Source organism: Motilibacter deserti (assembly GCF_011250635.1).
Lineage (GTDB): Bacteria > Actinomycetota > Actinomycetes > Motilibacterales > Motilibacteraceae > Motilibacter_A > Motilibacter_A deserti.
Window position 1 is genome coordinate 384,154 of sequence record NZ_JAANNP010000001.1, and the last position, 54,642, is coordinate 438,795.

Annotated in this window: 62 protein-coding genes, 1 tRNA gene and 1 other RNA gene (2 of these 64 cut by a window edge); 32 read left to right on the forward strand and 32 right to left on the reverse strand. The window is 73.9% G+C overall.

Annotation, left to right across the window (positions count from 1 at the left end; genetic code table 11):
* The 3 genes from G9H71_RS01750 to G9H71_RS01760 form a co-directional block, all read left to right on the forward strand.
* A protein-coding gene (locus tag G9H71_RS01750; protein ID WP_166276880.1) for an NAD+ synthase crosses the window boundary here: on the forward strand, window positions 1-1,331 show its 3' portion. It extends 514 nt beyond the left edge of the window; 1,331 of the gene's 1,845 nt are visible here — the last part of the coding sequence; its start codon lies off the left edge, out of view; the stop codon is at window positions 1,329-1,331.
* Window positions 1,332-1,426: 95 nt separating this feature from the next.
* Window positions 1,427-2,260, forward strand: coding sequence for a 3-methyl-2-oxobutanoate hydroxymethyltransferase (gene panB, locus G9H71_RS01755; protein WP_231133981.1), 834 nt, complete (start codon window positions 1,427-1,429; stop codon window positions 2,258-2,260).
* 230 nt (window positions 2,261-2,490) lie between these two features.
* A complete protein-coding gene (locus tag G9H71_RS01760) occupies window positions 2,491-3,837 on the forward strand; it encodes an APC family permease (RefSeq protein ID WP_166276886.1) in 1,347 nt (448 codons plus the stop codon).
* Here the strand turns inward: G9H71_RS01760 and npdG are convergent.
* Entirely contained in the window at window positions 3,824-4,507 is a 684-nt protein-coding gene (gene npdG, locus G9H71_RS01765; RefSeq protein ID WP_166276889.1) for an NADPH-dependent F420 reductase, read from the reverse strand. The two genes, G9H71_RS01760 and npdG, sit on opposite strands and share 14 nt — an antisense overlap.
* A 324-nt stretch (window positions 4,508-4,831) precedes the next feature.
* On the opposite strand from npdG, the gene G9H71_RS01770 reads away from it, so the two are divergent.
* Entirely contained in the window at window positions 4,832-5,824 is a 993-nt protein-coding gene (locus G9H71_RS01770) for a YegP family protein (protein ID WP_166276892.1), read from the forward strand.
* A 58-nt stretch (window positions 5,825-5,882) separates the two neighbouring features.
* On the opposite strand, the gene G9H71_RS01775 is transcribed toward G9H71_RS01770, so the two are convergent.
* The gene (locus G9H71_RS01775) at window positions 5,883-6,059 is read right to left on the reverse strand and encodes a hypothetical protein (protein WP_166276895.1); all 177 of its coding nucleotides are present in this window, start codon (window positions 6,057-6,059) and stop codon (window positions 5,883-5,885) included.
* A gap of 55 nt (window positions 6,060-6,114) precedes the next feature.
* Here G9H71_RS01775 and map point away from each other — a divergent pair, with 55 nt between their 5' ends.
* On the forward strand, window positions 6,115-6,978 hold the full coding sequence (map, locus tag G9H71_RS01780) for a type I methionyl aminopeptidase (RefSeq protein WP_331272678.1): 864 nt from the start codon (window positions 6,115-6,117) through the stop codon (window positions 6,976-6,978).
* 82 nt (window positions 6,979-7,060) lie between these two features.
* Here the strand turns inward: map and G9H71_RS01785 are convergent, their stop codons facing one another.
* Together G9H71_RS01785 and G9H71_RS01790 are read right to left on the reverse strand one after the other, a co-directional pair.
* Window positions 7,061-7,417, reverse strand: a complete 357-nt coding sequence (locus tag G9H71_RS01785; RefSeq protein WP_166276898.1) for a PRC-barrel domain-containing protein — start codon at window positions 7,415-7,417, stop codon at window positions 7,061-7,063.
* A 59-nt stretch (window positions 7,418-7,476) separates the two neighbouring features.
* Window positions 7,477-7,728 (reverse strand): hypothetical protein, encoded by a 252-nt coding sequence (locus tag G9H71_RS01790; protein ID WP_166276901.1) that lies wholly within the window; start codon window positions 7,726-7,728, stop codon window positions 7,477-7,479.
* Between the two features lie 183 nt (window positions 7,729-7,911).
* Here G9H71_RS01790 and G9H71_RS01795 point away from each other — a divergent pair, with 183 nt between their 5' ends.
* Window positions 7,912-8,118, forward strand: coding sequence for a hypothetical protein (locus tag G9H71_RS01795; protein ID WP_166276904.1), 207 nt, complete (start codon window positions 7,912-7,914; stop codon window positions 8,116-8,118).
* A 10-nt stretch (window positions 8,119-8,128) separates the two neighbouring features.
* Window positions 8,129-8,974, forward strand: coding sequence for a DNA/RNA non-specific endonuclease (locus tag G9H71_RS01800; protein ID WP_166276908.1), 846 nt, complete (start codon window positions 8,129-8,131; stop codon window positions 8,972-8,974).
* Here G9H71_RS01800 and G9H71_RS01805 read toward each other — a convergent pair.
* Entirely contained in the window at window positions 8,967-9,233 is a 267-nt protein-coding gene (locus G9H71_RS01805; protein WP_166276911.1) for a hypothetical protein, read from the reverse strand. The genes G9H71_RS01800 and G9H71_RS01805 overlap by 8 nt on opposite strands.
* A gap of 364 nt (window positions 9,234-9,597) precedes the next feature.
* Here G9H71_RS01805 and G9H71_RS01810 point away from each other — a divergent pair, with 364 nt between their 5' ends.
* A complete protein-coding gene (locus G9H71_RS01810; RefSeq protein ID WP_166276914.1) occupies window positions 9,598-9,762 on the forward strand; it encodes a hypothetical protein in 165 nt (54 codons plus the stop codon).
* Window positions 9,763-10,037: 275 nt separating this feature from the next.
* Here G9H71_RS01810 and G9H71_RS01815 read toward each other — a convergent pair whose 3' ends face one another.
* From G9H71_RS01815 to rnpB, 4 genes are all read right to left on the reverse strand, one after another.
* Complete coding sequence (locus G9H71_RS01815) at window positions 10,038-10,211, reverse strand: hypothetical protein (protein WP_166276917.1); 174 nt, start codon at window positions 10,209-10,211, stop codon at window positions 10,038-10,040.
* Window positions 10,212-10,228: 17 nt separating this feature from the next.
* A complete protein-coding gene (locus G9H71_RS01820; RefSeq protein WP_166276920.1) occupies window positions 10,229-10,567 on the reverse strand; it encodes a type II toxin-antitoxin system PemK/MazF family toxin in 339 nt (112 codons plus the stop codon).
* Window positions 10,564-10,800, reverse strand: coding sequence for a hypothetical protein (locus tag G9H71_RS01825; RefSeq protein WP_166276923.1), 237 nt, complete (start codon window positions 10,798-10,800; stop codon window positions 10,564-10,566). The genes G9H71_RS01820 and G9H71_RS01825 overlap by 4 nt, the downstream gene beginning before the upstream one ends.
* A gap of 524 nt (window positions 10,801-11,324) precedes the next feature.
* Window positions 11,325-11,709: RNase P RNA component class A (rnpB, locus tag G9H71_RS01830), an RNA gene on the reverse strand.
* A 37-nt stretch (window positions 11,710-11,746) separates the two neighbouring features.
* Between rnpB and G9H71_RS01835 the strand changes: the two genes are divergently transcribed.
* A complete protein-coding gene (locus G9H71_RS01835) occupies window positions 11,747-12,877 on the forward strand; it encodes an SLC13 family permease (RefSeq protein ID WP_166276926.1) in 1,131 nt (376 codons plus the stop codon).
* Between the two features lie 158 nt (window positions 12,878-13,035).
* Window positions 13,036-13,473 carry a hypothetical protein gene (locus tag G9H71_RS01840; protein ID WP_166276929.1) on the forward strand — a complete coding sequence of 146 codons (438 nt, stop codon included), beginning with the start codon at window positions 13,036-13,038 and terminating at the stop codon, window positions 13,471-13,473.
* Between the two features lie 68 nt (window positions 13,474-13,541).
* Here G9H71_RS01840 and G9H71_RS01845 read toward each other — a convergent pair whose 3' ends face one another.
* The 6 genes from G9H71_RS01845 to G9H71_RS01870 form a co-directional block, all read right to left on the reverse strand.
* Entirely contained in the window at window positions 13,542-14,726 is a 1,185-nt protein-coding gene (locus G9H71_RS01845; protein ID WP_166276932.1) for a bifunctional RNase H/acid phosphatase, read from the reverse strand.
* Entirely contained in the window at window positions 14,723-15,508 is a 786-nt protein-coding gene (locus tag G9H71_RS24890; protein WP_331272679.1) for a zinc ribbon domain-containing protein, read from the reverse strand. Before G9H71_RS24890 ends, G9H71_RS01845 begins: the two co-directional genes overlap by 4 nt.
* Window positions 15,478-16,626, reverse strand: coding sequence for a Nif3-like dinuclear metal center hexameric protein (locus G9H71_RS01855; RefSeq protein WP_166276935.1), 1,149 nt, complete (start codon window positions 16,624-16,626; stop codon window positions 15,478-15,480). Before G9H71_RS01855 ends, G9H71_RS24890 begins: the two co-directional genes overlap by 31 nt.
* A gap of 203 nt (window positions 16,627-16,829) precedes the next feature.
* Window positions 16,830-16,901: transfer RNA gene (locus G9H71_RS01860), tRNA-Val, on the reverse strand.
* Window positions 16,902-16,909: 8 nt separating this feature from the next.
* On the reverse strand, window positions 16,910-17,422 hold the full coding sequence (locus G9H71_RS01865) for a peroxiredoxin (protein WP_166276939.1): 513 nt from the start codon (window positions 17,420-17,422) through the stop codon (window positions 16,910-16,912).
* A 10-nt stretch (window positions 17,423-17,432) separates the two neighbouring features.
* Window positions 17,433-17,864, reverse strand: coding sequence for a DUF3052 domain-containing protein (locus G9H71_RS01870; RefSeq protein ID WP_166276943.1), 432 nt, complete (start codon window positions 17,862-17,864; stop codon window positions 17,433-17,435).
* A 172-nt stretch (window positions 17,865-18,036) separates the two neighbouring features.
* On the opposite strand from G9H71_RS01870, the gene G9H71_RS01875 reads away from it, so the two are divergent.
* Entirely contained in the window at window positions 18,037-18,264 is a 228-nt protein-coding gene (locus tag G9H71_RS01875) for a hypothetical protein (protein WP_166276946.1), read from the forward strand.
* A gap of 34 nt (window positions 18,265-18,298) precedes the next feature.
* Here G9H71_RS01875 and G9H71_RS01880 read toward each other — a convergent pair whose 3' ends face one another.
* The gene (locus G9H71_RS01880) at window positions 18,299-18,712 is read right to left on the reverse strand and encodes a YjbQ family protein (RefSeq protein WP_166276949.1); all 414 of its coding nucleotides are present in this window, start codon (window positions 18,710-18,712) and stop codon (window positions 18,299-18,301) included.
* A gap of 111 nt (window positions 18,713-18,823) precedes the next feature.
* Between G9H71_RS01880 and aceE the strand changes: the two genes are divergently transcribed.
* The 3 genes from aceE to G9H71_RS01895 all read left to right on the forward strand — a co-directional run bounded on the left by aceE (window position 18,824) and on the right by G9H71_RS01895 (window position 23,231).
* Window positions 18,824-21,547, forward strand: a complete 2,724-nt coding sequence (gene aceE / locus G9H71_RS01885) for a pyruvate dehydrogenase (acetyl-transferring), homodimeric type (protein WP_407939650.1) — start codon at window positions 18,824-18,826, stop codon at window positions 21,545-21,547.
* A gap of 252 nt (window positions 21,548-21,799) precedes the next feature.
* Window positions 21,800-22,759: a TIGR03557 family F420-dependent LLM class oxidoreductase gene (locus G9H71_RS01890; RefSeq protein WP_166276951.1), complete on the forward strand. Its 960-nt coding sequence runs from the start codon at window positions 21,800-21,802 to the stop codon at window positions 22,757-22,759.
* A gap of 46 nt (window positions 22,760-22,805) precedes the next feature.
* The gene (locus G9H71_RS01895; protein ID WP_166276953.1) at window positions 22,806-23,231 is read left to right on the forward strand and encodes a response regulator transcription factor; all 426 of its coding nucleotides are present in this window, start codon (window positions 22,806-22,808) and stop codon (window positions 23,229-23,231) included.
* Between the two features lie 13 nt (window positions 23,232-23,244).
* On the opposite strand, the gene G9H71_RS01900 is transcribed toward G9H71_RS01895, so the two are convergent.
* Window positions 23,245-25,152 (reverse strand): sensor domain-containing phosphodiesterase, encoded by a 1,908-nt coding sequence (locus tag G9H71_RS01900; RefSeq protein ID WP_166276956.1) that lies wholly within the window; start codon window positions 25,150-25,152, stop codon window positions 23,245-23,247.
* Between the two features lie 239 nt (window positions 25,153-25,391).
* Here G9H71_RS01900 and G9H71_RS01905 point away from each other — a divergent pair, with 239 nt between their 5' ends.
* On the forward strand, window positions 25,392-25,934 hold the full coding sequence (locus tag G9H71_RS01905; RefSeq protein ID WP_166276959.1) for a chloramphenicol phosphotransferase CPT family protein: 543 nt from the start codon (window positions 25,392-25,394) through the stop codon (window positions 25,932-25,934).
* A gap of 56 nt (window positions 25,935-25,990) precedes the next feature.
* Window positions 25,991-26,734 (forward strand): DUF72 domain-containing protein, encoded by a 744-nt coding sequence (locus G9H71_RS01910; RefSeq protein ID WP_166276962.1) that lies wholly within the window; start codon window positions 25,991-25,993, stop codon window positions 26,732-26,734.
* Window positions 26,735-26,737: 3 nt separating this feature from the next.
* Here G9H71_RS01910 and G9H71_RS01915 read toward each other — a convergent pair whose 3' ends face one another.
* The 5 genes from G9H71_RS01915 to G9H71_RS01935 form a co-directional block, all read right to left on the reverse strand.
* The gene (locus G9H71_RS01915; protein WP_166276965.1) at window positions 26,738-27,424 is read right to left on the reverse strand and encodes a hypothetical protein; all 687 of its coding nucleotides are present in this window, start codon (window positions 27,422-27,424) and stop codon (window positions 26,738-26,740) included.
* A 181-nt stretch (window positions 27,425-27,605) separates the two neighbouring features.
* Entirely contained in the window at window positions 27,606-28,841 is a 1,236-nt protein-coding gene (locus tag G9H71_RS01920; protein ID WP_166276968.1) for an NAD(P)/FAD-dependent oxidoreductase, read from the reverse strand.
* Between the two features lie 21 nt (window positions 28,842-28,862).
* The gene (locus G9H71_RS01925; protein WP_166276971.1) at window positions 28,863-29,573 is read right to left on the reverse strand and encodes a pirin family protein; all 711 of its coding nucleotides are present in this window, start codon (window positions 29,571-29,573) and stop codon (window positions 28,863-28,865) included.
* Window positions 29,570-29,959, reverse strand: coding sequence for a pilus assembly protein CpaE (locus tag G9H71_RS01930; RefSeq protein WP_166276973.1), 390 nt, complete (start codon window positions 29,957-29,959; stop codon window positions 29,570-29,572). The genes G9H71_RS01925 and G9H71_RS01930 overlap by 4 nt, the downstream gene beginning before the upstream one ends.
* 24 nt (window positions 29,960-29,983) lie before the next feature.
* Window positions 29,984-31,012: a PHP domain-containing protein gene (locus G9H71_RS01935; protein ID WP_166278925.1), complete on the reverse strand. Its 1,029-nt coding sequence runs from the start codon at window positions 31,010-31,012 to the stop codon at window positions 29,984-29,986.
* A 119-nt stretch (window positions 31,013-31,131) separates the two neighbouring features.
* Between G9H71_RS01935 and G9H71_RS01940 the strand changes: the two genes are divergently transcribed.
* The 5 genes from G9H71_RS01940 to fabF all read left to right on the forward strand — a co-directional run bounded on the left by G9H71_RS01940 (window position 31,132) and on the right by fabF (window position 36,137).
* Entirely contained in the window at window positions 31,132-32,355 is a 1,224-nt protein-coding gene (locus tag G9H71_RS01940) for a PucR family transcriptional regulator (protein WP_331272681.1), read from the forward strand.
* A 144-nt stretch (window positions 32,356-32,499) separates the two neighbouring features.
* Entirely contained in the window at window positions 32,500-33,483 is a 984-nt protein-coding gene (locus G9H71_RS01945; protein WP_166276976.1) for an ACP S-malonyltransferase, read from the forward strand.
* Window positions 33,480-34,562, forward strand: a complete 1,083-nt coding sequence (locus G9H71_RS01950; RefSeq protein WP_331272682.1) for a beta-ketoacyl-ACP synthase III — start codon at window positions 33,480-33,482, stop codon at window positions 34,560-34,562. Before G9H71_RS01945 ends, G9H71_RS01950 begins: the two co-directional genes overlap by 4 nt.
* A 54-nt stretch (window positions 34,563-34,616) precedes the next feature.
* Window positions 34,617-34,862 (forward strand): acyl carrier protein, encoded by a 246-nt coding sequence (locus G9H71_RS01955; protein WP_166276979.1) that lies wholly within the window; start codon window positions 34,617-34,619, stop codon window positions 34,860-34,862.
* An 18-nt stretch (window positions 34,863-34,880) separates the two neighbouring features.
* Complete coding sequence (fabF, locus tag G9H71_RS01960; RefSeq protein ID WP_166276984.1) at window positions 34,881-36,137, forward strand: beta-ketoacyl-ACP synthase II; 1,257 nt, start codon at window positions 34,881-34,883, stop codon at window positions 36,135-36,137.
* Window positions 36,138-36,478: 341 nt separating this feature from the next.
* On the opposite strand, the gene G9H71_RS01965 is transcribed toward fabF, so the two are convergent.
* Window positions 36,479-37,006 carry a DUF3145 domain-containing protein gene (locus tag G9H71_RS01965; protein WP_166276987.1) on the reverse strand — a complete coding sequence of 176 codons (528 nt, stop codon included), beginning with the start codon at window positions 37,004-37,006 and terminating at the stop codon, window positions 36,479-36,481.
* A gap of 238 nt (window positions 37,007-37,244) precedes the next feature.
* Here G9H71_RS01965 and G9H71_RS01970 point away from each other — a divergent pair, with 238 nt between their 5' ends.
* Window positions 37,245-37,691 (forward strand): hypothetical protein, encoded by a 447-nt coding sequence (locus tag G9H71_RS01970; protein WP_166276990.1) that lies wholly within the window; start codon window positions 37,245-37,247, stop codon window positions 37,689-37,691.
* Window positions 37,692-37,716: 25 nt separating this feature from the next.
* Here the strand turns inward: G9H71_RS01970 and G9H71_RS01975 are convergent, their stop codons facing one another.
* The 4 genes from G9H71_RS01975 to G9H71_RS01990 form a co-directional block, all read right to left on the reverse strand.
* The gene (locus tag G9H71_RS01975; protein WP_231133983.1) at window positions 37,717-38,124 is read right to left on the reverse strand and encodes a hypothetical protein; all 408 of its coding nucleotides are present in this window, start codon (window positions 38,122-38,124) and stop codon (window positions 37,717-37,719) included.
* Between the two features lie 239 nt (window positions 38,125-38,363).
* Window positions 38,364-39,317 carry a VWA domain-containing protein gene (locus tag G9H71_RS01980; protein WP_166276996.1) on the reverse strand — a complete coding sequence of 318 codons (954 nt, stop codon included), beginning with the start codon at window positions 39,315-39,317 and terminating at the stop codon, window positions 38,364-38,366.
* Window positions 39,314-40,336, reverse strand: a complete 1,023-nt coding sequence (locus G9H71_RS01985) for a DUF58 domain-containing protein (protein WP_166276998.1) — start codon at window positions 40,334-40,336, stop codon at window positions 39,314-39,316. Before G9H71_RS01985 ends, G9H71_RS01980 begins: the two co-directional genes overlap by 4 nt.
* Window positions 40,333-41,421, reverse strand: coding sequence for an AAA family ATPase (locus G9H71_RS01990; RefSeq protein ID WP_166277001.1), 1,089 nt, complete (start codon window positions 41,419-41,421; stop codon window positions 40,333-40,335). The genes G9H71_RS01985 and G9H71_RS01990 overlap by 4 nt, the downstream gene beginning before the upstream one ends.
* 302 nt (window positions 41,422-41,723) lie before the next feature.
* On the opposite strand from G9H71_RS01990, the gene G9H71_RS01995 reads away from it, so the two are divergent.
* The 4 genes from G9H71_RS01995 to G9H71_RS02010 all read left to right on the forward strand — a co-directional run bounded on the left by G9H71_RS01995 (window position 41,724) and on the right by G9H71_RS02010 (window position 46,451).
* On the forward strand, window positions 41,724-42,434 hold the full coding sequence (locus G9H71_RS01995; protein ID WP_166277004.1) for a response regulator transcription factor: 711 nt from the start codon (window positions 41,724-41,726) through the stop codon (window positions 42,432-42,434).
* Between the two features lie 3 nt (window positions 42,435-42,437).
* Window positions 42,438-43,691, forward strand: a complete 1,254-nt coding sequence (locus tag G9H71_RS02000; protein ID WP_166277008.1) for a sensor histidine kinase — start codon at window positions 42,438-42,440, stop codon at window positions 43,689-43,691.
* Between the two features lie 85 nt (window positions 43,692-43,776).
* The gene (locus tag G9H71_RS02005; protein ID WP_166277011.1) at window positions 43,777-44,856 is read left to right on the forward strand and encodes a Gfo/Idh/MocA family protein; all 1,080 of its coding nucleotides are present in this window, start codon (window positions 43,777-43,779) and stop codon (window positions 44,854-44,856) included.
* 194 nt (window positions 44,857-45,050) lie between these two features.
* Window positions 45,051-46,451 carry a right-handed parallel beta-helix repeat-containing protein gene (locus G9H71_RS02010; RefSeq protein ID WP_166277016.1) on the forward strand — a complete coding sequence of 467 codons (1,401 nt, stop codon included), beginning with the start codon at window positions 45,051-45,053 and terminating at the stop codon, window positions 46,449-46,451.
* 64 nt (window positions 46,452-46,515) lie between these two features.
* Here the strand turns inward: G9H71_RS02010 and G9H71_RS02015 are convergent, their stop codons facing one another.
* Window positions 46,516-47,838, reverse strand: a complete 1,323-nt coding sequence (locus G9H71_RS02015) for a sensor domain-containing phosphodiesterase (protein ID WP_331272683.1) — start codon at window positions 47,836-47,838, stop codon at window positions 46,516-46,518.
* 128 nt (window positions 47,839-47,966) lie between these two features.
* Here G9H71_RS02015 and G9H71_RS02020 point away from each other — a divergent pair, with 128 nt between their 5' ends.
* Complete coding sequence (locus tag G9H71_RS02020; protein WP_166277019.1) at window positions 47,967-48,632, forward strand: PilZ domain-containing protein; 666 nt, start codon at window positions 47,967-47,969, stop codon at window positions 48,630-48,632.
* Window positions 48,633-48,759: 127 nt separating this feature from the next.
* On the opposite strand, the gene G9H71_RS02025 is transcribed toward G9H71_RS02020, so the two are convergent.
* A complete protein-coding gene (locus tag G9H71_RS02025) occupies window positions 48,760-49,143 on the reverse strand; it encodes a VOC family protein (RefSeq protein ID WP_166277022.1) in 384 nt (127 codons plus the stop codon).
* A gap of 71 nt (window positions 49,144-49,214) precedes the next feature.
* Window positions 49,215-49,460, reverse strand: a complete 246-nt coding sequence (locus G9H71_RS02030) for a hypothetical protein (RefSeq protein ID WP_166277025.1) — start codon at window positions 49,458-49,460, stop codon at window positions 49,215-49,217.
* Window positions 49,461-49,655: 195 nt separating this feature from the next.
* Between G9H71_RS02030 and G9H71_RS02035 the strand changes: the two genes are divergently transcribed.
* The 4 genes from G9H71_RS02035 to G9H71_RS02050 are packed head-to-tail and all read left to right on the forward strand — an operon-like array spanning window position 49,656 to window position 53,234.
* Window positions 49,656-50,627: an ABC transporter ATP-binding protein gene (locus tag G9H71_RS02035; RefSeq protein ID WP_166277028.1), complete on the forward strand. Its 972-nt coding sequence runs from the start codon at window positions 49,656-49,658 to the stop codon at window positions 50,625-50,627.
* 14 nt (window positions 50,628-50,641) lie between these two features.
* On the forward strand, window positions 50,642-51,406 hold the full coding sequence (locus tag G9H71_RS02040) for an ABC transporter permease (RefSeq protein WP_231133984.1): 765 nt from the start codon (window positions 50,642-50,644) through the stop codon (window positions 51,404-51,406).
* A 23-nt stretch (window positions 51,407-51,429) separates the two neighbouring features.
* Window positions 51,430-52,611: a sensor histidine kinase gene (locus G9H71_RS02045; protein WP_331272684.1), complete on the forward strand. Its 1,182-nt coding sequence runs from the start codon at window positions 51,430-51,432 to the stop codon at window positions 52,609-52,611.
* Entirely contained in the window at window positions 52,608-53,234 is a 627-nt protein-coding gene (locus G9H71_RS02050) for a response regulator transcription factor (RefSeq protein WP_166277034.1), read from the forward strand. The genes G9H71_RS02045 and G9H71_RS02050 overlap by 4 nt, the downstream gene beginning before the upstream one ends.
* Before the next feature lie 5 nt (window positions 53,235-53,239).
* On the opposite strand, the gene G9H71_RS02055 is transcribed toward G9H71_RS02050, so the two are convergent.
* Window positions 53,240-53,599 carry a hypothetical protein gene (locus G9H71_RS02055; RefSeq protein ID WP_166277037.1) on the reverse strand — a complete coding sequence of 120 codons (360 nt, stop codon included), beginning with the start codon at window positions 53,597-53,599 and terminating at the stop codon, window positions 53,240-53,242.
* 152 nt (window positions 53,600-53,751) lie between these two features.
* Here G9H71_RS02055 and G9H71_RS02060 point away from each other — a divergent pair, with 152 nt between their 5' ends.
* On the forward strand, window positions 53,752-54,531 hold the full coding sequence (locus G9H71_RS02060; RefSeq protein WP_166277040.1) for a sporulation protein: 780 nt from the start codon (window positions 53,752-53,754) through the stop codon (window positions 54,529-54,531).
* A gap of 65 nt (window positions 54,532-54,596) precedes the next feature.
* Here the strand turns inward: G9H71_RS02060 and G9H71_RS02065 are convergent, their stop codons facing one another.
* Window positions 54,597-54,642, reverse strand: the 3' end of a protein-coding gene (locus G9H71_RS02065; protein ID WP_166277043.1) for a methyl-accepting chemotaxis protein. It continues 1,541 nt past the right edge of the window; only the last 46 of its 1,587 coding nucleotides appear in the window; the start codon falls outside the window, past its right edge; it ends in the stop codon at window positions 54,597-54,599.

Sequence of the window (54,642 nt, forward strand, 5' to 3'; positions counted from 1 at the left end):
CGGCGGTCGCCCGCGAGGCCCAGGCCGGCCTGCTCCTCGTCGTGAACGCGTCCCCCTACGAGCGCAACAAGGACGACGCCCGCTGCGGCCTGCTGCGCCGGCGCGCCGCCGAAGCCGGCTGCACCGCCGCGTACGTCAACATGGTCGGCGGCCAGGACGAGCTGGTCTTCGACGGGGACTCGATGGCCGTTGCGGCCGACGGCGCCATCCTCGCCCGCGCACCGCAGTTCGACGAGACGATCCTCTACGTCGACCTCGACCTGCCGGCGGCGACCGCGCCGGTCGACGACGCCGAGAGCCACCTCGAGGCGCCCGACGGCAGCCACGTCCGCATCGAGCGGGTCGTCATCTCCGCCGACCCGGTGCCGGCGTACGAGGCGGTGCAGGCGCCGATCGCCGAGCGGACCTCCGACGAGGCCGAGGTCTACGGCGCCCTCGTGCTGGGGCTGCGCGACTACGTGCGCAAGAACGGCTTCCGCTCGGTCGCGCTCGGCCTGTCCGGCGGCATCGACTCCGCCCTCACCGCGGCCATCGCGTGCGACGCCATCGGCGCGGAGAACGTCTACGGCGTCTCGCTGCCCAGCAGCTACTCCTCGGGCCACTCGAAGGACGACGCGGCCGACCTCGCCGAGCGCACCGGAGCGCACTACTCCACGGTGGCCATCGCCCCGATGGTCGAGGCGTTCCTGTCCCAGCTGGAGCTGACCGGCCTGGCCGAGGAGAACCTGCAGGCACGCGTGCGCGGCACGACGCTGATGGGGCTGTCCAACCAGCACGGCCACCTCGTGCTGGCGACCGGCAACAAGAGCGAGCTCGCAGTCGGCTACTCGACGCTCTACGGCGACGCGGTCGGCGGCTACGCCCCGCTCAAGGACGTGCCGAAGACGATGGTCTGGGACCTCTCGTGGTGGCGCAACCGCGACGCGGAGGAGCGCGGCGAGCGTCCGCCGATTCCGGAGAACTCGATCACGAAAGAGCCTTCTGCCGAGCTGCGGCCGGACCAGCGCGACACCGACTCGCTGCCGGACTACAAGCTGCTCGACGCCGTGCTCGACCACTACGTCGAGCAGGACCTCGGGGTGGCCGACATCGTCGCCGCCGGCTTCGACCCCGACCTGGTCGAGCGCATCCTGCGGATGGTCGACGCGGCGGAGTACAAGCGCCGGCAGTACCCGCCGGGCCCGAAGATCTCTGCACGCAACTTCGGCCGTGACCGGCGGCTGCCGATCACCAGCCGGTGGCGCGAGACGGCGCCGGGAGCGCATGCCGAGACGGCGCCTCCGGCTGTGACCTCGCCGCCCGGGGAGGGCTCGGCCGTCACCGGCGCCTGACCGGCTCCGCGCCGCGCGCGGGGACCGCCGCGAGTGGCACGATGGCGGCAGTCCGGGGACGCGTCAGAGCGCCTCGAGATGCGCAGGGAGACCTCATGTCCGAGCAGAGCTACTTCTCCACCTTGCCGCCGGGCCGCCGCGTGACGGTGCGCGACGTCGCCGAGGCGAAGGCCCGCGGCGAGCGCTGGCCGATGCTGACGGCGTACGACGCGCTGACGGCCGGGGTCTTCGAGGAGGCCGGCGTGCCCGTCCTGCTCGTCGGGGACAGCGCGGGCACGACGGTCTTCGGGCACGCCACGACGGTCCCGGTCACCGTCGACGACCTGCTCCCCCTCGTCGCCGCCGTCGTACGCGGCACCTCCCGTGCGCTCGTCGTCGCCGACCTGCCGTTCGGGAGCTATCAGGCGTCGCCGGCGCAGGCGCTGGGCTCGGCCGCCCGCTTCCTCAAGGAGGCGGGCGCGCACGCGGTCAAGCTCGAGGGGGGCCGCCGCGTCGTCGCGCAGGTCGAGGCGCTGGTCGAGTCCGGCGTCCCGGTGATGGGCCATCTGGGCCTCACGCCGCAGTCGGTGAACGCGTTCGGCGGCTACCGGGTGCAGGGCCGGGGCGAGGCCGGCGACCGGTTGCTGGAGGACGCGCTCGCGCTCGAGGCCGCCGGCGCCTTCGCGGTGGTGCTGGAGGTCGTCCCGGCCGAGCTGGCGGAGCGCGTGACGAAGTCGCTGACGATCCCCACGGTCGGCATCGGAGCGGGCGCCGGGACCGACGCCCAGGTGCTCGTCTGGCAGGACATGGCGGGGCTGACCCCTGGCCGCCCGCCGAAGTTCGTGAAGCGCTACGCCGACGTGCGCGGCGTGCTCACCGACGCCGCCCGGCGCTTCGCCGACGACGTCCTCGCGGGCGCCTACCCGCCCGAGGAGAACACCTACCACTGAGTCTCCCGTCACACCGAGCCGCTTGCGCTCCGGTCCTCCGGGCACACTCGTCGTTCGTGGCGAGTTCGCACGCCGCACGCCTCGACACTGCACAATGACGCGGCACGCCTCGACGACACGCCCGGAGGACCGAGTTGGCAGCTGAGATCACCGCACTAGCAGGCCCCGTCACAGGCCTTCCGCTTGAGAAGGGTTTGCGCCGCAACGCGATATCGGCGTTCGGAAGCGCGGTGATCGGCCTCGCGTCGACCGCGCCCGCGTACAGCCTCGCAGTGACCGTGGGGCTGCTCGCGGACGAGGCCGGCGGCCACGCTGCCGGCATCATGCTGCTGGCCGTGGCGCCCATGCTGCTCGTGGCGCTCGCCTACCGAGAGCTCAACGCCCACGAGCCCGACGCGGGGACGACGTTCGCCTGGGTGGCGCGCGCCTTCGGCCCGCGCACCGGCTGGCTCGGCGGCTGGGCCGTGGTCGTGTCGTCCCTGTTCGTGATGGCGAGCCTCGCCCAGGTCGCCGCGCAGTACCTCTTCCTCCTCGTCGGCGCCGACGGGCTGGCCGACTCGCGCGGCGCCCAGCTCGTCGCCGGGCTGGTCTGGATCGGCCTGCTGACGTGGCTGTGCAGCCGCGGCATCACGACGACCGCGGCGACGCAGACCGCCCTGCTGCTGATCGAGCTCGTGCTGCTCCTCGTCTTCACCGTGAAGGCGCTTTGGGAGGTCGTGGTCGTCGGGCACCAGGGGTCGACCACGCCGGAAGCCTCCTGGCTGGACCCGTTCGGCGCCGGCATGAGCGCCACCTGGACCGGCCTGCTGCTCGCCGTCTTCCTCTACTGGGGCTGGGACAGCAGCTTCTCGGTCAACGAGGAGACCGCCGCCCCGCGCCGCGGGCCGGCCATCGCCGCGCTCGCGGCGATCGGCGTCCTGGTCGTCGTGCTCGTCGGGTCGACGGTCGCCGTCATCGCCTGGGGTGGCGTCGAGCGCACGGCGGCCCTCGGCGACGAGGACGTGCTCGCGGCCTTCGCCCAGGAGGTCCTCGGCGGGCAAGGCGGAAATCTGCTGCTGCTGTGCGTGCTGTCCAGTGCTGTCGCGGGGACCCAGACCACGATCGTCCCGATGGTGCGCACCGTGCTGTCCATGGGCGCCCACGGCGCGATGCCCGCGCCGCTCGCCCGCGTCGAGAAGGACAGCGGCTCGCCCGCGCTCGCCACCTGGGTGATCGGGGCGGTCTCGGCGGCGCTCTTCGTCGCCTTCCTGATGTCGAGCGAGAACGCGCTCGCGGACTCCGTCGAGGCCACCGCGCTGGGCATCTGCGCCTACTACGGGCTCACCTGCGCCGCTGTCCCGGCCTATTTCCGCGGCCACCTGTCCGGCCGCCGGAACATCGTCTTCCGGCTGATCGTGCCGATCGCCGGCTCGGCCTGGATGGTCGCGCTGCTGATCGGGTCGGTCAGCTCGCTCCTCGGCGGCGAGTCGAAGGTCTTCGGCATCGCGACGCCTGTGCTCTTCGCGGCGGCCGCGTTGCTCGCCGGGCTGGTCCTCATGGCCACGCAGCGGCGAGGGGCCTACTTCACAAGCCGGTGACCCGGATGCCGGCGTGCGCCCGGTGGCGGCGGTTCACCGAGATGAGGTTGGCGGTCAGCGCCTCCACCTGGCCCGAGGAACGCAGCCGTCCGGCATAGATGCCGCGTACGCCCGGCAGCCGGGAGGCGAGCGCCTGCACGGTGTCCGTCGCCTCCCGGTCGTCGCCGACGACCATCACGTCGAGCTCGAGGCTCTGCACCTCGGGGTCGAGCAGCACGACCGCCGACACGTGATGGAACGCCCCGACCACCCGGCTGCCGGGCAGCAGCTGCTGCGCCTGCAAGCAGGCGCTGCCCTCCGGCACGGGCAGCGCGAACGCTCCCCGCTCGTCGAAGCCGAGCGGGTTCACGCAGTCGATCACCACCTTGCCGTCGAGGGCCTCGCGGCACTCCTCGAGGAGTGCCGCGTGCCCTTCCCATGGCACTGCGACGAGCACGACGTCCGCCGACCGAGCGCACTCGATGTTGTCCAGCCCGCGCACCTTCTCCTTGTCCCCCAAGGGAAGCGTGTCGACGGCAGCCACGGCGCGCTCGCGGTCGCGGGAGCCGAGCAGCACCTGTTGCCCCGCCGCTGCGAACCTCGCTGCGAGGCCGCGACCGAGGTCGCCGGTCCCTCCCAGCACTCCGAGGACGGCACCGCTCACATCGGGAAGCTCGAAAGACTTCGGCATGGGTCGATCGTCCCACCCGCGCACGCCGAGGCCGTCATCGCCGTCGAGGCTCGGGCCTGCGCGGGCCGAGCCCTCGACGAGCACGATCTCGGACGGACGTCGTCAACGCTGATGCGACGAATCGACGGACTCGACGACCAAAGTCCGCTTCAGGTACGGCTCATGCCAATCACAGGCGCCTGACGCAGACGTGATGACCGTCGGCACGACGACGACTTCGGGCATCGATGTTGGCAAGTTGAGCGCTGAAGTGCGATCTTTGCGGGTAAAGGTGCGTCCGGGCCCGCCGGGCGGTCCGCCAAACGCGAAGCTCAGGAGGCACTCGTGCCAGCAACGTTCGTTCTCAAGAAGGACCGAGCAGGCAGGTTCAAGTTCGAGGTCGTCAACCGCAACAAGGTCATCGCGTCCTCGACCAACACCTACAGCGTGAAGACCCTCGCGCAGAACGCCATCCGCGCGATCGCCCCGGACGCGAGCATCGACGACCAGACGCTGGTGGCGCGCAAGACCGCCGCGGGCGGTGTCTCCGGCGCCAAGAAGGCCGCCTCCGCCGTCGCGAAGAAGACGGCTGCGACCGCCAAGAAGACCGCGGCCACCACTGCGAAGAAGACCGCTGAGACCGCGAAGAAGGCCGCTGCCGGCGCGAAGAAGGCGGCGCCGGCGGCGACCAAGAAGGCGCCTGCCGCTCCGCGCGGCGTCGCGGCGCGAGCGACGACGCGCGCCACCGGCGTGCGGTCCGCCACTCCGCGGACCACGAAGGCCGCCCCCGCGAAGGCGGCCGCCACCAAGACCACGGCGACCAAGACCACGGCGACCAAGACCACGGCGACCAAGACCGCCGCCACGAAGGCTCCGGCCACCAAGACGGCAGCCAGCAGGACGACGGCCACCAAGACGGCCAAGGCGGCGCCGGCGAAGGCCACCGCGACGAAGGCTGCGGCCACCCGGGCGACCACGAAGAGCACTGCGGCGAAGAACACTGCTGCGAAGAGCACAGCGGCGAAGTCCGCTGCCGCAAAGCCGGCGGCGCGGGCGGCGACGACCCGGCCGGCCGGTCGCAGCGCGGGCGCCGAGGCGCCTGCCGCGGCGCGCAAGGCCGCCACGACGCGTACCCGCGCCGCCTCCAGCGCCAGCGCCCGCGGCACCACGTCCACCGGCCCGGCGAAGCGCCCGGCGAAGCAGGCCGCACCGGACGACACGGCGCCCGCATCGACCCCGGCGCCCGTGGCCGCGCCCGAGGAAGCCACTCCCGCTCCCGCTCCCGTCGCGGCGTCGCCCGCCCCGACGGCTCCGGAGCAGACGACCTCCGAGTCCTGAGCCGTCGCCCGACGGCTCCGGCCCCGTCACTGGTGTGACGGGGCCGGAGGCCGGACGGTCAGTCGTCGTTCCAGCGCGGGTCGTTGTCCCACGCCTCGGTCCGCTCCGCCGCGCTCGCAAGCGCGTTCTCCGCCTCCTGCCGGGTGGCGTACGGGCCCATGCGCTCGGAACCCGGGCAGACCTGCTCGGTCTCGACGCTCTGGTGACGCAGGCAGTACCAGTACTCGGCGGCCATCGCCCTTCCCTTCGGCAGCGGGGCGCCTGCGCGCCGCTCGCCTAGACTCGACGGTGTGACAGTGCTCGTCCCGGGGACCGTCTCCCCGCTGCGCAACGTCCCCACTCGCATCCCGCGTCCGGAGTACGTCGGCAAGCCCCGCCCGTCGCGCTACACCGGCCCTCATGTGATGGACCCGGAGACGGTGGAGCGCATCCGCCGCGCCGGGCGCATCGCCGCCGACGCGATGGCAGAGGCCGCGCGCCACATCCGGCCGGGCATCACGACCGACGAGCTCGACCGGATCGGCCACGAATACCTCGTGGCGCACGACGCCTACCCCTCGACGCTGGGCTACCGCGGCTTCCCGAAGTCGATGTGCACATCGCTCAACGAGGTCATCTGCCACGGCATCCCGGACTCGACAGTGCTGCAGGACGGCGACATCATCAACATCGACGTCACGGCGTACGTCGACGGCGTGCACGGCGACACGGACGCGACCTACCTCGTGGGCGACGTGGACGAGGAGTCCCGGCTCCTCGTCGAGCGGACGCGGGAGGCGTTGAACCGCGCGATCAAGGCGGTCCGGCCCGGGCGCGAGGTCAACGTCATCGGCCGCGTCATCGAGTCCTACGCCAAGCGCTTCGGCTACGGAGTCGTCCGCGACTTCACCGGCCACGGGGTAGGGCCCGTGTTCCACTCCGGGCTGATCATCCCCCACTACGACGACCCGTCGGCGACCACCGTGATGGAGCCGGGGATGACGTTCACGATCGAGCCCATGCTCACCCTCGGGACGATCGAGTGGGAGATGTGGGACGACGGGTGGACGGTCGTGACGCGGGACCGGAAGCGCACTGCGCAGTTCGAGCACACGCTCGTCGTCACCGAGGACGGGGCGGACGTCCTGACGCTGGACAGCAGCGCCGCCGGCTGACCCTCCCGCCGCCGGCCTCCGCACACAGCACGGCCCGCCCCGAGGCTTGTCGGGGCGGGCCGTCCTCGTGTTGTCCCCGCGGTCAGCGGCGCGCGAGCCTGCGCTCACCCGACGCACCCGTGGAGTAGGCCAGGTCGTAGTGCGCGAAGATCGCCGGCTCCGCGTCGGCCAGCAGCTCGCCGTCGGTCTCGATGCCCGGGGCGTTCTTCACCGTGTCCTTGTCGAACCGCACCTTGACGTAGTCCGGGCCCACCACGGCGCCCGTCAGCGGGACGAACACGATGCGGTGGCGGCCGATGATGCCGACCTTCACGCCCGCGAACGACGGCTGGTCCGTCGCGGTGTCGACGTAGATGGACTCCAGCGAGCCGATCTTCCCGCCCTGCGGGTCGACGACGTCGTGGTCCCGCCACAGATTGATGCTCTCGGCCTCGAACACGTCTGCGTCCCCTTCCTGTTCGGATCGGTACGCCCCTCCCCCGGGCGCCGGACGGTGAATCACGCGTCGACGGCGGGGCGGCGTACGTCCTCGGCCCATCGCGCCTGCTGGAACTGGCTCCCAGCCCCGGTGTAGTAGCGCACGACCGCACGCCAGCGCTCACCCACGCGGTAGGCGTGCAACAACGTGGCGGGGACCCACCGCCCCTCGTGCAGGACCTCGACGGGACGGGCCCCCTCGGTCGCGTCCGGTACGCCAGCCGCACCGGCGGCGCCAGGCACCGGCAGGGGCGGCAGGGGCAGCGAAGGCATGGGCGGAGCGGGCACGGACGGAATGGGCCCGGGCGGAAGGTGCATGGGTCGGCCTCCATTGACGAAGCTCGACCCGAGGCGATCCTGCCCCAGCAGCACCCGGGGCGAACGCACCGGGCCCCACGTCACCCGCACGGTTCCGACCGCGATCGGCACTGGCCGCCCGCGATAGACTCGACCGTCGTGAGCCGCCTCGGAGCTGTGCGTCCCAACAACGGCCAGCCGGCCTTCGGCAAGGTCAGCGTCCGGCAGGCGGGCGCGCCCAAGGCCGAGTGGAGCCGCGAGCAGGCGCTGGCCCTCCTCAACCAGGGCTACAGCGTCTCCCACGTTGCGAGCCGAACGGGATACGACGAGCGCTGGCTCTCCGCCCAGCAGCGCAAGGCCGACTAGGCGTCCGGCGATGGCCACCCCCGATGAGGGGACGTCGGGGCAGGGCGGCTACGACCCGTCCTTCCTCGGGCCGGAGGCGCCCTTTCCGCACCTGCCCGGCGTGGACCTCGCCCGGTTGGACTACACGCACTTCTCGATCGCCGTGCACCCGGAGCGCCGGCTCGCCGCGGTCACCGGGGTCGTCATCGACGGCGCGCGGATGGTCGACGTCGAGCGCTCCGGCGACACGTGGGTCCTGGACCCGCGGCTGCCGGCCACGGCACAGACCGGCGAGGCGGTCTATGCCGACAACGACCTCGACCGCGGCCATCTCGTGCGCCGACGGGACCCGGCGTGGGGGACGCAGGAGGAGGCCGAGCGCGCCAACGCCGACACCTTCCACTACACGAACGCCGCACCGCAGGCCTCGCGGTTCAACCAGGGGCTCGAGCTGTGGAACGGGCTCGAGAACTACCTGCTCGACAATGCTGTCACCGGGCAGCGGAGGCTCGCCGTCCTGACCGGGCCGGTCCTGGCGCCGGACGACCCGCCCTACCGCGGGACGCTGATCCCCCGCCGGTTCTACAAGGTCGCCGCATTCGTCGACTCCGAGCAGCTGGCCGCTACGGCGTACGTGCTCGACCAGACGCCCCAACTGCCGGACCTGGAGACCGCCGCCGCCACCCGCGCGGCCGCCGGCGAGACGCCGCCGCTCGGGCCGTTCCGGACGTTCCAGGTGCCGGTCGCGGACGTCGCGGAGCTGACCGGGCTTGAGCTCGGGGCGTACGTCGCGGCCGACCGCTACGTGCCGGCGTCGGGTGTGCGTGAAGAGCGGTGGCGGCTGCTCTCCGGCTACGCGGACGTCGTCCTCAGCTGAAGGCTCCGCCGTCGCCCGGCTGGCGCAGGCTCTCCAGCTGCTTGATGCCGATGGCCTGCTCGAGGAAGTCCAGCTCGCGCCAGATCTTCTCCCGGTTGGCCTTGCTCCGGGACACCGCGTGGCAGAGCATCACGGTCTGGCGGGCCTTCTTCTCCTGCAGCTGCGCCTCGCTGAGCTCGAGCAGCCGGGCCATCGCGGCCCGGAACTCCAGGACCGTGTAGGGCAGCACGTCGGGCGGGCAGTCCGGGTAGTAGGTCACGGTGGTAGCTGAGCAGACGGCACTGACAGTCCCCGTGGCCCGAGCGGCCGCCGGGTGCCCGAGCACGCCCGACGCGCACATCGTCCCGACAGGCCTCTTCTCTGAAGGCAACGAGGCGCGATCGGCACGGTGCGCTACCGGACGGCGGCCGTCGGGCCGATGGCGCGAGGCCGGGGAGCTGTGCTCGACGTCCGCGCCGGCGCGCGCAGCAGGTCGGTCAGCATCCGGGTGCCGGAGCTCTCCGGCCCCACACAGTGAAGGCGCATGCCTGTGGCTCGGCGGCCGGCGAGCTGGATCGGAGTAGCCTCGGCGCATGGCGTACATGCAGGGCGAGTAGTACATCGCGCGCACCAGCGAGGGCATCATGATCGCCGGCCCCGATGCCACCGTCACGCTGCCCCAGGACGTCGCCCTGGCGTTCGCCGCGATGCACTGGCATCGGGTACCCCCGGAGGAGCGCCGGGGCCTCCTCGAGTGCGTACCCGAACGTCGAGTCGGGCGTGTTCGCGAGCAGCAGCTGGAAGATTGACTTGGACTCGCGCTGCTCGACCTCGGCGCGCAGGTCGTCGAGCCGGTCGTTCTCGTCGAGCTCCGTCGGTCGGCCTCGTCGACGTGGTCCCTGATCCACGCCTGCGCGTTGTGCACGCGGTTGTCGAGCGAGGACTCGTCGATCTCGCCGTAGACCTCGGACTCGGTGTCGTCGCCGAGCAGCCTGGCGACCTGGTGCGGGTGCAGCTGCTCGTCGTAGGAGATGTAGTGCAGGTCGATCTTTTTGGGCAGCGCCGCCACGACACGGTCGTACGTCTACTGCACGGTCTCCGGCAGCGACAGCTTGTACGTGCCGATCGTGTTGCCGTCGGAGTCGATGACCTTGCCGTCGAGCTGACGCGCGAGCCATTCGAGGATCTCCTGGACCTCGCTGATGCCGTTCGGCTCGTGGAACGCGTCGTTGTCGGGGGCGAAGGTGAGCGAGAACATGCGGACTACCTCACAAGCTAGAGACCGAGGATCTCGCGGAGAATGCTCTCGATGCGAGTCATGTGCATGCCGTTGGCGGTGCCCAGCCTGCGCGAAATGCGGCTGGTGCTGATGGCGCGCACCTGCTCGCATTGCAGGTACGTGGTTTCGAGCAGCCCGGACTCCTCGGGCGTGACCTCGACGTGCGTGACCCATCCCAGGCGGGTGCGCGTTCCGGGAACGACGATGGTGACCTGCTCGGGCATGAGGTAGTGCGCCGAGAGGACCAGGGCCGGGCGCGTGAAGGCTGCCTCGTGGCCCTCGGGCGTGTCGCCCAGGTTGACGTGATGGATCGCGCCGCGCGAGAGGGGGATCACTGCGCCGCCGGCAACGGCGTGATCGCGTGGCCCCACAGGGCCGCTTCCTCGGTGTACTGCTCCCACTGCTGCGGCGTCATGGCGGCCAGCGCAGCCTGCTGCTCACGCCGCAGCCGCTCGCGCTCGAGCGCGGCGAGCGCCTCGCTCAGCAGCTCGTCGGTGGATCGCTCACCCTTGACGGCGTTGATCCTGTCGCGGGTCTCTGTGCTGACTCGCAGCGTCGTGGTGCTCATGCTCCCCACCCTACGAGCGTGTAGACGTGAGCGTCTACACGCCCCTACCAGGTCAGTTCTCGGTGTAGATGCGCCAGTGCCCGGTGCCGGGCACCTGGGCGCGCTGGCGGTCCCCGTGTCGCACCACGTCCGCTCCATCGACGTCGAAGGTCCACTGGTCGCCGGTCCAGTACTGCGTGGGGGCCGTCGCTGTGGTGCACGTACACGTACTGCGGCTGGGTGAGTTGGCGCGTCTGCAGTCCCTGCACGGATCGCGTCACTGCGTCCGTGTCGTCGGGCTTGATGTCGTGCTCGAGCGCATCCTGCGCGAGGGCCGGCAGGCCGGCGAGGGTGACGCACCGTGAGGTCCGCCTGAGCGGGCTGACCCAGCACACCTGAAGTAGGCTTCGCTCAGACCCAGCAGAGACCCAGCACTGGACCCGCCAGACCGTCTTCTTCACCCGCAGCACAACGAAGCACTACAGAGGCTTCAAGCCGCTGGCCCGGGCAAACGGTGAGTTTGTCCAGGTCAGCGAACCGGTCGGTGGACGAGCCGGCCTGTAAGCCGGATTCTGTCCCGCCGCCGGAGCGACGGGGGCGGCCATCCATCTAGGACCGCCGTTGCCGGCGGCCTCGTGCGGCCTACCCGGAAGCTCGGGCGGGCCGCCCTCCCCAGCTGACGCTGTGCGCTTCCTGTCTGGCCTTGCTCCGGGCGGGGTTTGCCGAGCCGCTCGGGTCACCCCGAACGCTGGTGGTCTCTTACACCACCGTTTCACCCTTACCGGCGCTCGAAGCTCCGGCGGTCTGTTTTCTGTGGCACTTTCCCGCGGGTCGCCCCGGGTGGGTGTTGCCCACCGCCCTGCCCTGTGGAGTCCGGACTTTCCTCGGCGGGGCCCCGGAGGGACCCGTCGCGACCGCCCGGCCGGCTCGTCCGCGGCCAGGGTACCGGCACGTACAGTCCCTCCCCGTGCCCGCAGTAGTCGCCCTGGCCGGAGCCCTGGCCGTCCTGACCGGCTGGCTCTCCCAGGACGGGGCGCAGGACGTGCTCGAGCGCAGCGCGCCGGTCCTCGGCTTCCTCGTCGCGGTGACCGTCCTGGCCGAGCTCGCCGACGACGCCGGGCTCTTCGAAGCGGGCGCCAGCATCACCGCGCGGCTGGGCGGCGGCAGCGTGCGCCGGCTCTTCCTCCTGGTGTGCCTGCTCTGCACGGTGACGACGCTCGTGCTCAGCCTGGACACGACGGCCGTGCTGCTGACCCCGGTCGTGCTCGCGATGTGCCGGCGGCTCGGCCTGCCGGCGCTGCCGTTCGCGTTCGCCACGATCTGGCTGGCGAACACCGCGAGCCTGCTGCTCCCGGTCTCCAACCTCACGAACCTGCTGGCCGCGCACGAGCAGGGCCTCGACGCGTTGACGTACGCCCGGCACGCGGCCCTCCCGCAGGCCGCCGTCCTGGTCGTCACGGTAGCCGTCCTGCTGCTGCGGCACCGACGGGCGCTGCGCGGCACGTACGCCGTGGCCCCCCACCCGAGCGCCGAGGACCCGGTGCTGCTCCGTCTCGCGGCGGCCGTGACCGGAGTCGTCGCCGTGCTCCTCGTCCTGGGGCTGGCGCCGTGGGCGGTGGCGACGGGCGGGGCGGCCGTGCTCGTCGCCGCGTACGCCGGAAAGCGGCGCGACCGGCTCCGGCTGCGACTGCTGCCTTGGCGTCTGGTCGTGATGACCATCGGGCTCTTCCTCGTCGTGCAAGGCCTGCAGGAGCACGGGCTGACGCGGCTGCTGCACGACCTGGCCGGCGACGGGGAGGGCGGCGGCGCGCTGCTCCGGCTCACGGCCGTCTCCGCGGTCGCGGCGAACGCCGTCAACAACCTGCCGGCCTATCTCGCGCTCGAGCCGATGGCGGGGACGGCGGACCGGCTGCTGGCGGTGCTCGTCGGGGTGAACGCCGGCCCGCTCGTCCTGCTGTGGGGCTCGCTGGCCACGCTGCTGTGGCGCGAGCGCTGTGCGGCCCGCGGCGTCCGGGTCGGTGCCTGGCAGTTCGCCCGCGAGGGCCTTCTAGTGGTGCCAGCCGCGCTCGTGGCCGGGGCCCTCGCCATCGGTCGCTAACGCTCTAGAACTGATTAGCCCGAACGGGTGATGACGGAAACGCATCACCCAAAAGGCTCTGCGCTTCACCCGTTGTGACCGACATGATGAGTGCGTAGTCAACGCAGGGTCGCGAGGAAGTAGCGGTCCGTGACCTCCAACCGCCGCAGGAGCCTCTCATGTCGCGCAACGTCACCCGTCGTCACGTCGCTTCGCTCGCCCTGGTCACGGTCGGGGTCACGGCCGGCCTCGTCGGGACCGCGACCACGGCCTCGGCCAAGCGGCTCCCCGTCGCCACCCTCACCCCCGACGTGGTCACGACCGCGAGCGCCCCCGCGGCGCCGACGGTCACCGGGTCCGCGGTCAGCTCGGCGGGCTACACCCTCCGCTTCACGGACAACGCGGACGACGAGACCGGCTTCCGCATGCAGAAGTCGACGGACTACGGCACCACGTGGGTGGACGTCGAGGGCACGGACACCGCTGCGCTCGAGGGCACCGGCGGCTACGGGATGGTGCGTACGCCGCGCGCCGGCGTCGGCTTCGGCACCCAGCTGCGCGTCGTCGCCGTCAACGAGACCGGCATCGGCGCCAGCGACCCGCGCACCTGCTGCTGACCCGCGCGTCTGCTGCCGGCGGAGCCGGGGCCAGCCCCCGGTCGCCCTGACACGTGCAGCGGCTGGGGCTACAACCCCGGGTCCCCCAGCAGCCCCGCCAGATGGGTCGTGCTGTTGAACGCCCGCAGCGACGCTCCACCGTCCGGCCACCATTGGACCAGGTGCAGCGACGCCGGCGTCATCTCCATGCGGAAGACCGTGTGCGAGGGCGCGTCCAGTGCCAGGCGCACGAGCTGCTTGAGCGGCGTCACGTGGCTGACCACGACGACGGTCCGCCCCGCATAGCGCGCGATCACCTTGTCCCTGGCCCGCTTCACCCGGGCGCCCACCTCGTCGAGGCTCTCGCCTTCCGGGGGTGCCACGGCCGGCGAGTCGAGCCACGCCTGCAGCTCGTCGGGCCACTGCTCGCGGACGGCCGCCAGGTCGAGGCCGTCCCACTTCCCGAATGATGCTTCGGCGAAGCCCTCTTCCACCTTCACCGGTACGCCCGCGAAAGCGGCGACGGCCTCGGCCGTCTCGCGCGCCCGCTGCAACGGCGAGGAGACCACGGCCACCGGGCGGTCACCGCCGCAGAACGCGGGCAGCGCACGCGCGGCGGCCTCGGCCTGGGCACGCCCTCGCTCGGTCAGCCCCGGGTCGCTGCCGTCCCGGCCGCAGAACAGCTTGCGCAGCGTGTTCGCGGACTCCCCGTGCCGGACGAGCACGAAGGTGGTCGGCGTGCCGACGTCGTCCCATCCGGTGAGCTTGTTGGCGGGGACGGGCGGCTCCGGCTCGGCCTCGTCGATCGCGACCGGGACGGCGGCACCGCCCGCGACACTGACCTTCGGCGTCCAGCTCTCCCCGCGCGCCTCGGCGTCCATCGCCTCGTTGGCGAGCCGGTCGGCGTGCGAGTTCTGCGCCCGCGGGATCCAGGTGTAGCGGACCCGGGACTGGTCGAAGGCGTTCCGCGCCGCGAGTGCCAGCGGCTGCAGCGGCGGGTGCTTGATCTTCCAGCGCCCGCTCATCTGCTCGACGACGAGCTTGGAGTCCATCCGGACCTCGACCGTCGCGGACGGGTCGATCTCAGCGGCCGCGCGCAGGCCCTCGACGAGCCCGGTGTATTCGGCCACGTTGTTGGTCGTACGCCCCAGCCCGCCGGCGCGCTCGGCCAGCACCTGGCCGGTGTCCGCGTCCTTCACGAGCGAGCCGTAGCCGGCGGGCCCGGGGTTGCCCCGCGACCCGCCGTCGGCCTCGACGACGAGCCGGCGCGTCACAGCCCGGACTCGGCGGTGCGGACCAGGATGCGGCGGCACTCCTCGCAGCGCAGCACCTCGTCACTCGGGGCGTCGCGGAAGCGCGCGAGGTCGACGGTGTTGAGCTCGAGCCGGCAGCCCTGGCAGCGCCGCTGCTTGAGCTCGGCCGCGCCGATGCCGGCGGAGGAGGCGCGCACCTTCTCGTACAGGCTAAGCAGCTCGCCGCCCACGTCGCGGACCACGGCCTCGCGGGCCTGCTGGGTCAGGTAGGCCTCGTTGTCGATCTCCTCGACCGCGGCGTCCCGCCGTCCGACCGCGGCGGCGCGCTTGCCCTCGACCCCGGCGGCGTCGGCCCGCAGCCGCTCGACCTCGGACTGCACCTCCTCGGCGCGCTCCATGACGGCCAGCTCGACGTCCTCGAGCTCGGACTGCCGGCGCGCGAGCGAGGCGAGCTCGGACTGCAGGTCCATGAGCTCCTTCGGCGAGGAGACCCGGCCCGAGTCCAGGCGGGCCTGGTCGCGGCGGGCGCGGGCACGTACCTGCTCGACGTCGGCGTCCGCCTTGGCCTGCTCGCGCTCGAGGTCGCTCGCCCGCGTCTCGGCGGCGACGGTGAGGTCGCGCAGCCGGCGCAGGTCCCGGTCGAGCTGCTCAATCTCGGCGTGCTCGGGCAGCGTGCGACGGCGGTGGGCGAGCTGGTCGAGGCGGGCGTCGAGGCCCTGCAGGTCGAGCAGGCGCAGCTGCTCGGCGGGGTCGGCCTTCAGGGCAGGCTCCTCTATCGCGATGACGGCACGTGGAGCGTCCACGGGTCGGTGACGGCCCGCGAGACGACTGCCTCCACCGTAATGCCGTCCGCGGCGAGCCCGGCACGCAATCGCGCGGCGGCGTCGGCGAGCCACGGCCACTCGGTGGCCCAGTGGCCCGCGTCGACCAGGGCGAGCCGCCGCTCGGCGCGCTCGTCCGCGGCGGGGTGGTGGCGCAGGTCGGCCGTGACGTACGCGTCGGCGCCCGAGCGGCGCGCCGCGGCGAGGAGCGAGTCCCCCGACCCCCCGCAGACCGCGACGGTGCCGATGCGCGCGTCGGGGTCGCCGGAGGCGCGCACGCCGACCGGCGCGGCCGGCAGCGCACGCGCGACCCGCCGCGCGAACTCCGACAGCGGCACCGGCTCGGCAAGCCGCCCGACCCGGCCGATCCCGCGCGGGCCCGGCGGAAGGGCCAGCTCGAGCACGTCGAAGGCCGGCTCCTCGTAGGGGTGGGCCGCCCGCAGGGCCTGCACGACCGCAGCCCGGCGCCCCCGGGGCAGCACCATCTCGACGCGGGCCTCCTCGACGTACGCCGCCTCCCCCACGCGCCCGACCGCCGGCTGCGCGCCCGGCCCGGGCAGGAACGTGCCCGTCCCGTCCGCGACGAAGGCGCACCGCGTGTAATCGCCGATCGCGCCGGCGCCGGCGGCGGACAGCGCGTCGACGAGACGGTTGGCGTCCGCCCGCGGCACGAAGGCGATGATCTTGTCCAGCGGGTCGGCCGGGCGCGGGTCGAGCGGCACCAGCCCCGTGAGGCCGATCGCGGCGGCGAGCGCGTCCGAGACGCCCGGGTCGGCGACGTCGGCGTTGGTGTGCGCGACGTGCAGGGCTACCCCGTTGCGGATCAGCCGGTGCACCAGCCGCCCCTTGGGCGTCGTGGCGGCCACCGACGAGGTCCCGCGCAGGTAGAGCGGGTGGTGCGTGACGAGCAGGTCGTAGCCGCCGTCCACGGCCTCCTCGACCGTCGCCTCGACCGGGTCGACCGCGAACAGCACCCGGCGTACCGGGGCGTCGGGGTCGCCACAGACCAGCCCGACGGCGTCCCACGGCTCGGCCCAGCGCGGGTCGTAGAGCGCGTCGAGCACGGCCACGACGTCGCCCAGCGTGGCGGTGCCCGCCATCAGGACCCGCCGTCGGCGAGCAGGGCGTCGTCCTCCCCCGGGCCCGGGCTTCCCCCGGCGTTGGCGTCGCCGTGCGACACCTCGAGGGCACAGACGGGACAGGCGGCCACGGGGTGCTCGCTCGGCCAACTGGCCCCGCACCGCTGACAGGTCAGGCGCTCCACGCGCTCACCCTCTCCTAGCCACGCCGGGGAGGCGGCAAGTGGGCCCGGACGGGTTCGAACCGCCGACTCCCTCGGTGTAAGCGAGGTGCTCTACCGCTGAGCTACGAGCCCGACGGCCCTCAGGGTACGGGCTCTGCGAGCGCGGCGACGGCCGCTCGGTAGTCGGCGGGGTCGCGCGCCTCTCCCGGCCCGTTGACCACGGACCAGCGCACGAGGCCCTCGGCGTCGAGCAGGAACGTGCCGCGGGTCGCGAAGCCGCGCGGCTCGAAGAAGACGCCGTAGGCGCGCGACACGTCGCCGTGCGGCCAGAAGTCCGACAGCAGCGGGTAGGTGATGCCCTCGCGCTGGGCGAAGACGCGCAGCGCGGGCGACGGGTCGCAAGAGACCCCGACCACCTGGACGCCCTCGAGGCCAGAGGCCTGCTCGTCGGTCTCCGCGAGCTCGTCGCGCACGGCGCACAGCTCCCCCGTGCACGTCGGGGTGAAGGCGTGCGGGAAGAACACGAGCAGGACGGGCCGGCCCCGCAGCGCCGAGAGCCGCAGGGGCGTGCCGTGCTGGTCCTCGAGCTCGAAGTCGGGCGCGGGCGTGCCCACGGCCGGCGGGGTCTGCCGGACGGAGCCCTCGGCGCTCATGCGCAGCCCGTCACTTGCGCGCGGCCTTGGGCGCGACGAGCCGGGTGCCCTGCCACTCGCGGCTGGCGCTCACGCTGCTCGTCGACGACAGCCCTGCCGTGGGCGCGGCGTCGCCGATCTCGCTCGGCTCGACATGGCCCGGCCGGCCCGTCTTGGGCGTCAGCAGCCAGACCATGCCGCCGTCGGCGAGGTCGGTCAGCGCGTCCACCAGCGCGTCGACGAGGTCACCGTCGCCGTCGCGCCACCAGAGCAGCACCACGTCGACGACGTCGTCCGGCTCGCCCCCGACGAGCTCGTTGCCCGACAGGGCGACGATGCTCTCGCGCAGCTCCTCGTCGCAGTCGTCGTCGTAGCCCAGCTCCTGGACCATCTGCCCAGGCTTGATGCCGAGCCGCGCACCCACTGCGCGCTGGCCTTCCGCGGGCTCCGCGGTCGCGCTCACCCTGCTCCTCCCCGACGCGTCACCAACCCGTCGCCGCCCTCCGTCCAGGCGCCGTTGCCGTAGTCAACGCCGTCAGGACGAACGCGCGCAAGCGCAACGAGCGGTTACGTCGCCGCGAGTCGGGCATCGGGCAGCCATGCAGGCTGACGCGCAACGGGGTAGCGGGCGGGTCGTGCGGTGGGACGAACACGCCAGGAAGGGCGCGCTCGTCATCGACTCGCTGCCCGCCGAGGTGGGGTTCGACGGCGACGCGATCGACGCCGCCGGGCGCCACGGCGTCGAGCCCGGCGAGCTCGTCGAGGTGGTCTACGCCCTGGTCGGCCCACCGGCGGGCGAGGGGGCCGAGCGCGCGGCGGCCGGGCCGGCGTACCGCGCGACGAGGGTGACGCCCACCGACTAGGGCGGCCACCGACGAGGACGGGCGCCGCTCGGCCTCAGCCACCCAGGAAGCTGAGCCGCACCTCGCGGCGCGGGTTGTCGACGTTCGTGTCGACGAGCACCAGCGACTGCCAGGTGCCGAGCGTCATCGCACCGCGGACGACGGGGACCGTCGCGTGCGGAGGGACGAGTGCCGGGAGCACGTGGTCGCGCCCGTGGCCGGCAGTCCCGTGCCGGTGCCGCCAGCGGTCGTCGGCCGGCAGCAGGTCGCGCAGCGCGGCGAGCAGGTCGTCGTCGCTGCCCGCCCCGGTCTCGATCACCGCGATGCCTGCCGTCGCGTGCGGCACCCAGAGCGAGAGCAGCCCGTCGCCGCCGCCGCTGGCCTCTCGGACGAACGCCGCGCACCGGTCGGTGAGGTCGTACGCGGCCTCCTGGCCGCCGGTCCGGACCTCGATCACCTGCGTCTTCATGGCCTTCATCCTGCCTCTGAGCTGCCGTGTCGCATACTCCTCGCGCCCCCCTGGTGACGAGCACCCCCCGGGGGAGGGACACTGTGCGGTGTGGCGAACGATCAGAGTCCGGTGGGCGTACCCGTCCCCCCGGTGCAGACCGCCCCGGCGTCGTACCAGGACGTCGACTCGGCGGAGACCCAGGAGTGGCTCGAGTCCCTCGACGCTCTCGTCAAGAACGCCGGCCCGCGCAGGGCGCGCTACATCGTGCAGCAGCTGCTGCAGCACGCCGGCGAGACGGGCGTCCCGGTGCCCGGCGTCGTCCGCACGGACTACGTCAACACCATCGGACCGGACCGCGAGCCCGACTTCCCCGGTGACGAGGCGCTCGAGGAGCGCATCGCCAACATCGACCGCTGGAACGCGGCGGTCCTGGTGTCGCGGGCGAACCGGCCGGGCGTGGGCGTCGGAGGGCACATCGCGTCCTTCGCCTCGTCGGCGACGCTCTACGAGACCGGGTGGAACCACTTCTTCCAGGGGCCGGACGCCCCGGGCGGTGGCGACCAGATCTTCTGGCAGGGGCACGCGTCCCCCGGCATGTACGCCCGGGCGTTCCTCGAGGGCCGGCTGTCCGAGGACGACCTCGACAGCTTCCGCCAGGAGCTGACCGGCCCGGGCAAGGGGCTGCCGTCGTACCCGCACCCCCGCCTGATGTCGGACTTCTGGCAGTTCCCCACGGTGTCGATGGGCCTCGGCCCGATCGACTCCATCTACCAGGCGCGCTTCAACCGCTACCTGCACAACCGTGGCATCAAGGACACGTCCAACCAGCGGGTGTGGGCGTTCCTCGGCGACGGCGAGATGGACGAGGTCGAGTCGATCGGCGCCCTCGGCGTCGCCGCCCGCGAGGGCCTGGACAACCTCACCTGGGTCGTCAACTGCAACCTGCAGCGCCTCGACGGGCCGGTCCGCGGCAACGGCAAGATCATCCAGGAGCTCGAGGGCTACTTCCGCGGCGCCGGCTGGAACGTCGTCAAGGTCGTGTGGGGCCGCGAGTGGGACGAGCTGTTCGCCCGTGACACCGACGGCGTGCTGGCCGAGGCGATGGCCGACGTCGCCGACGGGCAGTGGCAGACCTACAGCGTCGAGAGCGGCGCGTACTTCCGCGAGCACTTCTTCGGGCGCAGCCCGCAGCTGGCCAAGCTCGTCGAGGACCTGACCGACGAGCAGCTCAAGGCGCTGCGCCGCGGCGGCCACGACCCGCGCAAGGTGTTCGCGGCCTACAAGGCGGCCACCGAGCACAAGGGCGCCCCGTCGGTCGTCATCGTCCAGACCGTCAAGGGCTGGGGCTTGCGCAGCTTCGAGGCGCGCAACGCCACGCACCAGATGAAGAAGCTGAGCAAGGTCGACGTCAAGGAGTTCCGCGACCGGCTCGGCCTGCCGATCCCGGACGAGGCGCTCGCCGACCTGCCGCCGTACTACCACCCGGGCGAGGACTCCCCCGAGGTGCGCTACCTGCGTGAGCGCCGGGCCGCCCTCGGCGGGTCGGTGCCGCAGCGCCGCGACCCGGGCAAGGCGCTCGACCTGCCCGAGGACAAGGTCTACGCCGAGCTCAAGGCCGGGTCCGGCAAGCAGCCGGTCGCCACCACCATGGCCACGGTCCGGCTCATCAAGGACATGGTCAAGATCAAGGGCTTCGGCGAGCGGATCGTCCCGATCATCCCGGACGAGGCCCGCACCTTCGGCCTGGACGCGCTCTTCCCCACGGCGAAGATCTACTCCCCGCACGGCCAGCGATACGAGGCCGTCGACCGTGCGCTCCTGCTCTCCTACAAGGAGTCCACGCAGGGCCAGCTGCTCAACGAGGGCATCACCGAGGCCGGCTCGATGGGCTCGATGATCGCGGCCGGCACGTCGTACTCCACGCACGGCGAGCCGATGATCCCGATGTACATCTTCTACTCGATGTTCGGGTTCCAGCGGACCGGCGACCAGATCTGGAAGTTCGGCGACCAGCTCGGCCGGGGCTTCCTGCTCGGCGCCACCGCGGGCCGCACGACGCTCAACGGCGAGGGCCTGCAGCACGAGGACGGGCACTCTCCGCTGATCGCGTCGACCAACCCGGCGTGCGTCTACTACGACCCCGCGTGGGCGTTCGAGGTCGGGCACATCGTCAAGGACGGCCTGCGCCGGATGTACGGCCAGGACGCGGAGAACGTCTTCTACTACCTGACGATCTACAACGAGCCCTACCTGCAGCCGGCCGAGCCGGAGGGGCTGGACGTCGACGGGCTGCTCAAGGGGCTCTACCGCTACGCCTCGGCCCCGCAGCTGCACGACGGGGCGCCCGGCGCGCAGATCCTGGCGAGCGGCGTCGCGATGCAGTGGGCGCTCGACGCGCAGAAGATGCTCGCCGAGGACTGGGGCGTCGCGGCGGACGTCTGGTCGGCCACGTCGTGGAACGAGCTGCGCCGCGAGGCGCTCGAGTGCGACGGAGCGAACCTGCTCAACCCCGACGGCGAGCAGCGGGTGCCCTACATCACCCGCACCCTCGCCGGGACGCCCGGCCCGGTCATCGCCGTGTCGGACTACATGCGGACGGTGCAGGACCAGGTCCGGCCGTGGGTCCAGCACGACTTCGTCTCGCTGGGCACGGACGGCTTCGGCCTCTCCGACACCCGGGGGGCGCTGCGCCGGCACTTCAAGGTCGACGCGGCGTCCATCGTCGTGGCGACGCTGATGCAGCTGGCACGCCAGGGCGGGGTCAAGCCCGAGGCGCCGCGCGAGGCCGTCGAGAAGTACCAGCTCGGCGACATCCGAGCCGCCGGCGCGGGCAACACGCTCGGGGAGTCGTAGCCACCCCTGGTCCGGCCAGGCGCGCGCTGACGCCCGCGCTCCGGCCCAGCTTCGCACCGCTCACGGGCTCGGCCGGGACGACACTCGTCCCGGCCGAGCCCGTTCCGCTGCAGGGCGCGGGCGTCGTCGAGTGGCTGGTCCCAGGCATCCGACGCGCGGGCCGAGTGGCGCGGTCGACCACGGAAGGTTTCCCGCAGGCTGTGCGGGCAACGGGTGCAGGGTCCAGCCCAACGCCCCGGAGGCCGCCTGCCCATGAGCCCGCGCATCGGCTACTTCCTGTCCTGCGAGGAATACTCCCCCGCCCAGTTGATCGAGCAGGCCAAGCTCGCAGAGCGCGCCGGCTTCGAGGCGCTGTGGATCTCGGACCACTTCCACCCCTGGAACGACGCGCAGGGCCAGAGCGCGTACGTCTGGGGCATGATCGGCGCCATCTCCCAGGCCTGCTCGCTGCCGATCACCACCGCGGTGACCTGCCCGATCCTGCGCCAGCACCCGGCGATCGTGGCCCAGGCCGCAGCGACGTCGAAGGTGCTGACGAACGGCAGGTTCACGCTCGGCGTGGGGACGGGCGAGGCGCTCAACGAGCACGTGCTCGGCCAGCGCTGGCCGAACGCCGACGTGCGCCTGTCGATGCTCGAGGAGGCCGTCGACGTGATGCGCCAGTTGTGGAGTGGCGAGTCCGTCACGCACCACGGCGAGCACTACACGGTCGAGGACGCGCGGATCTACACGCTGCCCGACGAGCCGGTGAAGGTGTACGTGTCGGCGTTCGGGCCGAAGGCGCTGGACCTGGCGGCGCGCATCGGCGACGGCTACTGCTCCACGATGCCTGAAGCAGACATCGTGAAGACGTTCCGCGAGAAGGCCGGGCCGGGCAAGCCGACGCAGGTCGGCTACAAGGTGAGCTACTCCGACGACGCGGAGAAGGCGCTGGAGTACGCCCACAAGCTGTGGTTCAACTCCGGAATCCCAGGTGAGGCGTCGCAGGTCCTCTACTCGCCCAAGCACTTCGAGCAGCTGGCTCCGCTGGTGACCAAGGAGTCGATCGCCGAGTCGACCGTGCACGGGCGCGACGTCGAGAAGCACGTGCAGGAGTTCCAGAAGCACGCCGACGCCGGCTACGACGAGATCTTCGTCGCGGACATGGGACCGGAGTACGAAGGGTTCTTCTCCTTCTACGAGAAGGAGATCCTGCCGCGGGTCCGCGGGTGACCCAGCGGGCACGGCCTGCGGGCCGGCGCCACCGGGAGAGCCCGCGTTGATCTCGGTGGTCGTCGTCGACGGCGCCTCGGGCGGCGGGCGCGCGTTCGCCGGGCTGCTCGCGTCCGACCCGCTGGTCCACGTCGTGGCGGTCAGCGGGGACGGCGCCGACGCCGCACCGCTCGCGCAGCTGCACCGTCCCGAGGTCGTCGCGCTCGACGTGACGCCGCCCGAAGGCGGCGCGGACACCGTGCGCGCGGTGCTGGCGGCGTACCCGGAGACCAAGGTGCTCGGACTGGCCGCGAGTGCCGATGCGGCGACGATCGTCGAGCTCGTGGGCGCGGGCGCGACGGGCCTGCTCGTCAGCGGGGAGCCGGTCGACGACGTGGCCGAGCTCGTCCGCTCGGTGGCCGAAGGGCACGTGGTCCTGGCGACGGCACGAGCGGGGGCGGCCTGGCAGACGCTGCTGTCCCGGCCGGCCTGACCGGCGGCCGCCCTCACCCGGTGGCGGAGGCCTCCAGCAGGCGGTCGATCCCGGCCGCGAGGCCGGGCCGGTGGAACAGGTACCCCTGCACGAGGTCGCAGCCGAGCTCCTCGAGCATCCGGCGCTGCGCGGGGGTCTCCACGCCCTCGGCGACAACCGCGAGCCCGAGCGCCTTGCCCAGGGCGACCAGGTTCGCGGCGATGACCGTGTCGGTCTCGTTGGCCCCCAGCCCGGCGACGTAGCTGCGGTCGAGCTTCATGGTGTCCAGCGGCAGCGCGCGCAGCTGGCAGATGTCGTTGTGCCCGGTGCCGAAGTCGTCGAGCGCCAGCCGGCAGCCCATCTCGGCCAGCTGGGTGAGCTCGGCCCGCACCGGGCCCGTGACCTCGACGACCTGCCGCTCGGTCAGCTCCAGGCCGAGCTTGTGCGCGGGCAAGCCGGTGGAACGCAGCGCCTCGTCCACGACGCCGGCCAGCTCGTCCCTCCCGAGCTGACGGCTCGACACGTTCACCCAGAGCAGCGGCGCCCGCTCCCCGGCCGCGTGGTACCACGACGCGGCCTGGGCGCACGCCGTCCGCAGCACCCACGCCCCGAGCGGCACGATCACCTCGCGCTCCTCGGCCACCTCGATGAACTCCGCCGTGCACTGCAGCCCGTGCTGCGGATGACGCCAGCGCAGGAGAGCCTCCACACCGTGCAACTGCCCGTCACGGAGCCCGAACGCTGGCTGGTAGGCGAGGGACAGCTGGTCGTCCGCGCGCAGGGCCGCGCGGAGCTCGGCCGCGACGCGCATCCGCAGCAACGGGCCGTTCCCGCCTCCCCAGTCCCCCCAAGAGCGGCTGGGGCGGTGCCGACGCTGCTTCGCGACGTGCATGGAGGAGTACGCCGCCTGCAGCAGCGCCTCGCCCGCACCCCCGGGGTCAGCGCGGTGCGTCTGCTGTGCGGTCGCTTGCCGGTGCGCGAGGGCGCTGCCGATCGAGGCGCTGACCGCGACCAGTTGCCCGCCGAGCAGGAGGTCGCGCCCCAGGGCGGCCTGCACGCGAGAGGCGAGCTGCTGCACACCGCCCGCCCCCCGCACGTGCCTGCACATGACCGCGAGGACGTCGCCTCCCAGCCCGGCCACCAGGTCCTCGCCGTGCACGGTGCCTCGGAGCCGTGCCGCGACCGCGTCGATCAGCTCGTCACCAGCGGCGTGGCCGAGAGCGCTGTTGACCGCCGTGACGTCGTCGAGGTCGACGCAGACCACGGCGACGTCGGCCACGCCGTCCTGGCCGGCGCGCACGACGGCGTCGGCGAGGCGGCGCAGCAGCAGCCGGCGCCCGGGCAGCCCCGTCAACGGGTCGCCGTCGACCGACGGCACGGGGAGCGGGACGTCGTCTGCGGCCGATGCGGGCCGGTCGCCGCCGGCCTCGACGAGCGTGAGGACGGCGACCGCCTGTCGCGCCACGCACTCCAGCAACTGCCACGCGTCAGCGGTCGGCGCCCCGAGCGCCGGGACCCCCTCAACGCAGACCGACCCGATCACCCGGCCGTCGTGGCATCTCAGCGGCACGGCGACGCAACACCCGGGATCGACCGGCAGCCCTCCGCGCAGCGATCGTTCCGACAGCGTCCCTGGGGCGGTCAGGCGCTCCCCGGTGCACGCGGCGAGGTCGTGCAGCGCCCGCGCCGAGAGCGAGGGCGGCCCTCCCCAGGAGCATCTGACCCGCGGGACGTCGGAACGGCCGCGCGCCGGACGCGACCAGATGGAGGCCTGGGACCCGCCGAGCAGCCGGGCGGCCAGCTCGGCCAACGGGTCGAGGAGCCGGGCGGTGGCTGCCCCGGCCCGTGCCGCGCCGCGCTCCGCCCGCGCGTCGACTCGCGCTGCGCCCCGTGGCGAGGCCGCTTCCGCGGCGCCTTCCGGGCGGACGTCCAGCTCGTGCACGGTGCCCCCGAATCCCGCGTCGAATGTGTAGGTGCGTTACCCAGATCCGTTCTAGTAAGACACCGGCCTTCCTACTCCTCTCGCAGAGAGATGCACAAGTTTTGGCCCGATTCACTCGACCGGGTGGCGGCATCCGCCTTCCCGCGCGCGTTCGTGCAACCCTGCCGGGGCGTACGCGAACAGTGGCGGCTTTCCCTCGCCGAGAGGGCTGCTCCACATCGCTGAACTACAGTTCCGTCATGGGCTCTCGTGTCGTCGTGGTCAACGGCGGCTCGAGCGCCGGCACGACGACCCTGTGCCGGGAGCTGCAGTCAGCGTTGCTGCCAAAGCCGTGGCTCACCACGGGCATCGACGTGTTCGTCGACTCACTGCCACTGGATCTGCAGGCGTCGCCGGAGGCATTCGCCGTCGACGACCGGGGCGCGGTGGTCCTCGGCGACGTGTTCCGCCGGCTCGAGGCCGCATGGATGGCGGGTGTCGCGGCCACGGCGCGCGCGGGCGCCGACCTGCTGGTGGACGACGTCTTCCTCGGCGGCGTCGAATCGCAGCAGCGGTGGCGGCGGGCACTGGCGGGCCTCGACGTCGTCTGGGTAGGCGTCCGCTGCGCGCCGGACGTCGCCGAGCGGCGCGAGGCGGCACGCCCGGACCGGCCCGGCGGCATGGCGCGCTCGCAGGCCCTGCGCGTGCACCACGGGGTGAGCTACGACGTCGAGGTCGACACGACGGCCACCGCTGCTCGCGCCTGCGCCGAACACGTCATGGGCTTCCTGCGTCACCGCTGAGGCCTGCCGCAGCATCCGCTCGGTTCCTCCCGCTCGCGCGCGGGCACGTACGCCGGATGACCGATCCTGGGCCGCCGGGCCTCGCCGCCCGCGTGGGGCTGTGCGGGTGGACGGTCGCGATGTCGACGTACGTGCAGCGCTTCCCCGTGCTCGAGGTGCAGCACACGTTCTACGAGCCGCCCGGCGAGGCCCTGCTGCGCCGCTGGCGGGCGTCCGTCCCCGACGGCTTCGAGTTCACGGTCAAGGCCTGGCAGGTGATCACGCACGATTCCTCGAGCCCGACCTACCGTCGCCTCAAGACCCCGCTCCCGGCCGAGCACCGAGGGCAGGTCGGGTCGTTCCGAACGACGCCGGCGGTACTGCAGGGCTGGGCGCGGACCCTGGAGAGCGCGTCGGTGCTGCGCGCGAGCGCGGTGCTGCTGCAGTGCCCCAAGAGCTTCCGCCCGACCGACGAGAACGTCCAGCGCATGCGCCGCTTCCTCACGACGGTCGAGCGCCCGGCGCCGCTACGGTTGCTGTGGGAGCCGCGCGGCGAATGGCCCACGGCGCTCGTCGCTGAGCTCTGCCGCGAGCTGCGGCTGGCCCACGTCACCGACCCGATGCAGGTCGAGACCGTGACCCCGGAGCAGACGTACTACCGGCTGCACGGCACGACCGGGATCCGCCACGTGCACACCGACGAAGAGCTGCACCGGCTCCGGGCCCTCGTCGCCGGGCACCCCGAGCCGTACGTCCTGTTCAACAACCTGTCACGGGCCCGGGACGCCGAGCGCTTCCTCGCGCTGCTCGACGGCGGCTGACGGCTAGCCCAGCGGTGTCGCGCCCGGCGGCACGACCGCCGGCGCCGAGGTCGAGGGCACGGTCGTCGGAGTGGGCTGCGGCGTCGGCGTGGCTGTCGGGGTCGGCTCCGGTGTCGGGGTGAGCGACGGGCTCGGGCTCGCCTCCGGCGTCGGCGTCTCCTCCCCCGGCGTCTGCTCGGGCGACGCGTCCGGCGTCGCCTCGGCCGTCGGGCTGGGCCCGGGCACCGCCGGCTCGTCGTCCGCCGAGCTGTCGCCGACGAGCCTGCCGACGCTCGTGCCGCTGGGGCTGTCGTTGCCGAACAACGAGGACAGCGGGCGCCCGGCGATGGCCTCGAAGCTCGTCACGACCGTCATCGCCACGAGGAAGACGGTCAAGGCGACGCCGGCGATCGTGAGCCAGGCCCGGCGGGAGAGTCCGCCCTGCCCCGTCGTGTCGACGGCCGGAGCAGCGTCGTCAGGGGAAAGCCCATCACCGGTCACCGCGGGCATCACCCGCGTCGACACGGTGCCCTCGTCGGGGTCCATGGCCGGCCGGCGCAGCGTGCGGACGATCTGCTCCTGCCCTCGCCGCAACGACCGCGAGTAGACGGCTGACCCGACCGTCGCGACCACGCTCATGACGCCGGCGCCGACGACCGTGCCGGCGACGCCGAGGAACGAGCTCGCGACCGAAGCGGAGACTGCCGCCAAGGCTCCCGCTGCCACCTGCGTGGCGCTGAGCCCCAGTTTGTCCTTCGAGTCCGAGCCTGCCACCTGTCGCCTGACCCTCCTTGTCCCTGTCGAGCGCCCGCTGAGCGCGGGGCTTTCCGACGTTACGTCGTGCGCCTACCCGCCTTCCGCCCCGTCCAACGGCCGAGCGGCGTCGGGGGTGTCACATCCGGACCGCCCGGGCGAGCCGGCGCAGGTCCACCGCCTCGTCGGACAGCTGTGCCGGGCCCACCGCCGCGGCCGCGTCGACGAGACGGCGGGACGCGCGGGCCTCCGGGCCACGCCCCACGGACACGGCTGCCGCCAGCCGGCCGTCCTCGAGGAAGAAGACCGCGAACGAGCCGGACTCCGGGTCTCCCCGCAGCACCGGCACCCCGTCCTGCGGGACCGTCCCGGCGACCTCCACGTGCACTCCGTAGCGGTCGGTCCAGAACCACGGCGCGGCGGGCGCGGGAGGTTCGGCCCCGAGCAGCGTCGCCGCCGCGCCCTCCCCGGTGCGGACCGCGGCGTCCCAGTGCTCTCGACGCGCGAGCGGGCCGTCGTACCCCCGCGGACGGGCCACATCACCAACGGCGAGCACTTCAGGAATCGAGGTGCGCAGGTCTGGCCCCACCAGCACGCCGCCGGCCACGTCCAGGCCGGCCGAGACGGCCAGCGCCTCGTCGGGCACGATGCCGATCCCGGCGAGGACCACGTCGGCCTCCACCTCCTCGGCGACCGGGTTCGCCCCCAGCCGGGCGTGCACGGCGCCGCCCCGCCGCTCCAGCGCGGTGACCCCGGCCTCGACCAGCCGTACGCCGGCGTCCGCGTGCTGCCGGTGCAGGTATGCCGCGACGAGCGCACCCGCCGGCCCCGCGAGCGGCAGCGGGTCGGGGTCGGCGAGCGTGACCTCGCAGCCCAGGGAGACCGCGCTCGACGCGACCTCCGCCCCGATGAGGCCGCCGCCCACGACGAGCAGCCGGGCCCCGGGCACCAGCTCCGCGCGCAGCCGGTCGGCGTCGTCGCGGGTGCGCAGCAGGTGGGCCAGGCCGCCGCCCGGGACGGGCAGCGGGCGGGCGGTGCCGCCGGTCGCCAGGACCACCGCGTCGGCGCGCAGGGTCGAGCCGTCCGCCGTCTCGACGGCGCGCTCCGCGGGGCGCAGGGCCACGGCACGCGTGCCGAGGCGGACGTCCACGGCGTTGGCGGCGTACCAATCCTCGGGCTGCAGTTGGGTGTCCGCGGCCGTGGAGGCGCCCGTCAGCACCTCCTTGCTCAACGGCGGCCGGTCATAGGGCAGATGGGGCTCTGCCGCAAGCAACACGACATCTTCAGCGAAGCCGGATGCACGAAGCGCAGAGCAGGTGCTGAGACCGGCGAGCCCGCCGCCGACGACCACGACCGACCGGAGTGCAGGCTGCATGGGCCTAGTTTCGCCGACTGCTCAGAGCAGCGACGCCTGCATCGCCCAGGCGAGCACCTCGGCTCCGGCGTCGCCGGCCTGCACCGTCCCACCCTCGACCGCACGCAGCCGGGCCGCGTCGCCGGCGTCCAGCCGCCCCACCCCGTCCACCTGCACGGCGCCGGACGCGACGAACAGGTGCACGTACGCCCCCGCAGGCAGCGGCGCCCGCGCCCCCGCGCCCAACCGCGCGACGTGCAGCGCGGCGGCCGGCTGCCGGAGCGCGACGCCGTCACCCGACCCGGAGGCGGCCGTGACCCACCCGCCGCCCACGAGCGCCGTGCCGATGTCGAGCTGGGAGTACGCCGGCTCGCCCCCGCGCTCCGCCGGCAGCAGCCAGATCTGCAGGAACCGGACGGGTGCGTCCGCGGACGCGCGCTCGGTGTGCTCGACGCCGCGGCCGGCGCTGAGCCGCTGGACCTGGCCGGGGCGTACCTCTCCGGAGCTGCCCGCCGAGTCCGCGTGCAGCAGAGTGCCCGAGAGCACCCAGGTGACGATCTCGGTGTCGCGGTGCATGTGGGCCTCGAAGCCGCTCCCGGCCGCGAGCGAGATCTCGTTGAACGCGAGCAGCAGGCCGAAGGAGACGTTCGCCGGGTCGTAGTGGTGCTCGAAGGAGAACGACGGGCGCAGCTCGAGCCAGTCGGTGCGCGTCAGGAAGCGGTCGCTGGACCGGCGGACCTCCGCGGCGGTCACGGGCCGAGCCGTGCCAGCAGCGCCAAGGCGTACGCGTCGTCGGCGAAGAGGGCCTCGAAGGCGGCGCCGTCCTCGCACACCACGCGGTAGCCCGGGTCCGCCCGCTCCAGCCGCGCGAAGGAATCGGCCAGCCGCTCGCGCAGCTGCTCCTCGGTCGGCAGCCAGAGTGCCTGCTCGGCGGACACGCTGTCGAGCGCCCACTCCACCGTGCCGTTGAAGCCGATGACCGAGCCGCCGGGGAAGTGGTGCACGTCAGCGACCATGTCGCTGAGCACGAAGACGTCGTCGCTCATCTCGGGGCTGAGCAGCACGAAACGGTCACCGCTCGCGGGCTCCCACGTCAGGCCCGCGTCCCGCAGCCGACGAGCCAGGGCGAGCGACAGCACGCGTCCAGCTTGCCAGCGGTGGCCTCACCCCGCCCGGCCGGTCCACTCCAGCAGCCGCTCCACGGGCCAGGTGTTGACCACCGACTCAACCGGCACGCCGCACGCCGCCGCCCGCTCGCAGCCGTAGGGCTGCCAGTCCAGCTGCCCCGGGGCGTGGGCATCGGTGTCGATCGAGACGTAGCAGCCGGCCTCGACCGCCAGCCGCAGCAGCCGCTTCGGCGGGTCCAGCCGCTCCGGCCGGCAGTTGACCTCGACCGCCACGCCGTTGTCGGCGCACGCGGCGAAGACGGCGTCGGCGTCGAACTCGGACTCCGGGCGCACCCGGCCGCCGCGCCCTCCGCTCGTGACGTTGCGGCCGGTGCAGTGGCCGAGGACGTCGGTGTGCGGGTTGTTGACCGCCAGAAGCATGCGCCGGGTCATCACGTCCTTGGGCGAGCGCAGCTTCGAGTGGACGGAGGCGACCACCACGTCGAGCCGAGACAGCAGCTCGTCCTCCTGGTCGAGCGTCCCGTCCTCGTTGATGTCGACCTCGATGCCGGTCAGCAGCCGGAACGGCGCCAGCTGCTCGTTGAGCTCGGCCACGACGTCGAGCTGCCGGCGCAGCCGCTCCGGCGACAGGCCGTTGGCGACGGTGAGCCGGGGCGAGTGGTCGGTGAGCGCGGCGTAGTCGTGGCCCAGGTCGCGCATCGCGCGCGCCATCTCCTCGATCGGCGACCCGCCGTCGCTCCAGTCGCTGTGGGTGTGCAGGTCCCCGCGCAGGGCCGCGCGCAGCTCCGCCCCGCCCTCGGCCACCGGCCGGCCGCCGGTCGCCTCGAGCCGCCGCAGGTAGACCGGGACCTCGCCGGCGAGCGCCTCGGCCACCACGGTCGCGGTGACCTTGCCCAGCCCCTTGAGCTCGGTCAGCGACGAGCCCGCCGCCCGGCGCTCGAGCTCGGCGCGCGGCAGCTGCTCGACCACCGCGGCGGCGGTGCGGAAGGCGCGTACGCGGTAGGTCGGCTCCAGCGCCCGCTCGAGCAGGAAGGCGATGCGCCGCAGCGCGTCCACGGGCTCGATCGGGCCGTCGCCGCCGGGCGTCTGCTCTGCCACGGCCCGACGCTACCGGGACCGGCCCGCTTGTCGGCACGCGACAAGCGGCACCCGCCGCGGCGGGTGCTGCGTCGTACGCTTCCCGCGTGCCCGCCGCAGCCGCCACCCCGCGCCCGGCGGCCACCGCGGCCCGCCTCGAGCGGCAGATCGGCGCCCTGGCGACCGCGGCCGTCGCCCGGATGGAGGCGACGCTGCCGTGGTACGGCGCGATGCCCGCCGAGGACCGGTCCTGGGTGAACCTCGTGGCCCAGGCCGGCATCGCCGCCTTCGTCGACTGGTTCCGCGACCCGCGCAGCGACCGGGCGATCAGCGCCGACGTCTTCGGCACCGCCCCGCGCGAGCTCGCCCGCGCCGTGACGCTGCAGCAGACGGTCGAGCTGGTCCGGGTCACCATCGCCGTCGTCGAGGAGGGCATCGAGCAGCTCGCCGAGCCCGGCGACCAGGCCCTGCTGCGCGAGTCCGTCCTGCACTACTCGCGAGAGGTCGCCTTCGCCGCGGCCCAGGTCTACGCCCAGGCGGCCGAGGCCCGCGGCGCCTGGGACGCGCGGCTCGAGGCGCTCGTCGTGGACGCGTTGCTGCGTGCCGAGGCCGACGAGGCGGTGCGCTCGCGGGCCGCCGCGCTGGGCTGGCGGGCGACCGACGCCGCGCTCGCCGTCGTCGGCACGACCCCGGCCGGTGAGCCCGAGGCCGTCATCGACGAGGTGCACCGCGCCGCCCGTGCTGCGGGCGCCGACGCCCTCGCCGCCGTCCAGGGCGAGCGGCTGGTCGTGGTGCTCGGCGCCCCGGCCGGCGTGCTCGACGACCCGCGCGACCAGATCGGCGCCGGCGGGCTCTCCCTCGTGCGCCGGCTCTCCCCCGCCTTCGGGCCGGGCCCGGTCGTCGTCGGCCCGCTCGTCGCCGACCTGCTCGGCGCCGGTGACTCCGCCCGCGCCGCGCTCGCGGGGCTGCAGGCGGCGCCCGCCTGGCCCGGGGCGCCGCGTCCGGTGCTCGCCACAGAGCTGCTGCCGGAGCGCGCCCTCGCCGGCGACACGGACGCCCGCCGCACCCTCGTCGAGGGGACGTACGCCGCCCTGGCCGCCGCCGGTCCGGCGCTCGGCGAGACCCTGGCGGCGTACCTCGAGCACGCGGGCTCGCTCGAAGGCGCCGCGCGCATGCTCTTCGTCCACCCGAACACCGTGCGCTACCGGCTCCGGCGTGTCGCCGAGCTGACGGGGTACGCACCGGCCGAGCCCCGGGACGCGTTCGCCCTCCGGCTGGCGCTCGCTCTGGGCCGGCTCGCCGAGGCGGACGAGGCTCCGCCCGGCGGCTGAGGGGCAGCTGACGGGGTCGGCACCGACGGACGCCGAGCGCCCCGCACATGCTCGTGGATTTGTAGGGAACCTACGATCCGACACCGCAGGATTCGTCCGCGTCGTTACCGGCCGTTCAGCGGCTGGACAGGAAGGGTAGGTAGGGTGCTCGCAGTCGTCGCCCCCGGTCAGGGGGCCCAGACCCCCGGTTTTCTCAGCCCGTGGCTGGCCCTTCCCGGCTTCGCCGGCCGTCTCGCCGCGCTCTCGCAGGCGCTGCGCGAGCGGCCCGGCGCCCCGGCCCCCGGCCCCGACCTCGCCTCCTACGGCACCGAGGCCGACGCTGACACCATCCGCGACACCGCAGTCGCCCAGCCGCTGCTGGTGGCGGCCGGCATCGCGGCGCTCGCCGAGCTCGTCGGCTCGGACGACCCGGCCGGCACCGGCGCTTATGACGTGGTCGCCGGGCACTCCGTCGGCGAGCTCACCGCCGCGTTCGCCGCGGGGGTGCTGACCGGCGAGCAGACGATGGCCCTCGTCGGGGCGCGCGGCGACGCGATGGCGGCCGCGGCGTCCACGACGCGCACGGGCATGACCGCCGTGCTCGGCGGCGACCGCGACGAGGTGCTCGCGGCCGTGGCCGCCGCCGGGCTCACGCCCGCGAACGACAACGGCGGCGGCCAGCTGGTCGTCGGCGGCACCCTCGAGCAGCTCACGGCCTTCGCCGAAGCCCCACCGGCCCGCGCCCGGCTCGTCCCGCTGCAGGTGGCGGGTGCGTTCCACACCGAGCACATGCGTCCCGCGGTCGACGCGCTCGCGCCGGTCGCCGCCGCGCTCGAGCCGCGCGACGCGCGCGTCCCGCTGCTGTCGAACAAGGACGGCCAGCAGGTCGCGTCCGGCCGCGAGGTGCTCACCCGGATCGTCGCCCAGGTCGCCAGCCCGGTCCGCTGGGACCTGTGCACGGAGGCGCTGCGCGAGCTCGGGATCACGGCGCTCATCGAGCTGCCGCCGGCCGGCACCCTCGCCGGGCTCGCCAAGCGCGGCCTGCGCGGCATCGAGATCGTGGCGCTCAAGACCCCGGACGACCTGGACGCGGCGCGCGCCCTGGTGCGCGAGCACGCCAAGGCGCCGGGGACGGAGGGCCAGGAGTGAGCGTCTCGCAGACCGGGCCGCAGAACGGCTTCGAGATCAAGCTCGCGCCGACGCCGCGCGGCTCGCGGTTGGTCTCGCTCGGGGCCTACCGGCCGCGGCGTGTGGTCGACAACACCGAGATCTGCACCTTCATCGAGTCCTCGGACGAGTGGATCCAGCAGCGCAGCGGCATCGCCGAGCGGCGCTGGGCGGCCGACGACGAGACGCTCGTGGGCATGGCGGAGGCCGCCTCCCGGCAGGCGCTGGCCGGAGCCGGTCTGACGGGCGAGGACATCGACCTCGTGCTGCTGGCGACCATGACCAGCTTCTCGACGACGCCGACCGCCGCGAACCTCCTGCAGGCCGCGCTCGGCACGCGCGGGGGCGCGGTGGAGCTGAACTCGGCCTGCGCCGGGTTCACGTACGCCCTCGCCCTGGCCGACCAGGCCATCCGGGCCGGCAACGCGCGCAACGTGCTCGTCGTCGGGGCCGAGCGCATCACCGACATCATGAACTTCTCCGACCGCACGACGATGTTCCTGTTCGGCGACGGCGCCGGCGCGGTCGTGGTCAGCGCCGCGGACGAGCCGGGCATCGGGCCGGTCGCGTGGGGCTCGTGGGGCGAGCAGTCCGAGGCGCTCGGCGTCCTGCCGCTGCTCTCCGACGTGGCCCGTGGCCTCGCGACCGAGCGGCCGCTGCTCTTCCAGAAGGGCCAGTCGGTCTTCCGCTGGGCCGTGACGGAGATGCCGAAGACCGCGGCGAAAGCCCTCGAGCTCGCCGGGCTCAAGGCCGAGCAGCTCGCGGCGTTCGTCCCGCACCAGGCGAACATCCGGATCATCGACGCGATGACGAAGTACATGAAGCTGCCCGAGCACGTCGTCGTCGCGGACGACCTGCGCCACACCGGCAACACGTCGGCGGCGTCGGTCCCGCTCGCGATGGAGCAGGTGCTGTCCTCGGGCCGGGCAACCCCTGGTGACCTGGCCCTGCTGGTGGGCTTCGGCGGCGGGCTCTCGCACGCCGCGCAGGTCGTGACGCTGCCCACCCTCGGCCCGGCGGGCGCGTCCCGGCTGCCCGACCCTGCCCCCCTGGCATCCTGAGCCGTCCCGTCGCAAGCCGCGGCGGGCCCGTACCGAACATCACTAGGAGAGCGCATGGCACTCAGCGAGCAGGAAGTCCTCGCGGGCCTCGCCGAGCTGATCCACGACGAGACCGGCCTCCCGCAGGACCAGGTCGCGCTGGACAAGTCCTTCACCGACGACCTCGACATCGACTCGCTGTCGATGATGACCGTCGTCGTCAACGCAGAAGAGCGCTTCGGCGTGAAGATCCCGGACGACTCGGTCAAGGACCTCAAGACCGTTCGCGACGCCGTGGACTTCATCGTCAAGCAGGGCTGAAGGAGCCTCCGGCCACCCATGAGCGAATCGACCTCCGTCGTCGTCACCGGGCTCGGTGCGACGACTCCCCTGGGCAGTGACGTCCCGTCCACCTGGTCCGCCGTGCTCGCCGGCAAGTCCGGCGCGCGTGTCCTCCCGTACGAGTGGGTGGAGCGTTTCGACCTCCCGGTCAAGATCGGCGCCCCGCTGGCCGTCGAGCCGGCGGACGTCCTGACCCGCCAGGAGGTCAAGCGCAACGACCGCTCCAGCCAGATGTCGCTCATCGCGGCGCGGGAGGCGTGGAACGACGCCTCCCGCGACGCGGCGCTGGAGGTGGACGGCGCGCGCCTCGGCGTCGCCATCGCCTCCGGGATCGGCGGCGTGACCACGCTGCTCGACGCGTACGACACGCTGCTGGAGAAGGGGCCGCGGCGGATCCTTCCGCTCACGGTCCCGATGCTGATGCCGAACGGCCCGGCCGCCTCGATCGGGCTGGAGTTCGGCGCCCGCGCCGGCGTCCACACCACCGTCAGCGCGTGCGCGTCGGGGTCGGAGGCCATCGGCTACGGCGTCGAGATGATCCGCTCGGGCCGGGCCGACGTCGTCATCGCCGGCGGCACCGAAGCGGCCATCCACCCGCTGCCGATCGGCGGCTTCGCCGCGATGCGGGCGATGTCGACCCGCAACGACGAGCCCGAGCGCGCGTCCCGCCCCTACGACAAGGGCCGCGACGGCTTCGTGCTCGGCGAGGGCGCGGGCGTCGTCGTGCTCGAGTCCGCGGAGCACGCGCGCGCCCGCGGGGCGAAGGTCTACGCGGAGGTCGCCGGCGTCGGCGTCACCTCCGACGGCTACCACATCACCGCGCCCGAGCCCGAGGGCGAGGGCGTGGTCCGCGCGATCAAGACGGCGCTGGCGGAGGCCGGGCTCGCCCCGCAGGACATCGTCCACCTCAACGCGCACGCCACCTCGACCCCGGTCGGGGACATCGCCGAGGTCAACGGCGTCCGGGCGGCGCTGGGGCCGGCCGCCGACTCGGTCATCGTCTCGGCCACCAAGTCCATGACCGGCCACACGCTCGGCGCGGCCGGCGCCATCGAGTCGATCTTCACGATCCTCGCGCTGCGCGACCGGCAGGCCCCGCCCACGATCAACCTCGACGACCCCGACGACGACATCGATCTCGACGTCGTCAAGGGCTCTCCACGCGCGCTGCCGGCGGACGGCCAGCTCGCCGCGATGAACAACTCGTTCGGGTTCGGCGGGCACAACGTGGTGCTGATCCTGCGCACGGTCTGACGCCGGGCCGTCGGGCCCCGGGCGGGAGCCGACGGACCTCAGACGCAGCAGCGGCAGCGCTGCCTGCGTAGCGGCAGCAACAGCGATGGCCACGCCCCTCGGGCGTGGCCATCGTCGTCCCCCCACTCCTCCCCCTCGCTGATCATGCAGATGTGGCGAGTTGTCCCCAGGCCGCGGCACTGTGGACAACTCGCCACAAGTGCATGATCAGCGGGGAGTGAGGGTGCGCGGAGTGGGGTGGTGGGTGCGCGGGGTGGGGTGGTGGGTCCGCGGGGTGGGGTGGTGGGTCCGCGGGGTGGGGTGGCGGGTCCGCGGGGTGGTGGAGAGGGCCGCAGACGGGGTCAGACGACCTGGTGCAGCCAGCGGACCGGGGCTCCCTCGCCGGCCCGGCGGAAGGCCTCGAGCTCGGCGTCCCATGAGGTGCCGAGCAGGCGGGCGAGAGCGTCCGGCAGGGGGACGCCGCCGGTCGAGGCCTCGGCTACGACGGTACGCAGCCGCTCCTCCGGCACGAGGATGTCGCCGTGCACGCTCATGACCGCGCTGAACAGCCCGAGGGACGGGGTGAAGGCGTAGCGCTCGCCCTCGGCGCCGGGGCTGGGCTCCTCGGTCACCTCGAAGCGGAGCAGCCGGCAGTCACGCAGCGCCGACGTCAGTCGCGCGCCTGTGCCCGCAGCGCCCTGCCACGAGAGCTCGGCACGGAGCAGGCCAGGGGCCGCTGGCTGGGCGGTCCAGTCCAACGTGACACGCGTACCCAGCACTGCGGCCAAGGCCCACTCGACGTGGGGGCACAGCGCGGGCGGTGCAGAGTGCACCAGGACGACGCCGCGCGTGGTTGCGGGCGTCCGCGGACGGGTCGAGCCGACGCTCACGATGCCTCCCGGGTCGATCGAGGTGCGCCTTCCCCTGCGGCCTCGGTCGAACGGGCATGGCGGCGTGCGCCTAGGACCCCTCCGTCCCCCATTGTGCCCGCATCCGCTCGCGATCACCAGCCCCCGTCCGCAGAACGGCCTGCGCCCGGGCTCGGGTCAGCCCGCGTACGCGCCGACAACGGGCAGGGGCGGGCCGTCGCGAGGGCGGCCGTCGCCCGCCGAGCGGACGGAGGACGAGGTGCACGAGGCAGCTGCCGCGACGGAAGGCCCGCTCGAGGACGCCGGACTGGTGGCGGAGGTGATCCGACCGGCAGCGATCCTGCCCGCGGGCGCCGCTCGCGGCGTGCTTGTCGAGATCGCTGGGCGGTCGGTGGCGCGCGGCGGGCTGTGGCACTGCGAGCCGACGCTGTGGAGCCGCTACGACCGGCCGTGGAACACGGCAACAGATCCAGGCCCCGCGCGGCTGGTCGGCACGCTGCAGGTCGCGCACGGCACTCCGAGCAGGTTCGAGACGACGGTGTATCGCGTCAGCGTCACCGTGCACGGGACCGAGCTCGGCTGGAGCGTCTCCTCGCTGTGCGACGAGACCCTCGGTTTTGGCGGCACCGACCTCGCCAGCTGCCCGCGGGCAGCCCTGGTGGCCGCCCGGCGAGTGCCGGGCGGCGCAGGGACGACGGGCGCCTAGCGCGCCGCAGGCGTCAGCAGGGCGGTCAGGTCGCGGCCGGCGGCTCGGGGTCGGCCCCACCGGACCGGCCGGCCCGCGACGCCGCCATCCGAAGCGCCACGCCGGTCGCGACGGCACCGAGGCCGAGCGCGCCCGCCGGCACGATGGACGCGCCGGTGCGCGGCAGCGTGTCCGGCAGCGCCTCCGAGGTCGGGCTCGAGGTCGGGCTGTCGCTCGGCTCGAGGGAGGTCGGCTCCGGCTCCGGCGTCACCGTGTCCGAGGGGACGACCTCGGGCGGAACCGTGTCGGTGGGCGACGGCTGCGGGGTCTGGGACGGCGTCGGAGTGCTCGACGGCAGCGGCTGCTCGGGCGTGAACGGCCCGGGGCTCGCGGCGGCGGCGGACGAGGCGTCGAGCACGGTCACCGAGATGGCCGGAACGACCCACGCCCCCACGCCTAGCGCCGTGCCGGCCGTCATCAGTCGGCGTCGGGAAAGCGTCGTTGCGTCCCGCTCAGGGCCTTGCTGGGTCATGAGCCCCCTCCTCGGTGGTGAGTGGCGCATTATTCCACTAAGCGGGCACGAATAGCCATCATCCGTCCACAGCCTGTGCGCCACGCGGTGTCGCGTTCCCGAGGAGCTGCGCGCAGGGCGAGCCGCGACGATCTTCGAGGACAGCTCCGAGCGGGTTCCCGCTACGGCAGCCGCGCAAACCACCGGAGGGACGCTCCCGCGGCCGCGAGCGCGGCCAGCAGGCCGAGCCCCACGAACCACGCCCCGACCTCCCGACGCTCCGTGCGGTAGCCCACCGACCCGCTGATGTTGCGGTAGACCTCGGTCAGCTGGTCCTCGGACTCGGCCGTGTAACCGCGGCCCCCCGTCGCCCGGGCCAGCTCCGCGAGCGACTCGCGGTCCACCGGGACAGGAACCGGCCGTCCCTCGACGAGCACGATCCCGTCGTCAGTGCCGTAGGCGATGGTCGAGACCGGGACGGACTCCTCGAGCGCTGCCTGGGCGGCCTCCTCCAGGCTCCGCCCGACGGTGTTCGACCCGTCGGAGAGCAGCACCACGCGGGCGGGCGGGCGCGCTCCGCCGGTGCCCGCTCGCGAGTTCGTCGCCTGGATGCTGGCCAGCGAGGCGAAGACCGCCTCGCCGATCGCGGTGCTCGGGCCGAGCTGGAGCGCATCGACGCCCGCTCGGACCGCGTCATGGTCCTGGGTCGGGGAGACGACGACGTTGGCCGCGCCGCTGAACGCCACCAGCCCCACGTCGAAGGAGTCGGGCAGCCCCGCGACGAACGACGAGGCCGCCCGCTTCGCCGCCGTGAACCGGTCCGGCTCGACGTCCTCGGCCTGCATCGACAACGACACGTCGACCGCGACGAGGATGGTCGCCCGCTCTCGCGGGACCCGGACGCTGGCCTCGGGCCGGGCGAAGCCGACGACGAGCAGCACCAGCATGAGCAGGAACGCGACCGCAGGCACGTGCCGGCGCCACCCGGGCCGCTCCGGGGCCACCCGGTCGAGCAGGTCGAGGTTGGTGAAACGGACGGCGTACTCGGTGCGCCGCCGCTGAGCGGCGAGGTAGGCGGCGACGAGCGCCGCGACACCGAGCAGGAGGAGCAGCCGTTCGGGGGCGAGGAAGCTCACGTACCGCTCTCCACGAGTGTCGGGTGGTCCGCACCGGCGCCCGCGCGAGCCGGCCGCGCGTAGGCGGCCCCGCGCCGGGTCGCGATGGCGAAGCGCGCGACGTCGGCGACCCAGTCCGCGTCGGTCCGCAGCCGTAGGTGGCGGGCCCCGGCCCGGGTCAAGGCCGCCGCCGTCTCCGCGCGCTGGGCAGCGGCCGCGGCGGCGTAGCGCTCGCGCAGCCGCCGGCTGCCGGTCCACACCTCGCGGCGACGGCCCGTCTCGGGGTCCACGAGCGTGAGCAGGCCGACGTCCGGCAGCTCGAGCTCGCGCGGGTCCAGGACCTCGACGGCGACCACGTCGTGCCGGACGGCGAGCCGGCGGACCGCGCGCTCCCACTCCGCGACGTCGGGGTCGAGGAAGTCGCTGACCAGCACGCTGAGCCCCCGCCGCCGGGCCTGGGCCGATGCGCCGGCGACCAGGTCGGCGAGCGACGGGCGCGGGCCCGGCTGCGCCTCGCCGCGCGGCAGCGTGACCAGCCGGGTGAGCAGCGCCAGCAGTGCCTCGCGGCCGGCCCGCGCGGGCCAGCGCAGCTCCTGGGCGTCGGACCGCACGTAGGCGCCGAGCCGGTTGCCCCCGCGCTGGGTGAGGAAGCCGAACGCCGCCACCGCCCCGACGGCGAGGTCGCGCTTCTCGCGCGCGGCCGTCCCGAAGTCCATGCTCGCGCTCGCGTCCAACGCGACGGTCGTGACGAGCTCGTGGTCGGCGAGCAGGTCGCGCACGTGCGGGACGGCGGTGCGCGCCGTGACCGCCCAATCCATCCGGCGTACGTCGTCCTCGCCCGCGCGGTACTCCCGCGACTCGGCCGGCTCGCTGCCTACGCCCGGCAGCAGGCCGAGATGCTCGCCGTGCAGCAGCCCCTCGAGCCGGCGCGTCACGGTCAGCTCGAGCCGGCGCAGCGCCTGCGCCTGGGAGAGCTCGCCGAGCAGCGGCGTGGGGCCGGCAGGGGCAACGGCCGCCCCCGGGACGCGCCGAGCGCTCACGCGCTCTCCAGCCGCACCGTCGGCTCGTCGCCGTCCGCCGGCCCGCGGGCCGGGCCGGGCTGCGGCGCAGACGGTTGCTGGGGCTGCTGGGCCGGGGACTGCTGGGCCGGGGGCTGCTGGGCGGAGACGCGCGGCGGCGGGACGGTGGCCAGCACGCGCTGGACGACGTAGCCCGCCTCGAGCCCGTCGGCCAGGGCGTCGAAGGAGAGCACGAGCCGGTGCGGGAGCACGTCCGGGGCGACGTCGGCGATGTCCCCGGGCAGCACGTACGTCCGCCCCCGCAGCAGCGCGAGCGCGCGCCCGGCCGCGACCAGCCCGAGGCTGGCGCGCGGCGATGCCCCGTAGGCCAGGGCGCCCGCGAGCTCGCCGAGGCCGTACGAGGCCGGCTCCCGCGTCGCGAGGACGAGCCGGACGGCGTACTCGGCGACCGCGTTGTGCACGAAGACGCGGTCCGCCTCCGCCTGCAGCTCCTGCAGCCGCTCCGGCGAGAGGATCTGCGCGGCCTCGGGGGCGTCGACGCTCATTCGCTGGACGATCGCCAGCTCCTCGCCCGCCGTCGGGTACGGCACGAGGATCTTCATCAGGAAGCGGTCGCGCTGCGCCTCGGGCAGCTGGTAGACCCCCTCGCTCTCGATCGGGTTCTGCGTCGCGAGGACGAGGAACGGCGTGGGCACGCGGTAGCTCCGGCCGCCCAGGCTGACCTGCTTCTCGGCCATAACCTCGAGCAGCGCCGACTGGACCTTCGCCGGCGCCCGGTTGATCTCGTCGGCCAGGACGAAGTTGGCGAAGACCGGGCCGAGCTCGACGTCGAAGGTCTCGGTGGACGGGCGGTAGATCCGCGTGCCCACAACGTCGCTCGGGACCAGGTCGGGGGTGAACTGCACGCGGGAGAAGCTGCCGCCGACGACCCGGGCGAGCGTCGACACGGCGAGCGTCTTCGCCACGCCGGGGACGCCCTCGAGCAGGCAGTGGCCGCGGGCCAGCAGCGCGACGAGCATCCGCTCGACCATGCGGTCCTGCCCCACGATGACGCGCTTGACCTCGAAGAGCGCGCGCTCGAGGGTCTCCGGGTGGGACTGCGCCATCGCGCCGTGCCCCTTTCGCTGGGAGTTCGGCCTGCCGGTCCGCCCGTCGTGCCCGTGGGCGGCGACGGCCCCCTCGCCGTCGCACACCGGTCTACCCGATGCGCCCGGCAGGAGACGCCGCGCCCGGCGGAATACGGCTGACCGACACCGCGACGGCAACGCGCCCCGGGCGCCGCCGGTTCCCGCGCCCTGGGTGCCCGCCGAGCCGCAACCGAGCAGCAACGGAGCAGCTGGCAGGCAGCTTGTCGGGCAGCTGTCGGGAAGGCGCTTGCCCCGAGCTCTGGCCACGTACGGTTCCTCGCATGCGACTGCTGGTGGTGGAGGACGAGGAGGACCTGGCCGACGCCCTCCGCTTCGGGCTGACCCGGGCCGGGTTCGCCGTAGACGTGGCGCTGACCGGGGCGCAGGCCGAGGAGCGGCTGGGCGTCAACGCCTACGACGTCGTCGTGCTCGACCTGAACCTCCCCGACACCGACGGCGTCGACCTGTTGCGCCAGCTGCGCTCGGGTGGGTTCGACGGGCCGAGCGGCAGCGACACCCGCGTCCTGCTGCTGACCGCGCGCTCCTCGCTGGACCACCGCGTACGCGGCCTGGACGCCGGCGCCGACGACTACCTGGTCAAGCCGTTCGCGTTCGAGGAGCTGCAGGCGCGGCTGCGGGCGCTGCTGCGCCGCGAGGTCGCAGGCGGCGACGTCGTGCTGCGCTCCGGCCCGGTCGAGCTGGACACCGCGCGCCGGCTGGCCTTCCGCGACGGGCGCGAGCTCAAGCTGACCAACAAGGAGCTCGGCGTCCTGGAGTACCTCCTGCGCCATCCCGGCCACGTGGTGAGCAGCGAGGACCTGCTCGAGCACGTGTGGGACGAGAACGCCGACCCGTTCACGCAGACGGTCCGGGTCACCGTTGGCACGCTGCGCCGGAAGCTGTCGTTGGACGATGAGGAGCAGCTGCTGGAGACCCTCGTCGGACAGGGCTACCGGCTGCGCACCCCCACCGGACCGACTGACGGGGGCTGACGGGTGAGCGACCTCTGGGGCGGGCTCTCGCGCCACGCGCCGATGTGGGCGCGGACGATCCGCTTCCGGCTGACCGTGACGTACTCCGCGCTGCTGTTCGGCCTGGCGACGCTCGTCGTGCTCGTGATCTACCTCGCCGTCCGGCACCAGGTCGAGTCGGCACAGGTGCCGCCGACGGTCAAGCTGACCGACGTCACGCTCTCGGACCTGTCGACCGGGCGGTCCTACAACCTCAGCGAGGTCGCGCTCACCAGCCGCCGCGCGTTCAGCCGCAGCGTCAACGAGCAGACGCTCGACACGCTGCGGCAGTACTCCCTCTCGGCGATCGCGCTGCTGCTCGTCGTCAGCCTCGTCATCGGCTGGTGGCTCTCGGGGCGTCTGCTCGCCCCGGTCGCGCGCATCACGCAGACCGCACGCGAGATCACGGCGACCGACATCTCGCGCCGGATCCGGCTCGACGGCCCCGACGACGAGCTGCGGCGGCTGGCGGACACGATCGACGCGATGCTCGACCGGCTCGACGCGGCCTTCACCGCCCAGCGCCAGATCGTCGACGACGCCTCCCACGAGCTGCGCAACCCGCTGGCGATCATCCGGGCCAACGTCGATGCGGTGCTGTCGCGGTCGGACACCGAGGAGGAGGACCGGACGCGGGCCGTCGCGGTCGTCAGCCGCGCGACGGACCGCATGGCCCGGCTGGTCGACGACCTGCTCGCCTCCGCGCGCCGCGCCGGCCCCGCCTTCATCGAGTCCGACGTGGACCTCGCATCCGTCGGGCGGGAGGCCCTCGACGAGCAGGAGCTCGTGGCCCGCGAGGCCGGCGTCCACCTGCGCTCGGGCCTGGTGGACGGCGTCTCCGTCGTGGGCGACCGCGACGCCCTCCGCCGCGCCCTCGGCAACCTGCTGAGCAACGCCGTCCGCTTCAGCCCGCCCGGCGGAGACGTGCTGCTGGCCGGGGGCCGGCTCGGCGACTGGGCGTGGCTGGCCGTCCGCGACCAAGGGCCGGGGATCGGGCCCGACGACCAGGGGCGGGTGTTCGACCGCTTCTCCCGCATCGTCGGGCGCCGGGCCCGCCACGACGGCCACGCGGGCCTGGGCCTCGCCATCGTGCGCCAGATCGTCGAGAGCCACCGCGGGCGGGTGGCCCTGCAGTCCGAGCCGGGCAGGGGCAGCACGTTCATCCTCTGGCTGCCGGTCCGCGACGCGAGCCTGGACGGCCTGCCCGTCCCGATGGACGTCGACCCCATCCCCCATTGACCGAGCCTCGAGCGCAAGCACCGGCCCGGCCCGCGTACGCCGCCGTGCGCTTGATCGCGCGCGGCCCTGGGTAGCGTCCCCGCCCATGGCACTCCGCTTCGGCGTCGTCGGCACCGGCCACTGGGCGCGCACGACGCACGCCGCCACCCTGGCGCGGCTCGCCGGCGAGGGCACGGTCGCGCTCGGCGGCCTGTGGGGACGTGACCGCGGGCGCACGGCCGCCGCTGCCGAGGCCGTGGGCACCACCGCGTACCCGAGCTTCTCCGCTCTGCTCGCCGACGTAGACGCGGTCACCTTCGCCGTGCCGCCGGACGTGCAAGCCGCGCTGGCGGCCGAGGCGGCCGCGGCCGGGCGGCACGTGCTGCTCGAGAAGCCGGTGGCGGCGGACGTCGAGGCGGCTCGCGCGCTGGAATCGGCCGTCCGCGCGGCCGGGGTGTCGTCCGCGGTCTTCTTCACCCGCCGCTACGACCCCGCGACGTCGGCGTGGCTGGCGGAGGCGTGCGCCGCGGGCGGCTGGACGGGCGGGCACGGCGAGTGGTCCGCACGGGTGGCGGGCGGCCCGTACGCCGAGTCCGCGTGGCGGCGGGAGCTCGGGGCTCTGTGGGACGTGGGCGCGCACGCGCTCGGGCTGATGCTGCCCGTCCTGGGCGACGTCGTCGCGGTGGAGGCTGCAGCCGGCCCCGGTGACACCACGCACCTCGTGCTCCGACACGTCACCGGCGCGTCGAGCACCGTCACGCTGAGCATGACGGTCCCCGAGGCCGCCAAGGCGCAGGAGCTCGTGTTCTACGGGACAAACGGACGTACTCGGATTCCCGAAACCCGCTTCGATGCTTCCGAGTGCTTCGCGAACGCCGTGGTCGGGCTTGCGCGGTCTGCAGACGAAGATGAAGCAGACATCCCAGATGTGCGCTTCGGCCGAAGAGTGGTCGAGGTGCTGGCGGCTGCTTCCACCAGCCGTCTTTCCGCCCATCCCGTGGAGGTGCCGATGGACACGCAGGGCCAAGCCGACGACCGGCTCGCCGAGGTCGAGCGCAAGCTCGCCGAGATGGACGCGAGGTACGGCATCTCACCGGACGTGAAGACCGCGATCGTGCCCGAGGAGGTCGCCGACGAGCGTCGAGCGCTCGTCGAGGAGCGCCGCCGGCTGAGCGGGGAGCAGTAGCCCGCGCCGCTATGCCTCCGGAGAGGCGGACCGCCTTCTCCGGAGGCATTGGGCCGGGCGTGTGAGGCCGGGCACACGGACTAAATGCCCGGGCCCAGAAGGCCGACATCCAGAGGGAACACGGCAGCGCAGCGGGATGCACCGCTCCGCACGGCGCGCCGCTCCTCTGTCTGTCGCCTGAAGGGTTTTTCCTGATGCGCCGCCGCGTCGCTCTGCTCGGTGTCACCGCCGCTCTCGCCCCCGTCACCCTCGCCGCCAGCCTGCTCGCTCCGGGGCTGGCGCAGGCCGCCACGACGGCCTCGCTCGTCGTGGACACGCGCCCGCTGGACAAGGCCACCGTCGCCCCGGTCAGCGTCGCCTCCGTCGTCGGCGAGGGCATCGCCAGCGTCCGCTGGTCCGTGGACAGCGGCGACTACGTGACCGACTCCACCGCACCGTTCACTCTGCCGCTCTCGCTGCAGGCGGGCGAGCACCGGGTCCGCGCCCGGGTCGAGGTCGGTGGCGACGAGACGCGTCTCGACGCGAAGTTCACCGTGTCCAGCAGCACCGCCGCGCCGACGACCCCCGCACCCACCACGTCGGCCCCCGCGCCCACCACGCCGGCCCCCGCGCCGACGACGCCGGCCCCGGTGCCCGCCGCCCCGGCCCCGGTCGTCACCACGCCCGCACCCGCGCTGCCCCCGGTCCCGGCCGGTGCACGGGTCGTCAACGTCTCCACCGCCGACGGCCTCGTCAAGGCGCTCGACGACGCCCGGCCCGGCGACGTCATCGCGCTGGCCGACGGGAAGTACCAGGCCAAGGACCAGCTCGAGGCCGCTGCCGACGGCACCGCCGCCGCCCCGATCACCCTGCGCGGCAGCCGCAAGGCCGTGATCACCACCGGCACCGCGACGAACAAGGGCTACGGCCTGCACGTCACGGGCAACCACTGGCGCATCGAGGGCCTGAAGGTCGACACGGCCAAGAAGGGCATCATCCTCGACAACTCCGTCGGCACCGTGATCTACGGCGTCGAGGTCGCGAACATCGGCCAGGAGGCCGTGCACTTCCGCGACAACTCCTCCGACGGCGCGATCTACAACAGCGACGTGCACGACACCGGCCTGAAGTCCCCGTCGTTCGGCGAGGGCATCTACGTCGGCTCTGCGGTCAGCAACTGGGGCACCTACTCCCACGGCGAGGCCGACCGCTCCGACCGCGTCATCGTCCAGGGCAACCACGTCTGGAACACGACGGCCGAGGGCATCGACGCCAAGGAGGGCACCACCGGCGGCGTCATCCGCGGCAACCGCTTCGACAACGCCGGCTGGTCCGGCGAGAACTCCGCCGACTCCTGGGTCGACGTGAAGGGCAACGGCTGGCTGGTCGAGGGCAACACCGGCAGCGGCACGCTGCTCGACGCCTTCCAGACCCACGTCGTGGCCGGCGGCTGGGGCGAGGGCAACACGTTCACCCGCAACGTCGTCGAGGGTGGCGTCCCCGGCGTCGTCGTCGGGATCTACCCGAAGCCGAGCACGCACGGCAACATCGTCCGCTGCGACAACGTGCCGGCCTCCGCCGCGCAGGCGATCAGCAACATCGGCTGCAGCGGCTGACGCTGCGTTCCCCCGCCCGGGCCGGGTGCCTCCCATGAGGCGCCCGGCCCTTCGCGTGTCCTAGTCAGGCGCGCCGGCGGAACCTGCTCATCAGGGCGCAGGCGGCCGCCACGGCCAGCCCACGGTCGAAGGTGAGCACGTGGTCGAACCGGCGCTCGGCGTCGGGGACGTCGGTGTCGCCGCGGTCCGCAGCGACGAGGGCGGCGCTGAAGTGCGGCCCGATCACGACCAGGTCCCACTCGCGCACGAGCGGGTCGTCCGGAGCGAGCGCCGCGCCGCGTACGCCGGCGGCCGGCGCGTCGGGCATCGCCCCGCCCAGTGCGCCGACGAACGCGGCCCCGCTCGCCATGTCGGAGAAGCGCCGCGCCGAGGCGCCGGAGAAGCGGCGCGCGTGCTGGAACGTCGAGAGGACCACCGCGGCAGGGCCCAGCGCCCGGGCCTGGTCCTCGAGGTGCCGGCTGAGGGCAGCCAGCAGGTGCTTGCTGGACCGCCGGACGGGACGCGCCGCGCTGACGAGGGCGAAGGGGCTCGCCGCAGGAGGTGAGTACGCGCCGCGGGAGGCCAGCACTGCCTCGTCCGGCGGCGGTGGGGGGTCTGCCGGGAGCCGGCCCGGCCGCCCCAGGCCGAAGCCCTGCCCGAACCGGGCACCCATGGCGAGCGCCTCGGCGCGGTGGGCCGGCGTCTCGATGCCCTCGGCGAGGACGACGGCGCCCGTCCGCTCGGCGTGCGCGTTGACCGCGGTCAGGATGGCGGCGGTCTCGACGGTGGGCCGGTCCTGCACGAGGCGCAGGTCGAGCTTGATCACATCGGGGTCGAGCAGCGGCATCACCGCGAGCGACGCCGGGTCCGCCCCGATGTCGTCCAGGGCGATGCCCCACCCGCGTGCCCGCGTCCGCAGCACCAGGTCGAAGAGGGCCGACGGGGACGAGACGACCGCCCGCTCGGTGATCTCGAGAACGACCGACAGCCGCGCGAGGGCCTGCTCCGGAAGGGCCTCGAGGACGTCCGGAGCGTCGCCCAGCCCTTCGGGCTCCACGTTGACGAACAGCAACCGCCCGTCGAGTGCGCCCCCGTCGAGCGCGCCCTCGACCGCCCGGCGCTGGCACCATCCGTCGAGCCGGGCCACCTGGCCGGTCCGCCGCGCGAGCCCGAAGAGCGCCGCCGGCAGCTCGAGCCCGGTGCCGGCCGGACCGCGGGCCAGCGCCTCGTAGCCGACGACATCCCCGTTCTCCAGGTTCAATACAGGCTGGTAGACCGGCTGCACCGCACCCGTCTCCAGCAGGTCGCGGAAGGCCGGCATCTGCGTGGTGCTCTCCGACAACTCCGCCGTCACGGCGCCACCCCCGTTCGCAGCGCCCGCCTCGTACCCCTCACTGATCGCGTCCACGCGCCGCGTCCTCCGGAAGATCGACCGGAGCGACTGCGCGTACGCCGGCGAATACGCCGCGTTGGTTCGGGGAAGGTCGCACGCGTCGAGGGACCGGCGCATCGCGCTGCGGACGGAAGGCGGGGGCGATGGACGCGACAGGGACGACGACGGCCGGCCCAGGAGCTCCCGAGCAAGGGGCGGCCCTGCCCGGCTCGGACGTACCCGAGCCCGGGGCGCCCGTGACGCTGCTGCCGACGGGGCGGGCGGACCTGCTGACCGGGCGCCTCGTCACGTGGTCCGCCGACTCGGGCCTGACGGCGGTCGACGCCGTCGCCGACGTGAGCCCGCACGGCGCGGAAGGCATCTGCGGTGAGCAGGTCTGGGCGAGCGTTCGGACCGCCGCGACCAACAGCCTGCTCGCGCTGACCGCGACGGCCGCACCCGCCGACGGCCCGCACCAGGTACGCCTCTGCGGGCGCGTGCTCGCGCGCGAGCCGCGCCGGGACGCCGTACGCGCGCCGGCGCAGCTGCACGTGACGCTGACCGTGGGCAGTGGCGCCTTCCCCGAGTGCGCCGGGCACACGCTCGACGTGTCGCGGACGGGCTGCCGCGTCGCGCTCGACCTGACCGACCAGCTGCGCCCCGGCCAGCCTGTGCGCGCGGCGATCACGCTGCACGGGTCGGCATTCACGGTCGCGACCCGGGTCGAGCGCGTCGAGCCCTCGGGCCGGGTCGTCGCCCTACGCTTCCTCGACGTGCCGGGCGAGGCCGCCGAGGCACTCGACCGGCTCGCCTTCCAGTCGCTGCGCTGACCCGGCCCCGGCAGCCTCGCCCTGGCGCTCCCGGGAGGCCAGGGCGAGGCCGGAGCCGTGCCGGCGCGATCGGCGACGGCCCACGGACCAGAGCGGCCGGGGCCACCGCCGCGTACGAGCAATTCGCTCAGCGCTGGTCGCGTCGCAGCGGGTGATCAGCAGGGACCTCGACGAGCACGACCTCCACGCCGTCGGGGTCGCTGACCCGCAGCTCGACCAGGCCCCACGGCTGCACCCGCGGGCCGTCGAGCACGTGCGCACCCGCGGCGAGCAGGCGCTCGTGCTCGGCGCGCACGTCCCGGACCTGCAGCCAGAGAGCCATTCCCGCCGGCGGCGCCGTCGCGTGCCCGGACACCTCGAGCAGCGCCTGGCCGGCGAAGAACACGACGCCCGGGTCGTCGGGAGGGCCGAACTCACGGTAGACCGCGAGCCCCAGCACGTCCCGGTAGAACGCCCGGGTACGCGCGGGGTCCGACGGCCGGAGCAGGACCCGGCTGCTGAGCACGTCCACGGCGCCATCGTGCCGCTCGCGCGGACCGTGCGGCAGCCCGTCCGGCGGGAGAAGGAGCAGGCTCGCTCAGGTCACCGCACGGCGCTGAGCACGTCGGCCCCGTTGAAGCGGTCGAGCGAGCGGAGCTGGTCCGCGCGCGCGAGCGCCTCCTCGGCGAGCTCGTAGGCCGCGGCCGCTGCCGCGGCGTACCGCTGGGACGCCTCACCCGTGGTGCTGGCCGCCATCTCGCGCAGCGCCTCCCCCTGTCGCTCGAGCCGGGTGGCTTCGAGCTCGACCAGGTCGGCACGTCGAGCACAGGCCTCGCTTCTGGACCTCATGCCGCGGACGCTACCCCGCACGCAGCGTGTTCAGTCCACCACGAAGGGGTGATAAGGCGCGCTTTGTCGTCCGCATCGTCAACTTCACTTCGCAGGCACAACAGCGAACGACCGCCACCAGGCATGACAGATGTCAGGGCCGGGACGTGACGAGGAGCAGCGGCGCCCGGCCCCGCCGCGCGCCACCGTCGAGGCATGCAGACAGCAGCTCGTACGCCCGGGCCGGCGCCCGCCACGCGCCCCGCCACCGACACAACTACGGACGCAGCCACCGCTGCCCTCACACTCACCGGTGTCACCAAGCGCTTCGGCGCGGTCAGGGCCGTCGACGGGCTCGACCTCACCGTCCCGGCTGGCGCGGTCGTCGCCTTCCTCGGGCCGAACGGCGCCGGGAAGACGACGACGATCGACATGCTCCTCGGGCTGGCCCGGCCGGACACCGGCACCGTGTCCGTCTGCGGGCTCTCGCCCGCAGAGGCGGTAGCCCGCGGCCGGGTCGCGGCGGTCATGCAGACGGGCGGCCTGCTCCGCGACCTCACCGTCCGCGAGACGGTGCAGCTGACCGCGTCGCTCTTCGCCGCGTCCCGCCCCGTGGACGAGGTCCTGACGCGCGCGGGGATCGCCGACATCGGCGGGCGTCGGGTCGGCAAGTGCTCCGGCGGCCAGCAGCAGCGGCTCCGCTTCGCCATGGCGCTGCTGCCCGACCCCGACCTGCTCATCCTCGACGAGCCGACCACCGGCATGGACGTCGAGGGCCGCCGGGAGTTCTGGGCGGCGATCCGCGAGGACGCCTCCCGCGGGCGGACCATCCTGTTCGCGACGCACTACCTCGACGAGGCGGACGCGTACGCCGACCGCGTCGTGCTGCTGCGCGCCGGCCGGGTGATCGCGGACGGGACCGCAGCGGCCATCAAGGCCACCGCGTCCGGCCGGCTCGTACGCGCCGTGCTCCCCGGCGCGCAACTGCCCGCCCTCGCGGCCCTGCCCGGCGTGCAGTCCGCCGAGGCCCACGGCGACACCGTCCTGCTGCGGACGACCTCCTCCGACGCGGTCGCCCGCCACCTGCTCACCCGCACCCCCGCCCACGACGTCGAGATCGTCGCTCACGGCCTCGAGGAGGCCTTCGTCGCACTGACGTCGACCCGACCCACGAAGGACTTTGCGTAATGGACGCTTCGCTGATGCGCACTTCACCCGTCTTGCCTGCGCTCGGCGGGTTCACCCCCACGTTCGTGCTGCTCGAGGCCCGGCGCATCCTGCGCAACCGGCGGACGCTGGTGTTCATCCTCGTGATGCCGGCGGTGTTCTTCCTGATGTTCGGCAAGGGGCAGGACCAGGAGCGGGTCGGCGGTGCGGCCGCCGAGTTGTACGTCCTCGTCAGCCTCGCGGTCTACGCCGCCATGGTGGCGGCGACCAGCGCCGGGGCGTCGGTGTCGGTCGAGCGGGCCCAGGGCTGGAGCCGCCAGCTCCGTCTCACCCCGCTGCGCCCGGCGGCGTACGTCGCGGTCAAGGCCGTCACCGCGCTGCTGCTGGCGCTCCTGTCCGTCGTCGTCGAGCTCACGGTCGGCGCGCTGTCGGGAGTGACCATGCCCGCGCACGTGTGGCTGCTCGCCGGCTTGACGGCCTGGCTCGGCTCGCTCGTCTTCGCCGAGCTGGGGCTGCTCGTCGGCCTGCTCGTGCCGGCGGAGAACGTCATGCAGCTCCTCGGCCCGGCGCTCGCGCTGCTCGCGATGTTCGGCGGGCTCTTCGTGCCCCTGGAGCTGCTCCCGCAGCTCATGCAGGACATCGCGCACGTGACTCCGGTCTACGGGATCAGCCAGATCGCGCGCGCCCCGCTCACGGGCGTGGGCCCGACGGCGGCGGAGGCGGCTAACGTCGCGCTGTGGGTGCTCGTGCTCGCCGCCGGCTCGGCCCGGCTCTTCCGCCGCGACACGGCGCGGGTCTGACCGTGCCTGCGCAGGCGCCGCCCGTGGCGCTGGAGGAGAGCCTCGAGGGCGACATCGAGACGCGCGTCGCGGCCCTGCGTGCCCGCGTCTCGGACCCGTTCGAGCGGCGCCGCCGGCTCGGCTGGGCGGTGGCCGCGGTCTGGCTCTTCTTCCTCGGTGACCCGCTCTCGCAGGCCTGGCACGCCGACAACACGGTCGCCCGCCACCTCGGGATCCTCGCGCTCGTCGCGTTCGCCGTGACGTACGTCCTCTCCTTCCGGCTGATGCGCGCGATCCCGCCCGAGTCCGAGGCGCCCCCGCTGCCGTTGCGGCTCGGCCTGATCGCCGCGATGCTCGGGCTCGGCGCGCTCGCGGTCCCCGGCGCGGGTGAGAGTGCGCTGGCCACGCTGGTCTACGTCGCCGCGGCCGCCGTGATGCTGCTGCCCGGCCGCCAGCGGATCGCCGCCGTGGGCCTGCTGGCCGCGGCGAGCGTCACGCTGCCGGCAGCCGTGCCGGGCTGGAGCGCGGACACGGGGCTCGTCTTCGGCATCGTGGTCGCCTCGACCGCGGTCTTCGGGATGACCAAGGTGGTCGAGCGCAACCGCCAGCTGCTCCGCGCGTACGAGGAGATCGCGCGGCTCGCCGTGAGCGAGGAGCGCTCGCGGATGGCGCGCGACCTGCACGACATCCTCGGCCACTCGCTGACCGTCGTCACGGTGAAGGCCGAGCTGGCCGGAAGGCTGCTGCCCGACCACCCGGGGCGCGCCGCGTCCGAGGTCGCCGACATCGAGCGCCTGTCGCGCGAGGCCCTCGCCGACGTGCGCAGCACGATCCGCGGGGCCCGGGAGGTCACGCTGGCCGGGGAGCTCGCGAGCGCGCGTGCCGCCCTAACCGGCGCCGGCATCGACGCGGACCTGCCCTCCGCGATCGACGAGGTGCCCGGCGACCGGCGCGAGCTCTTCGGCTGGGTCGTCCGCGAAGGCGTGACGAACGTCGTGCGGCACAGCGGAGCGCGGCGCTGCACCGTCCACGTGGGCCGGGACAGCGTCGAGGTGGTCGACGACGGCCGCGGCCCGTCGTCCGCGCTGGACGGCAGCGGGCTCGCGGGGCTGCACGAGCGGGCCCGGGCCGCCGGGGCCCGTCTGACCGTGGCCCGCGCCGGGCCGCACGGCGGGTTCCGGCTGCGCGTCGAGCTTGCACCCCCGGCTGCTTCGATGAGGGCATGAGCGCAGCCGAGCCCATCCGCCTGCTCCTGGCGGACGACCAAGCGCTCGTGCGCGGCGCCCTCGCGGCGCTGCTTGACCTCGAGGCCGACCTGGAGGTCGTCGCCGAGGTCGGGCGCGGGGACGAGGTGGTGGCGGCGGCGCAGCGCACCAGCCCGCACGTCGCTCTGCTCGACGTGGAGATGCCTGGCCTCGACGGGCTCGCCGCGACCGCCGCGCTGCGCCGGGCGGCGCCGGCCTGCCGCGTTCTCATCGTCACGACCTTCGGCCGCCCGGGCTACCTGCGCCGGGCGATGGAGGCGGGCGCGAGCGGCTTCGTCGTCAAGGACACGCCGGCGCGGCAGCTGGCCGACGCCGTCCGGCGGGTACGCGCCGGGCTCCGCGTCGTCGATCCCACCCTCGCCGCCGAGTCGCTGGCCTCCGGCGCGACGCCACTGACCGCGCGTGAGACCGACACCCTGCGCGCCGCGCGCGACGGCGCGACCGTTGCCGACCTCGCGGCGCTGCTGCACCTGTCCGAGGGGACGGTGCGCAACCACCTCTCGTCCGCGATCGGCAAGACCGGCGCACGCACGCGGGCCGAGGCCGTGCGGATCGCGGACGAGAACGGCTGGCTGCTGGGCTGACCGGCTCAGCCGGGCGGGAGGCGGAGCTGCGCGGGTGGCACGTCCACGTCCTCGGCCTGCCCCGCCAGCAGGTACTTCGGCGGCGTCCAGCTCACCCGCACCCGCTCCGGGCGGACCTCCAGCAGCCAGCACTGCTGCCACTCCTCCCCCGGCCGGCGCACCTCCCACGGCTCGCTCAGGGCGGCAAGGCCACGCGACCGGACGACGTCCTCCGCCTCCTCGCGCGAAGCCACGGGCTCGCCGAGGGCTGCCCCGAAGACCGTCTCCGGCCGCCACCCGTCGGGCGCGGCCGTCCGCCGGACGCGGCCGAGGGTCTCGCCGTCCTCGGGCCGGACGACGTCGTGAAGGGCCGTGCTCGTGTGCATGGGCGGGACGGTAGCCAGCTGCCCGCCGCCATCGCCAGCGCAATTCGGCGGACGGCCGCATGCCGAGGATGTATCACCGGCGCCGGCGGCGCCTCCGTAGCCTGGCCGGGCGCGCACGCGCCCGCTTCTCGCCGCCCCGCACAGGAGACGACATGGCCTTCCGCAAGTTCCTCGCCCGGCTCGGCGCCGGGTCCGCGTCCGTGGAGACCACGCTGGACTTCGCCACCGGCACCCCCGGTGGCGCGCTGCCCGGACGGGTCGAGGTCGTCGGCGGCGAGGTCGAGCAGCAGGTGGAGCGCGTCGTCGTCGCGCTCGAGGCGCTCGTCGAGGTCGAGTCCGGCGACTCCGAGTGGAAGGAGACCGTCGTCTTCGGCGAGGCCCAGGTCTCGGGCGGCTTCACGGTCTCGCCCGGGCAGCGGCTGGCGCTCCCGTTCTCGCTGCCCGTCCCGTGGGAGGCGCCACTCACGTCCATCGGAGGCTGGCGGCTGCACGGGATGAAGGTCGGGGTGCGTACGCGGCTGTCGGTCGCCGGCTCGGTGGACCCGGGCGACACCGACCCCGTCGACCTGGTCCCGACCCCGGCCCAGGCCACCGTCCTCGAGGCGCTGGCGGGCCTCGGCTTCCGCTTCAAGAGCGCGGACCTGGAGAAGGGGCGGATCGCCGGCTCGACGCTGCCGTTCTACCAGGAGCTCGAGTTCGCCCCCGCCCCGCAGTACGCAGGCCGCATCAACGAGCTCGAGGTCACCTTCCTGACCAGCTCGACCGGCCTCGACGTGGTGCTCGAGGCCGACCGGCGCGGCGGGCTGCTCAGCGAGGGCTCGGACTCGGTCTCGCGGGTCCGTTTCGGCCACGGCGACCTCGACACCAGGGCGGTCGCCGAGGTGCTGGACGGCGCCGTCCACCAGCTGGGCGCCCGGCGCGGCTGGTTCTGACGCTTCCCGAGAGGGGCGCTTCGGCGAACCAAGGTTCGCCGAAGCGCTTTTCTCGGAAGTGGTTCTTAGAGGTGGAACCGGCCCACGACCTGGTCGAGCTCGGCGGCGGCG

Coding starts and splice junctions, on each gene's coding strand:
- G9H71_RS01995 (WP_166277004.1), top strand. CDS start 41,724: ATGCGACTGCTGGTGGTGGAGGACGAGGAGGACCTGGCCGACGCCCTC.
- G9H71_RS01865 (WP_166276939.1), bottom strand. CDS start 17,422: ATGAGCGCCGAGGGCTCCGTCCGGCAGACCCCGCCGGCCGTGGGCACG.
- G9H71_RS01990 (WP_166277001.1), bottom strand. CDS start 41,421: ATGGCGCAGTCCCACCCGGAGACCCTCGAGCGCGCGCTCTTCGAGGTC.
- G9H71_RS01825 (WP_166276923.1), bottom strand. CDS start 10,800: ATGAGCACCACGACGCTGCGAGTCAGCACAGAGACCCGCGACAGGATC.
- G9H71_RS01815 (WP_166276917.1), bottom strand. CDS start 10,211: ATGTTCTCGCTCACCTTCGCCCCCGACAACGACGCGTTCCACGAGCCG.
- G9H71_RS01775 (WP_166276895.1), bottom strand. CDS start 6,059: ATGGCCGCCGAGTACTGGTACTGCCTGCGTCACCAGAGCGTCGAGACC.
- G9H71_RS01790 (WP_166276901.1), bottom strand. CDS start 7,728: ATGCCTTCGCTGCCCCTGCCGCCCCTGCCGGTGCCTGGCGCCGCCGGT.
- G9H71_RS02050 (WP_166277034.1), top strand. CDS start 52,608: ATGAGCGCAGCCGAGCCCATCCGCCTGCTCCTGGCGGACGACCAAGCG.
- G9H71_RS01890 (WP_166276951.1), top strand. CDS start 21,800: ATGAGCCCGCGCATCGGCTACTTCCTGTCCTGCGAGGAATACTCCCCC.
- G9H71_RS02010 (WP_166277016.1), top strand. CDS start 45,051: ATGCGCCGCCGCGTCGCTCTGCTCGGTGTCACCGCCGCTCTCGCCCCC.
- G9H71_RS02005 (WP_166277011.1), top strand. CDS start 43,777: ATGGCACTCCGCTTCGGCGTCGTCGGCACCGGCCACTGGGCGCGCACG.
- G9H71_RS01810 (WP_166276914.1), top strand. CDS start 9,598: ATGATCGCCGGCCCCGATGCCACCGTCACGCTGCCCCAGGACGTCGCC.
- G9H71_RS02060 (WP_166277040.1), top strand. CDS start 53,752: ATGGCCTTCCGCAAGTTCCTCGCCCGGCTCGGCGCCGGGTCCGCGTCC.
- G9H71_RS02040 (WP_231133984.1), top strand. CDS start 50,642: ATGCGCACTTCACCCGTCTTGCCTGCGCTCGGCGGGTTCACCCCCACG.
- G9H71_RS01880 (WP_166276949.1), bottom strand. CDS start 18,712: ATGAAGACGCAGGTGATCGAGGTCCGGACCGGCGGCCAGGAGGCCGCG.
- G9H71_RS01840 (WP_166276929.1), top strand. CDS start 13,036: ATGTCGCGCAACGTCACCCGTCGTCACGTCGCTTCGCTCGCCCTGGTC.
- G9H71_RS01920 (WP_166276968.1), bottom strand. CDS start 28,841: ATGCAGCCTGCACTCCGGTCGGTCGTGGTCGTCGGCGGCGGGCTCGCC.
- G9H71_RS01955 (WP_166276979.1), top strand. CDS start 34,617: ATGGCACTCAGCGAGCAGGAAGTCCTCGCGGGCCTCGCCGAGCTGATC.
- G9H71_RS02020 (WP_166277019.1), top strand. CDS start 47,967: ATGGACGCGACAGGGACGACGACGGCCGGCCCAGGAGCTCCCGAGCAA.
- fabF (WP_166276984.1), top strand. CDS start 34,881: ATGAGCGAATCGACCTCCGTCGTCGTCACCGGGCTCGGTGCGACGACT.
- G9H71_RS02035 (WP_166277028.1), top strand. CDS start 49,656: ATGCAGACAGCAGCTCGTACGCCCGGGCCGGCGCCCGCCACGCGCCCC.
- G9H71_RS02030 (WP_166277025.1), bottom strand. CDS start 49,460: ATGAGGTCCAGAAGCGAGGCCTGTGCTCGACGTGCCGACCTGGTCGAG.
- npdG (WP_166276889.1), bottom strand. CDS start 4,507: ATGCCGAAGTCTTTCGAGCTTCCCGATGTGAGCGGTGCCGTCCTCGGA.
- G9H71_RS01905 (WP_166276959.1), top strand. CDS start 25,392: ATGGGCTCTCGTGTCGTCGTGGTCAACGGCGGCTCGAGCGCCGGCACG.
- G9H71_RS01800 (WP_166276908.1), top strand. CDS start 8,129: ATGGCCACCCCCGATGAGGGGACGTCGGGGCAGGGCGGCTACGACCCG.
- panB (WP_231133981.1), top strand. CDS start 1,427: ATGTCCGAGCAGAGCTACTTCTCCACCTTGCCGCCGGGCCGCCGCGTG.
- G9H71_RS02055 (WP_166277037.1), bottom strand. CDS start 53,599: ATGCACACGAGCACGGCCCTTCACGACGTCGTCCGGCCCGAGGACGGC.
- G9H71_RS01855 (WP_166276935.1), bottom strand. CDS start 16,626: ATGGCGGGCACCGCCACGCTGGGCGACGTCGTGGCCGTGCTCGACGCG.
- G9H71_RS01910 (WP_166276962.1), top strand. CDS start 25,991: ATGACCGATCCTGGGCCGCCGGGCCTCGCCGCCCGCGTGGGGCTGTGC.